Source organism: Burkholderia sp. L-4 (assembly GCF_056856535.1).
In genome coordinates this window covers 1-56914 of the sequence record NZ_JBXEOX010000002.1, presented here as the reverse complement: position 1 = coordinate 56914, position 56914 = coordinate 1, and the positions used below count along the sequence as shown (strand labels likewise).

General features: G+C 69.2%; 45 protein-coding genes, 1 tRNA gene and 1 pseudogene (1 of these 47 cut by a window edge). 22 read left to right on the top strand and 25 right to left on the bottom strand.

Annotated features, from left to right (window positions below; all coding sequences use genetic code 11):
- Positions 1–597, top strand: partial view of an SDR family oxidoreductase gene (locus AC1VVG_RS17035; protein WP_034186161.1) — the 3' portion only. Its footprint begins 153 nt before the window's first position; only the last 597 of its 750 coding nucleotides appear in the window; its start codon lies beyond the left edge, outside the window; the stop codon is at positions 595–597.
- 72 nt (positions 598–669) lie between these two features.
- On the opposite strand, the gene AC1VVG_RS17030 is transcribed toward AC1VVG_RS17035, so the two are convergent.
- A complete protein-coding gene (locus AC1VVG_RS17030) occupies positions 670–1971 on the bottom strand; it encodes an aspartate aminotransferase family protein (protein ID WP_059556872.1) in 1302 nt (433 codons plus the stop codon).
- Positions 1972–2050: 79 nt separating this feature from the next.
- On the opposite strand from AC1VVG_RS17030, the gene AC1VVG_RS17025 reads away from it, so the two are divergent.
- The 3 genes from AC1VVG_RS17025 (at position 2051) to AC1VVG_RS17015 (ending at position 6535) form a co-directional block, all read left to right on the top strand.
- Complete coding sequence (locus AC1VVG_RS17025) at positions 2051–2935, top strand: LysR family transcriptional regulator (protein ID WP_175026792.1); 885 nt, start codon at positions 2051–2053, stop codon at positions 2933–2935.
- A 299-nt stretch (positions 2936–3234) separates the two neighbouring features.
- Positions 3235–4542: a dicarboxylate/amino acid:cation symporter gene (locus AC1VVG_RS17020; protein ID WP_059556871.1), complete on the top strand. Its 1308-nt coding sequence runs from the start codon at positions 3235–3237 to the stop codon at positions 4540–4542.
- Between the two features lie 679 nt (positions 4543–5221).
- Entirely contained in the window at positions 5222–6535 is a 1314-nt protein-coding gene (locus AC1VVG_RS17015) for a right-handed parallel beta-helix repeat-containing protein (RefSeq protein ID WP_034186165.1), read from the top strand.
- Between the two features lie 14 nt (positions 6536–6549).
- Here the strand turns inward: AC1VVG_RS17015 and AC1VVG_RS17010 are convergent, their stop codons facing one another.
- On the bottom strand, positions 6550–7374 hold the full coding sequence (locus AC1VVG_RS17010) for a response regulator (protein WP_241510343.1): 825 nt from the start codon (positions 7372–7374) through the stop codon (positions 6550–6552).
- A 196-nt stretch (positions 7375–7570) separates the two neighbouring features.
- On the opposite strand from AC1VVG_RS17010, the gene AC1VVG_RS17005 reads away from it, so the two are divergent.
- Positions 7571–7960 (top strand): flagellar transcriptional regulator FlhD, encoded by a 390-nt coding sequence (locus tag AC1VVG_RS17005; RefSeq protein WP_080287718.1) that lies wholly within the window; start codon positions 7571–7573, stop codon positions 7958–7960.
- Positions 7957–8589, top strand: a complete 633-nt coding sequence (flhC, locus tag AC1VVG_RS17000; RefSeq protein WP_059556870.1) for a flagellar transcriptional regulator FlhC — start codon at positions 7957–7959, stop codon at positions 8587–8589. Before AC1VVG_RS17005 ends, flhC begins: the two co-directional genes overlap by 4 nt.
- Here the strand turns inward: flhC and AC1VVG_RS16995 are convergent.
- From AC1VVG_RS16995 to AC1VVG_RS16975, 5 genes are all read right to left on the bottom strand, one after another.
- The gene (locus AC1VVG_RS16995) at positions 8586–10412 is read right to left on the bottom strand and encodes an ATP-binding response regulator (protein WP_124669646.1); all 1827 of its coding nucleotides are present in this window, start codon (positions 10410–10412) and stop codon (positions 8586–8588) included. The genes flhC and AC1VVG_RS16995 overlap by 4 nt on opposite strands.
- Before the next feature lie 377 nt (positions 10413–10789).
- On the bottom strand, positions 10790–12214 hold the full coding sequence (locus AC1VVG_RS16990) for an isochorismate synthase (protein ID WP_482835922.1): 1425 nt from the start codon (positions 12212–12214) through the stop codon (positions 10790–10792).
- The gene (locus AC1VVG_RS16985; protein WP_482835921.1) at positions 12211–12516 is read right to left on the bottom strand and encodes an isochorismate lyase; all 306 of its coding nucleotides are present in this window, start codon (positions 12514–12516) and stop codon (positions 12211–12213) included. Before AC1VVG_RS16985 ends, AC1VVG_RS16990 begins: the two co-directional genes overlap by 4 nt.
- The gene (locus AC1VVG_RS16980) at positions 12513–13286 is read right to left on the bottom strand and encodes a thioesterase II family protein (protein ID WP_034186170.1); all 774 of its coding nucleotides are present in this window, start codon (positions 13284–13286) and stop codon (positions 12513–12515) included. The genes AC1VVG_RS16985 and AC1VVG_RS16980 overlap by 4 nt, the downstream gene beginning before the upstream one ends.
- Entirely contained in the window at positions 13283–14935 is a 1653-nt protein-coding gene (locus AC1VVG_RS16975; RefSeq protein ID WP_124607640.1) for a (2,3-dihydroxybenzoyl)adenylate synthase, read from the bottom strand. Before AC1VVG_RS16975 ends, AC1VVG_RS16980 begins: the two co-directional genes overlap by 4 nt.
- Positions 14936–15153: 218 nt before the next feature.
- Here AC1VVG_RS16975 and AC1VVG_RS16970 point away from each other — a divergent pair, with 218 nt between their 5' ends.
- From AC1VVG_RS16970 to AC1VVG_RS16925, 10 genes and pseudogenes are all read left to right on the top strand, one after another.
- On the top strand, positions 15154–16095 hold the full coding sequence (locus AC1VVG_RS16970) for a helix-turn-helix domain-containing protein (RefSeq protein ID WP_051700896.1): 942 nt from the start codon (positions 15154–15156) through the stop codon (positions 16093–16095).
- 123 nt (positions 16096–16218) lie between these two features.
- Positions 16219–20591: pseudogene (locus AC1VVG_RS16965) on the top strand (amino acid adenylation domain-containing protein).
- Positions 20588–26065: a non-ribosomal peptide synthetase gene (locus AC1VVG_RS16960; RefSeq protein WP_482835920.1), complete on the top strand. Its 5478-nt coding sequence runs from the start codon at positions 20588–20590 to the stop codon at positions 26063–26065. The pseudogene AC1VVG_RS16965 and the gene AC1VVG_RS16960 overlap by 4 nt, the downstream one beginning before the upstream one ends.
- Positions 26062–27114 carry a Gfo/Idh/MocA family oxidoreductase gene (locus tag AC1VVG_RS16955; RefSeq protein WP_482835919.1) on the top strand — a complete coding sequence of 351 codons (1053 nt, stop codon included), beginning with the start codon at positions 26062–26064 and terminating at the stop codon, positions 27112–27114. Before AC1VVG_RS16960 ends, AC1VVG_RS16955 begins: the two co-directional genes overlap by 4 nt.
- Complete coding sequence (locus AC1VVG_RS16950; protein ID WP_482835918.1) at positions 27111–28835, top strand: ABC transporter ATP-binding protein; 1725 nt, start codon at positions 27111–27113, stop codon at positions 28833–28835. Before AC1VVG_RS16955 ends, AC1VVG_RS16950 begins: the two co-directional genes overlap by 4 nt.
- A complete protein-coding gene (locus tag AC1VVG_RS16945) occupies positions 28832–30601 on the top strand; it encodes an ABC transporter ATP-binding protein (RefSeq protein WP_482835917.1) in 1770 nt (589 codons plus the stop codon). Before AC1VVG_RS16950 ends, AC1VVG_RS16945 begins: the two co-directional genes overlap by 4 nt.
- Positions 30602–30812: 211 nt before the next feature.
- Positions 30813–32933: a TonB-dependent siderophore receptor gene (locus tag AC1VVG_RS16940; RefSeq protein WP_277399666.1), complete on the top strand. Its 2121-nt coding sequence runs from the start codon at positions 30813–30815 to the stop codon at positions 32931–32933.
- Positions 32933–33196 (top strand): hypothetical protein, encoded by a 264-nt coding sequence (locus AC1VVG_RS16935; RefSeq protein WP_124607646.1) that lies wholly within the window; start codon positions 32933–32935, stop codon positions 33194–33196. The genes AC1VVG_RS16940 and AC1VVG_RS16935 overlap by 1 nt, the downstream gene beginning before the upstream one ends.
- A 1-nt stretch (position 33197) precedes the next feature.
- Positions 33198–34709, top strand: coding sequence for a PepSY-associated TM helix domain-containing protein (locus AC1VVG_RS16930; protein ID WP_482835916.1), 1512 nt, complete (start codon positions 33198–33200; stop codon positions 34707–34709).
- Positions 34710–34731: 22 nt separating this feature from the next.
- Positions 34732–35979, top strand: coding sequence for a RhtX/FptX family siderophore transporter (locus AC1VVG_RS16925; protein ID WP_124607648.1), 1248 nt, complete (start codon positions 34732–34734; stop codon positions 35977–35979).
- Positions 35980–36020: 41 nt separating this feature from the next.
- Here AC1VVG_RS16925 and AC1VVG_RS16920 read toward each other — a convergent pair whose 3' ends face one another.
- Positions 36021–37262, bottom strand: a complete 1242-nt coding sequence (locus tag AC1VVG_RS16920) for an MFS transporter (protein ID WP_482835915.1) — start codon at positions 37260–37262, stop codon at positions 36021–36023.
- 139 nt (positions 37263–37401) lie between these two features.
- Here AC1VVG_RS16920 and AC1VVG_RS16915 point away from each other — a divergent pair, with 139 nt between their 5' ends.
- Positions 37402–38274, top strand: a complete 873-nt coding sequence (locus AC1VVG_RS16915) for a LysR family transcriptional regulator (protein WP_482835914.1) — start codon at positions 37402–37404, stop codon at positions 38272–38274.
- Between the two features lie 76 nt (positions 38275–38350).
- On the opposite strand, the gene AC1VVG_RS16910 is transcribed toward AC1VVG_RS16915, so the two are convergent.
- A tRNA-Leu gene (locus AC1VVG_RS16910) sits at positions 38351–38435 on the bottom strand.
- A 141-nt stretch (positions 38436–38576) separates the two neighbouring features.
- On the opposite strand from AC1VVG_RS16910, the gene AC1VVG_RS16905 reads away from it, so the two are divergent.
- A complete protein-coding gene (locus AC1VVG_RS16905; protein ID WP_482835913.1) occupies positions 38577–39890 on the top strand; it encodes a leucine-rich repeat-containing protein kinase family protein in 1314 nt (437 codons plus the stop codon).
- 13 nt (positions 39891–39903) lie between these two features.
- Here the strand turns inward: AC1VVG_RS16905 and AC1VVG_RS16900 are convergent, their stop codons facing one another.
- From AC1VVG_RS16900 to AC1VVG_RS16865, 8 genes are all read right to left on the bottom strand, one after another.
- Positions 39904–40533 carry a LysE family translocator gene (locus AC1VVG_RS16900; RefSeq protein WP_034186184.1) on the bottom strand — a complete coding sequence of 210 codons (630 nt, stop codon included), beginning with the start codon at positions 40531–40533 and terminating at the stop codon, positions 39904–39906.
- Positions 40534–40631: 98 nt separating this feature from the next.
- Complete coding sequence (locus AC1VVG_RS16895; RefSeq protein WP_167361905.1) at positions 40632–40805, bottom strand: hypothetical protein; 174 nt, start codon at positions 40803–40805, stop codon at positions 40632–40634.
- Positions 40806–40837: 32 nt separating this feature from the next.
- A complete protein-coding gene (locus tag AC1VVG_RS16890) occupies positions 40838–41284 on the bottom strand; it encodes a copper chaperone PCu(A)C (protein WP_034186185.1) in 447 nt (148 codons plus the stop codon).
- A 40-nt stretch (positions 41285–41324) separates the two neighbouring features.
- Positions 41325–41690, bottom strand: coding sequence for a copper homeostasis periplasmic binding protein CopC (gene copC / locus AC1VVG_RS16885; RefSeq protein ID WP_034186186.1), 366 nt, complete (start codon positions 41688–41690; stop codon positions 41325–41327).
- Positions 41691–41786: 96 nt separating this feature from the next.
- Positions 41787–42161: a DUF2946 domain-containing protein gene (locus AC1VVG_RS16880; protein ID WP_049031262.1), complete on the bottom strand. Its 375-nt coding sequence runs from the start codon at positions 42159–42161 to the stop codon at positions 41787–41789.
- Positions 42162–42253: 92 nt separating this feature from the next.
- On the bottom strand, positions 42254–42748 hold the full coding sequence (locus AC1VVG_RS16875; RefSeq protein WP_034186224.1) for an SRPBCC family protein: 495 nt from the start codon (positions 42746–42748) through the stop codon (positions 42254–42256).
- 58 nt (positions 42749–42806) lie between these two features.
- Positions 42807–43109 carry a 2Fe-2S iron-sulfur cluster-binding protein gene (locus AC1VVG_RS16870; protein WP_049031263.1) on the bottom strand — a complete coding sequence of 101 codons (303 nt, stop codon included), beginning with the start codon at positions 43107–43109 and terminating at the stop codon, positions 42807–42809.
- 81 nt (positions 43110–43190) lie between these two features.
- Positions 43191–45104 carry a sigma-54-dependent Fis family transcriptional regulator gene (locus tag AC1VVG_RS16865; protein WP_482835912.1) on the bottom strand — a complete coding sequence of 638 codons (1914 nt, stop codon included), beginning with the start codon at positions 45102–45104 and terminating at the stop codon, positions 43191–43193.
- Between the two features lie 185 nt (positions 45105–45289).
- Here AC1VVG_RS16865 and AC1VVG_RS16860 point away from each other — a divergent pair, with 185 nt between their 5' ends.
- Positions 45290–45565, top strand: coding sequence for a DUF2964 family protein (locus tag AC1VVG_RS16860; protein ID WP_226103934.1), 276 nt, complete (start codon positions 45290–45292; stop codon positions 45563–45565).
- 240 nt (positions 45566–45805) lie between these two features.
- A complete protein-coding gene (locus AC1VVG_RS16855) occupies positions 45806–46093 on the top strand; it encodes a DUF1488 family protein (protein WP_011354308.1) in 288 nt (95 codons plus the stop codon).
- Positions 46094–46333: 240 nt separating this feature from the next.
- Here AC1VVG_RS16855 and AC1VVG_RS16850 read toward each other — a convergent pair whose 3' ends face one another.
- Positions 46334–47635 carry an NCS2 family permease gene (locus AC1VVG_RS16850; protein ID WP_034186189.1) on the bottom strand — a complete coding sequence of 434 codons (1302 nt, stop codon included), beginning with the start codon at positions 47633–47635 and terminating at the stop codon, positions 46334–46336.
- A 768-nt stretch (positions 47636–48403) separates the two neighbouring features.
- Here AC1VVG_RS16850 and AC1VVG_RS16845 point away from each other — a divergent pair.
- On the top strand, positions 48404–48682 hold the full coding sequence (locus AC1VVG_RS16845; RefSeq protein WP_034186190.1) for a hypothetical protein: 279 nt from the start codon (positions 48404–48406) through the stop codon (positions 48680–48682).
- Positions 48683–48842: 160 nt separating this feature from the next.
- Here AC1VVG_RS16845 and AC1VVG_RS16840 read toward each other — a convergent pair whose 3' ends face one another.
- The 6 genes from AC1VVG_RS16840 to AC1VVG_RS16815 form a co-directional block, all read right to left on the bottom strand.
- Positions 48843–49217 (bottom strand): DUF2917 domain-containing protein, encoded by a 375-nt coding sequence (locus AC1VVG_RS16840; RefSeq protein ID WP_482835911.1) that lies wholly within the window; start codon positions 49215–49217, stop codon positions 48843–48845.
- A gap of 326 nt (positions 49218–49543) precedes the next feature.
- The gene (locus AC1VVG_RS16835) at positions 49544–49921 is read right to left on the bottom strand and encodes a DUF2917 domain-containing protein (RefSeq protein ID WP_482835910.1); all 378 of its coding nucleotides are present in this window, start codon (positions 49919–49921) and stop codon (positions 49544–49546) included.
- A gap of 251 nt (positions 49922–50172) precedes the next feature.
- Positions 50173–50460: a hypothetical protein gene (locus AC1VVG_RS16830; protein ID WP_034186191.1), complete on the bottom strand. Its 288-nt coding sequence runs from the start codon at positions 50458–50460 to the stop codon at positions 50173–50175.
- A gap of 79 nt (positions 50461–50539) precedes the next feature.
- Entirely contained in the window at positions 50540–51445 is a 906-nt protein-coding gene (locus tag AC1VVG_RS16825; protein WP_034186192.1) for a metal-dependent hydrolase, read from the bottom strand.
- 29 nt (positions 51446–51474) lie between these two features.
- Complete coding sequence (locus AC1VVG_RS16820; RefSeq protein WP_482835909.1) at positions 51475–53262, bottom strand: SDR family oxidoreductase; 1788 nt, start codon at positions 53260–53262, stop codon at positions 51475–51477.
- A gap of 38 nt (positions 53263–53300) precedes the next feature.
- Entirely contained in the window at positions 53301–54200 is a 900-nt protein-coding gene (locus tag AC1VVG_RS16815; RefSeq protein WP_034186194.1) for a M24 family metallopeptidase, read from the bottom strand.
- A 500-nt stretch (positions 54201–54700) separates the two neighbouring features.
- Here AC1VVG_RS16815 and AC1VVG_RS16810 point away from each other — a divergent pair, with 500 nt between their 5' ends.
- The gene (locus AC1VVG_RS16810; RefSeq protein ID WP_049035200.1) at positions 54701–55978 is read left to right on the top strand and encodes an HAD family hydrolase; all 1278 of its coding nucleotides are present in this window, start codon (positions 54701–54703) and stop codon (positions 55976–55978) included.
- An 81-nt stretch (positions 55979–56059) separates the two neighbouring features.
- Here the strand turns inward: AC1VVG_RS16810 and AC1VVG_RS16805 are convergent, their stop codons facing one another.
- Entirely contained in the window at positions 56060–56833 is a 774-nt protein-coding gene (locus AC1VVG_RS16805) for a slipin family protein (RefSeq protein WP_034186196.1), read from the bottom strand.
- Positions 56834–56914: the final 81 nt, after the last annotated feature.

Here is a 56914-nt window from a genome sequence, read left to right as displayed (position 1 = left end):
GACGTGACGAACGCGGACAGCATCCGCGCCGCGATAGACGCGGCCGGCCCGATCGACGTACTCGTCAACAACGCCGGCTTCGGCGCGGCCGCACCGGCCGAACTGACGCCGCTCGACACGGTGCGCGCGCTGTTCGAGACCAACACGATCGGCACGATCGCGCTCACGCAGGCCGTGCTGCCGCAGTTTCGCCAGCGCGGCGCCGGCGTGGTCGTGAACGTCACGTCGAGCGTCACGCTGAAGGCGCTGCCGCTGGTCAGCGCTTACCGCGCGAGCAAGGCGGCGGTCAATGCGTTCACCGAATCGATGGCGGTCGAACTTGCGCCGTTCGGCGTGCGCACGCATCTCGTGCTGCCGGGCCGTGCGCCCGACACGCGTTTCGGCGACAACGCACGCGCGAACATGCACGGTTTCGAGCACGAGGCGTATGCGGAATTCGTCGGGAAGGCCGTCGCGCGGATGCTCGATGCGACGGGGCCGATCACCCATGCGCAGGATGTCGCCGAAGCCGTATGGCGTGCGGCGACCGATCCGTCGAGCCCGCTGCACATGCCGGCCGGTGCCGATGCGCACGCGTGGGCGGCGGAAGCAGGCTGATCGATCGGGCGGGCGTCCGTCGTGCCGGTCGGGCAACCCGGCACGACGGTTCGTGCGAGGCGGGGACGCGCGTTACAGCGCGCGCGTGATCGCCTGCTCCAGCAGCGACAGGCCGAGGTCGATCTCCGCCTCGCTGACGGTCAGCGGCGGCGCGATCCGGAACACGCCGCCCATGCCGGGCAGCTGCACGATGTTCATGCTGAGCCCGAGGTTCATGCACTCGCGCGTGATTTTCGCGCCGAGCCCGTCCGCCGGCTCCTTCGTGCGGCGATCCTTGACGATCTCGACGCCGAGCAGCAGCCCGCGCCCGCGCACGTCGCCGATGCAGTCGAACCGCTCCATCAGGTCGAGCAGTCCGCGCCGGAGCCGGTCGCCCATCGTGTTGGCGCGCGCGACGAGCCCGTCGCGCTGCACCACGTCGAGCACGCGCAGGCCGACGGCCGCCGGCAGCGGGTCGGATACGTGCGTCGTGTAGAACAGGTAGCCGAGTGCGTGCGCACGCTCCTCGATGGCCGCGGACGTGACGATCGCCGCGAGCGGCAGGCCCGCGCCGAGCGTCTTCGACAGCGTCAAGATGTCGGGCGTCACGCCGTCGCGCTGGCACGCGAACATCGTGCCGGTGCGGCCGACGCCCGTCTGCGCCTCGTCGAGGATCAGCAGCATCCCGCGCTGCTCGCACTTGCGCTTGAGCGCCGCCATATAGCCTTCCGGCAGCTCGATGATCCCGCCCGAGCTGAGGATCGGCTCCGCGATGAACGCGGCGAGGTTGCCGCTCGACTGGCGGTCGATCAGGTCGAATGCGTAGTCGAGTTCGGCGAGCGGGTCGTACGCGCCGTTGCGCTCGAAGCGCGGCCGGTACGCGAACGGCGCCGGAATCGCGAACGACCCGACCGACGCCGGGCCGACACCCTTGCGGCCCGCGCTGTACGTGGCCGACGCGGCCGCGCCCGTCATCCCGTGCCAAGACTGCGCGAAGCCGACGATCTCGTACTTGCCGGTGACGAGCTTCGCCATCCGGATCGCCGCTTCGTTCGATTCCGCGCCGGTGCTGAGCAGCAGCGCGCGGTCGAGCCCGGGCGGCGTGACGTCGGCGAGGCGCGTCGCGAGATCGACGACCGGCCGCGACAGCATGCCGCTGAACAGGTGGTCGAGCTTGCCCGCGTAGTCGCTGATCACCGACACGATCTCCGGATGGCAGTGGCCGAGCACCGCGCTCATCTGGCCCGACGTGAAATCGAGGATCGCGCGGCCGTCGGCGTCGTAGACGAAGCTGCCTTTCGCGCGCTCGATGATCATCGGCTCGAACGTGCCGCCGTAGCGGACCAGGTGCTGCCTGGCGTTGCGCCAGAAGGTTGCGTCGTCGTTCAGGGACATCGGGCGTCTCCGCGCAAAAAGGGCTGGGATCGCTTGCAGTCTAGGCGCGCGTCTGGTTTGATGGAAACGAATAGTTCTTATGCAAGGTAGAAAAGGAGCTAATACCTTGGGACTTTCGCTTGAAATCGACCTGCTGCGGTCGTTCGTCGTGATCGCCGAGGTGCGCGCGCTCAGCCGCGCGGCGGCGCGCGTCGGCCGGACCCAGTCCGCGCTCAGCCAGCAGATGAAGCGGCTCGAGGAAGTCGTCGACCAGCCGCTGTTCCAGCGCACCGGCCGCGGCGTGGTGCTGACGCATCCGGGCGAGCGGCTGCTCGTGCACGCGCAGCGCATCCTGCGGCTGCACGACGAGGCGATGGCCGACCTGTGCGGCACGGGGTTGTCGGGGTCGATCCGGTTCGGGTGCCCGGACGATTACGCGGCGGTCTGGCTGCCGTCGCTGCTGCGGCAGTTTTCGAGCCAGCATCCGCAGGCGATCGTCGAGGTCGTGTGCGGGCCGACGCCGCGGTTGCTCGAACAGCTGGAGAAACGCGCGGTCGATCTCGCGATGATTTCGCTGCCGGACGACGGCGCGCACGCCGACATCATTCGCCGCGAGCAACTGGTGTGGATCGGTTATCCGGGGCTGGAGCCCGAGCATTTCGATCCGCTGCCGCTCGCGCTGTCCGATCGCGACACGCTCGATCACATCGCGGCGTGCGACGCGCTGGATCGCGTCGGCCGCGATTACCGCGTCGCGTATGCGAGCAGCAGCCTCGCGGGGTTGATCGCGCTGGTGCGCTCGGGGCAGGCGTTCGCGGTGATGACGCAGACGGCCGTGCCGGCCGACCTCGCGATCGTCGTCGGCGGCCCGCGGCTGCCGCCGCTGCCGGCTGTCGGCATTACGCTGAAGTTCGACCGGAAACGGCCGTCGCATCTGACTGCAGCGTTTGCCGAGCACATCCGGAATGCGTTGCCGCTGTTGTGACGCGCGATGTCCGCGGGTTTTCGAGAATGGATTTCCGGATCGATTCGGTCCGTCTGCGGATGGATTGTCAATGAATGTCAGCGCGCCTTGTGCGCCGGAATATGAAACGGGAGGATCGGGTATCCGGCGAAGCAGGCGGTGCCTTCCACGCAGGTACGGAAGCGATCTGTAAGGCGCCGGTGCGACCGGCCCGATTCGGCGGAGACGGATCGAAGCGCCCCCGTGGCGCTGGATCGCGGCGGGTCGGCCAATCAATTTCGACGAGGTTCACTCGTTCCTGATGAAAAGGAATCCTTATCATGAAGAGAAGGGGAGGCGCGGCCGTCTGGATCCTGGCCGCCATGGTGATGGGGATCATCATCGGCTACATGATTTACACCAATTTTCCGGACAAGAAGGCCGCGACCGAGATCGCCGGTTATATCTCGCTGGTGTCCGACGTGTTCCTGCGCCTGATCAAGATGGTGATCGGCCCGCTGGTGTTTTCGACACTGGTGGTCGGCATCGCGCACATGGGCGATGCGGCGTCGGTCGGACGCGTGTTCACGAAGGCGCTGGGCTGGTTCGTGACGGCGTCGCTGCTGTCGCTGCTGCTCGGCCTGCTGATGTCGAACCTCCTGCGGCCCGGCGAGAACCTCGGCCTGCCGCTGCCCGATATCGGCGCGACGGCGAATCTCGCGACGGCGAAGTTCACGCTGAAGGATTTCATCGGGCACATGGTGCCGAAATCCTTCGCGGAATCGATGGCCAACAACGAGATCCTGCAGATCGTCGTGTTCTCGATGTTCTGCGGGGTGGCGCTGGCTTCGCTCGGCGAACGGGCCGCGGCGCTCGTGGCCGTGATCGAACAGACGTCGCACATGATGCTGAAGATCACCGGCTACGTGATGAAGCTCGCGCCGCTCGCGGTGATGGCCGCGATGGCGGCGACGGTCGCGGTCAACGGCCTGTCGATCCTGTACAAGTTCGCCGTGTTCATGGCCGACTTCTACCTGAGCCTGACGTTGCTCTGGACCTTGCTGGTGCTGGCCGGGCTGCTGTTCATCGGCCCGCGCGTATTCAAGCTGCTGGTGCTGATCAAGGAAGCGTTCATGCTGTCGTTCGCGACCGCGAGCTCGGAGGCCGCTTATCCGAAGATCCTCGACGCGCTCGACCGTTTCGGCGTGAAGCGCAAGATCTCGAGCTTCGTGATGCCGCTGGGCTACTCGTTCAATCTCGACGGCTCGATGATGTACTGCACGTTCGCGTCGCTGTTCATCGCGCAAGCCTACGGCATTCACCTGTCGCTCGGCACGCAGGTGTCGATGCTGCTCGTGCTGATGCTGACCTCGAAGGGCATGGCGGGCGTGCCGCGCGCATCGCTCGTCGTGATCGCGGCGACGCTGCACCAGTTCAACATCCCGGAAGCCGGCCTGCTGCTGATCCTCGGTGTCGACACGTTTCTCGACATGGGGCGCTCGGCCACCAATGCGGTTGGCAACTCGATCGCCAGTGCGGTGGTGGCCAAGTGGGAGGGCGAACTGCTGTCGGAGAGCGATGCGCAGGCGCACGCCGCGCTCATGGACGCGGAACTGGCCGCGTCGAACAAGCAGACCGCCGGCGCCTGAGCGGCCGTGTCATCTTCCGCGCGCAGACGCCGAATCATGCGTCTGCGCACGTCGTCCGTGTCCGGTCCCGTGCGGGATCGGCAAGTCTGAATTAAAACGCAGTCCTGAATATCAGACACATCCCCCGCGTCTGATGCCCGCACCTGCCCGATCGGGATTTCGATCCCGGTTGCGGCCCGTCCCCTCTCTCCCGACGTTCCGCTCGATGCCGCACCACGCACGCGTGCCGGCCTGACGAGTCGTACGCCGTCTCGTTCTCCGTGGCGATACAGGCTCGGGACCCGTCCTACGACGGTCGCGGGGCTTCTGTCGGATTTACGCGCGCCGACGGCGAAATAGACTTCCAATCGAGCGACATGATCGTACGGGACGGAACACGAAGCCGACCGGCCCGCGTCGCTCGCGCAAGCGCTTCGGCATGTCGCCCGACGGTCGCACGCTGCCGGCACCGTCGACGTCGACCGCTCTTGGGGGAGCGGCCCGCCTGTATCGGCAGACGAGGGGCAATCGCCTGACACGGGCGTCGCCCGACTGTTTCCGGACCGGATCCGGACCAAATCGTTACGCCCAGCGGGTCGACACACGTCGTGCCGGTGCGCCGGCCGACCGTCGATGCCGTGCGACCGGATGCCGTCGCATCGTGCGCCGCGTCGGGCGAATGCCTATCGAGGGGGTCATCATGACCAGGTCATTTCGTATCGTCGGCGCCGCGGTTGTCGCATGGGCGTGCGCCGTTGCCAGCTTTCCGGTTCAGGTTTGCGCCGCGACGCTCACGGAGTACACGGCGCCGCGCCATGCCGCGCGGGCGCGTCCGGCGGTACGGGCCGTGCCGGCGGCCGTGACGGTCCGGGCGGCAAGCGACGGCAGCGACCAGACCGATGCGTTGCAGGCCGCGCTCAACGCGTTGCAGGCCGGACAGACGCTGATCCTCGCGCCGGGACGCTACACGGTCAGCCGCTCGTTGTCGGTGGCGACGTCGGGCGTCGTGGTGTCGGGCTACGGCGCGACGCTCGTCGCGACCAACCCGTCCGACCAGACGATCGTGATGAGCGGCGCCGGCTCGACGCTGGTGGGCGTGACGCTGGTCGGTACCGGCACCACGCGGCTCACGACGCCGGCGTCGACCAAGGTCGAGGTGACGGGCACGGGTGTCCAGGTGCTCGGCGTGACGATCCAGGGCGGCGCCAGCGCCGGGATCTTCGTGTTCGGCGGCAGCAACGTCGCGATCGTCGGCAATACGGTGAGCGCCACGCTGGCCGACGGCATCCATACGACCTACGGCTCGACCAACGTGCTCGTGCAGAACAATACGGTGAAGGGGACCGGCGACGACCTGATCGCCGTCGTCAGCTATCTGGGAGACGGCCGCGTCAGCAGCAACGTGCTGATCGATCGCAACACCGTGTCGGGAAACGCGTGGGGGCGCGGTATTGCGGTGGTCGGCGGACAGGCCGTGACGATCTCGAACAACACGGTCGACGGCGTGCAGAAGGCGGCGGGCATCCTGCTGGCGCAGGAGGACAGCTGGAAGACCTACGGCGTGTCGAACGTCGTGATCGACGGCAACGTGGTGACCAACGTCCAGAATTCGACCGTGAACAACGGGTTGCAGCCGACGCAGCAGGCGGCGCTCGAACTGGACACGTGGTCGGGCACGGTGTCGACCGTGACGGTCACGCGCAATCGCGTGACGGGATCGGGCTATGCGGGATTCCGGGCGCTGGGCAACGTATGCGACTTCGAGGTCGCGGGCAACACGTTCGCAGCGATCGCGGGTAGCGCGGTGTCGTTGCTGTCGAGCGGATGCACGGCCAGCCGGATCGTCGCCAGCGGCAATACGCTGGATGGCGTCGCACTGGTGCCGCCGGTCGGCGCATCGTCGTCGGGCACGATCGCGGCTGCGGGCGCGGCGACGACGGCGATGCCGCAGGTGCGCACCGGCCTGATGCAGTCGTCGGGCAGTGCGGCGCCGGCGGCCGGCGCCGCACGATGACGTCGCGACGACGATCAGAGGAGCCCCAGGCGCTGGCCCGCGGCCGCGGCCTGGGTGCGATTGCGCACGTGCAATGCCTTGAAGATGGCGGTGATATGGGCTTTCACGGTTTTCTCGGACAGGCCGAGCCGGTCGGCGATGAGCTTGTTCGGCACGCCTTCCGCGATCAGGCGCAGCACGTCGAGCTGGCGCAACGTCAGGCGCGGGCTGTCGGGCTCGTGCGCGGACGGCGGGTCGCGATGCGCCGATTGCATGTCGAGCAGCAGCGGCGGCACGTACCGCTCGCCGTTCATCACCATCTTGATGGCCGACAGCAGCGTGTGCGCGGTGGCGGACTTGGGGACGTAGCCGAGCGCGCCGTGCGTGAATGCCGCGCGTACGTCCTGCGGGTCCTCGGACGAAGACAGCACGACGATCGGCAACTCGGGCCGCAGCTGCGTGATCCCGTCAATCGCGGCGAAACCGTCCATGCCGCTCATTTTCAGATCCAGGACGATGACGTCGAGGTCGGTGTGCAGCTCGAGCAGCCGCAACGCGTCGTCGGCGTTGCCCGCCTGAATGTCGATCATCCCGCCATTGTCCTGGCGCAACAACGTCGCCACGCCGTCTCGCAGAACCGGATGATCATCGACAATGAGTATTTTCATGAAAATAAAAATAAAGTCGGAGGCAGATCTCTTTCGCTCATAGGGAATCCGGGGTTTTCGAAAAGTCTTAATACTTTGGTCGTATGCGACGCCGTTTTTCCATGGGCTAACGTCGGATTTACATCCGGTCAAGCGTGTTTGACACTGAATCGTCGCGGTTTTCGGTGCGCTGGGACGCACAACGAGCGTCACGAAGATCGCGATGGCAAGGGCTCGGGCAAGCTGCGGAAGCCGAGAGTTTTCGGGGTGCGATCGAACCCGGGTGCAGACTATACGATAAAAAGAACCGAACGTGCCAATACGGGGTGCGCTGATTATTTCAATTGATTGCCTTCTGAAAATCAGGCAATTGACGCCGAGGCGGGCGATTCACACCGTAAAACCAGACATGTTCCTTTGCACGGATTTGACGGACGTCTCCATCGGCCTGATTCGATATCAATCAAGGTGCAATATGGAAACTATCAATGAAGAGGATTTAATTCGCGACCTGAACATGTCTTATCTGTGGCTGGCGCAGCGGTTGCTGCGGACGGATCGTGCGACCGGCATGTTTCGTCTCGGCGCGACGCCGGATATGGCGGAGGCACTGGAAAGCCTGTCGATGCGATCGATGCTGAACCTGGCATCGTCGGGCCAATTGATCTGCGTGCTGCGACTGAGCCGCCGCGATACGGTGGACGCGCTCGCGCGGCACGCGCCGTCGGACGAAGTCGCGCCGCTGCACGTCGCGCTGGCGTTCTCCAGTATGGGGGCGTTCGACCAGGATATGCCGTGAACGGCGCCGCCGATGCCGCGCATGCGGCGAGTCTTGCCGATCACGCGCGGCTCGTGCTCGATGCCGTCACGCTGATCCGGCTCGGTGCGCGCCCGCAGATGCTCGAGATCGAGCTGGCGCTGCCGCACGAGCGCCTGGTCCGCCTGTATCGCGAGGTGCGCGGCGTGGCGCCGCCAAAGGGCCTGCTGCCGTTTTCCAGCGACTGGTACATGACCTGGATGGCCAACATCCATGCGTCGCTGTTCCACAACATCTACCGCTTCCTGCGGATCGACGCGCGGTGTTCGCGACTCGACGCGCTGGTGAAGGCGTACGGGCTGTATGCGGGGCGATGCCGTGCCGCGCACTGCGATCCGCTGCTCGACCTGACGCGCGCGTGGATGCTGGTGCGCTTCGTCGACGGCGGCGTGCTGTCGACGGCGCGCTGCGTCCGGTGCCATGCCGCATTCGTGATCCATCGCCACGACCTGCGCCCCAATCGCGTCTGTGTCGCCTGCCGGCCGCCGGCACGGGCCGGCAAGCGCGCCGGCCACGTGAAGCCGGAGCCGTCCGCCGGAAGCGCGTGCGGCACGAACGCGCGGATCCGGCTTGACCCGGCAAGCGCCGGCGGACACGCGCGGTGCCGCTAGATCGCGACGCCGCGGGCGTCCGCGTCGGCCATCGAGCGCCGCCGCGCACCGGCGGCGACGAGATGACCGACCGCCGTGCGCAGTTTGCCGTTCGGCAGCGGGCGGTGCAGCAGAACCAGCCCGCGCGCATGCGCCGCGGCCCGTTGTTCGTCGGTCGTATCGCCGCTGATCAGCAAGGCGGGCACGGCGGCGTCGAGCGCCCGGCGCAGCCGCTCGATGACCGCGATGCCGTTTTCACCGCGCGGCGGCAGGTAATCGCAGATCAGCAGGTCGGGTTGCCGCGCGCCGGCCGACAGCCGGTCGAGCGCCTCCTTGCCCGAGCGTACCGCGATCGTCTCGTAGCCCCACGTCGCCAGCAGTGCGGACAACCCGGTGCGGGTCGCGCGATTGCCGTCGATCACGACGACGCGCCCTGTCGTGCCGGGCACGTCGTCGTGACCGGCGATCGGCAGGTCGAGCGGATCGGGCGGGCAGGCGGCAAGCGCGATCGCGACTTCGAAGCACGAACCGCGGCCGGGCGTCGAGTGCACGGCCAGCCGGCCATCGAGCAGGGCGGCCAGCCGCCGCACGATCGCGAGCCCGAGCCCGAAGCCTTTCTCGTGATCGCGTTCGGCATTGCCGACCTGGTAGTACTCGTGGAACACGAGCTTCTGCAGGTGATCGGGAATCCCGCAGCCCGTGTCCCAGACCTGGATCGCGAGGCGGGTGCCGCGGCGCCGGCAGCCGACGACGATTCTTCCGCGCGCGGTGTAGCGCACCGCGTTGGAGACGAGATTGCGCACGATGCGTTCGACCAGCAGCGGATCCGATTGCACCACCGCGCGGCACGGCACGCGCGACAGCGCGACGCCTTTCGCTTGCGCGTCGAGCAGGCAGTCGTTGCACACGTATTCGAGCACCGCGTCGACGGCAAACGGCCGGCGCTGCACGTCGACGCTGCCGGCGTCGAGCCGCGAAAGATCGAGCAGCGCGCCGAAGAGCCGGCTGAGCGCGTCGGACGAGCGCTCGATGCGCTCGACGAGCTGGCGCCCGTCCGGCGGCATCGGGATGCCGTGCAGCGCGCCGATCAGCAGATTCAGCGCATGCGCGGACTGGCGCAGGTCGTGGCTGGCCGCCGCGAGGAATTGCGATTTGGCGAGATTGGCCTGGTCGGCGATGTGTCGCTGGCAGTCGAGGTCGACGGCGAGTCGTTCGATCCGCGCGTTCTGCGCCTGCAGATCGACTGCGTACCGTTCGGCCTTGAAGCGCAGGCGGATGTTCCGCGTGGCCGCACGGTTTGCCAGCAGCCCGAGATAGCCGATCACGCAGGCGATCAGCAGCATCATCGGCGCGGTCGTGCGCTGGAGCGCGTTCGTCGACAGGAGCGCGGCGCCGATATACGGGAGGGTGGCCGGCAACAGAAAGGCGATGAACGCCGGAAAGTACGTGCCGAGCACCGGGATGGCACCGGCCACGACGCCGGTCGTCGCGATGACCACGAGGCTCGCGATTTCGAAATCCGCGTGCGCCGCGAGATGAATCGACGCCCATCCCCAGCCCATGCCGGTGGCCGTGCTGAAGGCGGAGAGCCCCAGCGCCCAGCACTGCCAGCGGCTCGCGGACGACGGCGATCGCCGATACAGACGCGACAGCACGATCTGGCCGGTCGAGCACACGGCGATGTAGAGCGGCCACGCAAGGCCCGATGCGGGGGCCGGACGGCCGAGCCAGCCGATCGAAAGGGTCGCGAAGAGGGCAAGCAGCGTGCTGCCGACGGCGTAGGGCATCACGACGTCGTAGACGATCCTGACCTGTTCCGAGGCAATCCGGTCTCGCGACTGCATATGCGTCCACCAAGATCGCTGCGCACGGCAGCGGGGCGTATCGGCGCGCCTGGCACAGACGCGTATTCCCGTTACATCAGCATAGTCGTTGCGGTGTCGAAATACGCGGTATTTTTTGACGTAATCTGAAAGTTACTCAGGACTACAGATGTAATTGAGAATCGCCGGTTTGGATTCGAACGGGGTTGCATTGGATTGTGCCTCGGCAGTGCGCAATCGGTTACATGCGGCAGCGCAGCGGCCGCGCCGGCATGGCTGGAGCACCCGACATTTTCGCGGAGAAATCGTCGTTGCCACGGACGGTGCCGCCTGCCGAACGCGTGCGGCGTGGGAATGGGCCGCCGTTGCCGTGAAGCGAGCGGCGGCCACGGCAAGCTTCAATCGACCGTCGACGACATGCGCGCGCGGCCGTGGGCATCCGCCGCATCGCGCACGCGGATCGCCGCCTGCATGCCGGACAGCTTCAGTTCGGTTTCCTGATACTCGTTGACCGGATCGGAGTCGGCGACGATGCCGCAGCCCGCGAACAGCCGGCACGCGCCGCCTTCGATCAGCGCCGAACGCAGCGCGACGATGAAGTCGCCGTTGCCGTGCGCATCGATCCAGCCGATCGGTGCCGCGTACCAGCCGCGATCGAAGCCTTCATGTGCGCGGATATGGTCGAGTGCCGGCGCGCGCGGATGGCCGGCGACGGCGGGCGTCGGGTGCAGCGCCGCGACGACCTGCAGCAGCGTCGCGTCCGCATGCAGCGTGGCGCGGATCGGCGTGCTCAGGTGCTGCAGTTTCGGCAGCCGGTGCAGCGACGGGTGCTCGGGCACGTCGAGCATGCGCGACAGCGGCGTCAGCGCGGCGCGGATCGCGTCGACGACGAGCGCGTGTTCGAGCCGTTCCTTCGCGGAGCCCAGCAGCGCGGCGCCGAGCGCGCGGTCGTCGTCGGGCGTGGCGCCGCGCCGGATCGTCCCGGCGAGCGCATGCGTGCGCACGTCGCCGGCCGCGACCCGCGCGAGCCGTTCCGGCGTGGCGCCGACGAAGCATGCATTTGCGCGACGGATGGCGAACAGGTGGGCATGCGCGTCGCGGTGGCGGAGCCTGCGCAGCAGCGGCGCGATCGCGACGGGCCGCGTGTACTGGTCGAGCACGTCGCGGGCGAGCACGACCTTGCCGAACGCGCCGCCGCGTATCGCGTCCACCGCGCGCCGGACTTCGCGCTGCCATTCGCTTGCCTGCAGCGCCTGCGTGTGCAGCAGGTGCGATGCATCGTCGTCGTGGGCGGCGGCGAGTGCACCGAGCGACTCGATCCGTGCAAGACACGCATGCGCGAGCGCGGCCGGATCGTCGTGCGCGGCGACGACGTGCTGGCAGACCGCCCAGTGCGCTTCGCCTTCACGCACGATCAGCAGCGTGGCCACCGTCATGCTCGCGTCGGGAAACGACGCCCAGTGCACGCTGCGCGCCCCATGCGAATCGAACCGGAAGCCGCCGACGACGCGCGGCGGCTGCGGGCCGGCCGTCACCGCGCCACGAACCAGCGTGCGCCAGCGCGCGTCGATCTGCGCGAAGCGCGTATCGCCCGTGGCGTTCAGCTCGAGCGCGCGGTCCCAGCCGAACAGCGTGACGGACGCGTCGCCGGCTTCGTGAAAGAACCACGGCGTGACGCCGTCGTCCCAGGCCGCGATCAGGTCGAAGAAGTCGAGCGGCCGCAGCGGCACCGACACCGAGGCGAGCGTCGGCTCGCCGGTGGCGGCGGCGCGTCGGGCGGCACGCGCGAACGTGTCGTGCAGCAGCGGAAGGCCGGCGTTCATGCGAGCCCCCGCTGTTGCCGCCAGTACTGCGTTTGCTGGGCGATGTACCACGCGATCAGCCCGGCGAACAGCGACTCGACGTAGTCGGCGTCGAGACCGGCCTGTTCGGCCCAGCGGCGCCGGTTGGGCAGCATCGCGGCCACCCGTTCCGGCGCGGCGATGCTCGCTTCGTCGGGCTTGAAGCGCGACGCGGCCTTCACGTATTGCATGCGCCGGCCGAGCGCGTCGATGATGTCGGCGTCCAGGCGATCGATGGCGTCGCGAATGTCGGGAAGCCCCGTGCAGGCGTCCGGTGCTTTCATGTGTACTCCTTTCCGTAACGAAGGGACTGGTCGATCCGTTCGACCAGATGCGCGATCACCGCCGGGTATTGGTGCCGCAGGTAGAAGTGGTCGCCGTCGAACGTCTCGATGCGGATCGGGCGCGCCGCGACGTCCTGCCACGCATGCGCTTCGTCGCGGTCGAGTTCGGTATCGGCGAGCGGATGCATCACGCCGAGCGGCGCATCGATGCGTGGCGGCCGGTCGCGCCGGTACGTCTCGATCGCGCGATAGTCGTCGCGGATCATCGGCAGGTAGATCGCACGCATTTCCGGATCGGCGAGCAGCGCGGCGTGTTCGCCGGACAGCCGGGCGACATCGCCTGCGAGCGCGTCGTCGGATTGCAGGTGCAGATTCGACAGGCGCTGGCGATGCGGCGGCGGCAGCGCGGAGACGGCCACGTAAAGCGGCGCGGCGCCGCGTGCTTCGAGCCGTAACGCGACCTCGTACGCGAGCGCCGCGCCGAGGCTGTGCCCGAACAGCACGAGCGGCGCGTGCGCATAGCGTTGCAGGGCATCGGTCGCGGGGCCGGCGAGTGCCTCGATCGACTGCAGGCACGGTTCGCCGAAGCGCTCCTCGCGGCCCGGATACTGCAGCGCGAGCAGATCGACGTCCCACGGCAGCGCACGGCTCCAGTTGCGAAAGAAATTCGCGGTGCCGCCCGCGTGCGGGAAGCACACGAGTTGCGCCCGTGCGCACGGCGACAGCCGCAGCTCGCGGATCCAGTTCGAACCGGTCGGGCGCGCGATCATGCGGCGGCCGCCTGCAACTGGCGGCGCAGCAGCTCGCGCAGCGATTTCTTGCTGGTCTTGCCGATGCCGGTTTCCGGGAAACGCGGCATGAACTCGATACGGTCGGGAATCTTGAAGGCCGCGAGTCCGCAATCGCGCAGGTAGCGTTTCAGCACCAGCCTGGACGGTGCAGGCGCGCGCGCGACGACGAACGCGCACGTACGCTCGCCGAGCAGCGTGTCGGGCATTGCGACGACTGCCGCGTCGTGCACCTGCGGATGCGCGAGCAGCAGGTTCTCGACTTCCTCGGCCGACACTTTCTCGCCGCCGCGGTTGATCTGGTCCTTGTCGCGGCCCTCGACGACGAGGTCGCCGTCCGCGGTGCGCCGCACACGATCGCCGCTGCGGTAGAAGCCGTCGGCCGTGAACGCCGTTGCGTCGTGGTCGGCGAGCCGGTAATAACCGCGTATCGTGTACGGGCCGCGTACCTGCAGCTCGCCGATCTCGCCGGGCGCGACCGGTTCGCCGGCTTCGTCGACGATGCGCACTTCATCGGCATCCGATACCGGGCGCCCCTGCGTACGCGCGATGCGTTCGGGCGAATCGTCGAGCCGCGTGCAGCAGATGAGCCCTTCGGCCATCCCGAACACCTGCTGCAGCCGGCAGCCGAGCACGGGCGTCACGCGCGCGGCCGCGTGGTCCATCAGCCGCGCGCCGCCGACCTGCAGCACGCGCAGGCTCGACAGGTCGGCCTGCCGTTGCGGTTGCTCGTCGAGCCACAGCAGCGCGAGCGGCGGCACGAGCGCGGTATGCGTGACGCGTTCCCGCGCGATCAGCGCGAAACTCTGTTCGGGCTCGGGCCGGCCGGTCGTGACCACGCGGCCGCCCGCGAGCAGCGCACCGATCGTGCCGGGGCAGCACAGCGTGAAGTTGTGCGCCATCGGCAGCGCGGCGAGATACACGGTGTCGGCACCGAAGCCGCTTGCGGCGCTGCATGCGCGCACGTTGTACAGGTATTCGCGATGGCGGCGCGGAATCAGTTTCGGCGTGCCGGTCGTGCCGCCCGACAGCTGGAAGCAGGCGATGTCGTCGGCGCGCGCCGCGCATTCGAGTACGGGCGGCGCGTCATACAGCGCGTCGAACGACGTGAACGCGTGATCGTCGCCGGCCATCACCACGTGCGCGAGCGTCGGGCAGTCGGCCTGCAACGCGGCCGCGAGCGGGCGGCAGTCGAAATCGCCGAGTTGCGACGCACCGAGATAGGCGCGCGCGCCGGCAAAGCGGCAGAACGCGCCGATCTCGTAGTGGCGGTGCGCGGGCAGCGCGAGCACCGGCCGCACGCCGAGCTGGAACAGCGCGAAGCACGTCTCGATGAAGCGCGCGCCGTTCGGCAAATGGACGACGACCGCGTCGCCGCGCGTCAGGCCGAGCCGAGCGAGGCCGCCCGCGAGTCGCCGGATGCGCGCCAGCAGGTCGCGATAACCGAGCCGGCAGGCGCCGTCAACGACGGCGAGCGCGTCGGGATGGCGCCGCGCACACGCATCGAGCGCGTCGAAGAACGTCGTGTCCTGCCAGTAGCCGGCGTCGCGGTAGCGGCGCGCGACGTCGTCGGGCCAGTCGGGCGCGTCGGCCGGCACGGCCGGCGCCGGGGAGGGAAGGGAGGATTGCATGCGCAGATCTTGGGTTCCGGCAAGTTGTCAAAAAATGTAAATGAGAGGTATTATCATTTGGAACACGCGCCGCAATAGCGTCGTTTCTTTTGATATCGCGGCAATTTCATTCGATCGGGCGTCCGTTGCGCGGCGCCCGCGCGGTCCGGCCGGACAATCGGCCGGTTGCCGCCGGCGCGCGCCGGTCCGCGCGTGCCGCCTAACCAACGGACCCTCCGATGAGCTCGACCTCCTTCGCTTCGTCACGACGTCACCCGCCGGTGCTCGTGCCCGGCAACCATCCGGGCGTGGTGCACGTCGATGCGGGCATGAAACTCATGAGCGGCACGCTGTGCTCGGACAGCCGCGACTGGTACGAGGAGCCGCTCGAAAAAGGGCTGAAGCTCGTCCTCGTGCAGAGCGGACAGTTGCGCTGCCGCGTGCCCGGCCAGCCCGAGCAGTGCATCAAGGGGCCGGGCCTGTGCGTGATCGCCAACGACGGCGAGTTCACGACGCACCAGATCTACGATCGCGACGTGCCGCTGCGCTACACGATCGTGCAGCTCGGCCTCGACGCGCTCGACCGCAACCTGAGCCTGCTGCCGGAAAAGATGCTCGCGCCGACAGGCGGCGATCCGCGCATCGTCAGTTGCCCGGCGTCGAAGGCGCTGCAGGCGCTCGCGGTGCAGATCGCCACCTGCCCGTTCGAGGGCGCGGTGCGCGAGTACTACCTGAAGGCGAAGGCGTTCGAGCTGACCGCGCTGAGCGCGCAGCTGCTCGCGACGCAGCGGCAGTTCGCGCCGGCCGACGTGCGCGTCACGTCGTCGGATGTCGAGCGCGTGTATGCGGCGAGCGACATCCTGACGCGCGAGCTCCAGCAGCCGCCGACGCTCGACGCGCTCGCGGGCCGCGTCGGGATGAATTCGCGCAAGCTGACGGCCGGATTCCGCAAGGTGTTCGGCACGAGCGTGTATGCGTACCTGCAGGAATACCGTCTGCGGACCGCGCACGCGATGCTGTGCGCGGAGGACGCGAACGTGTCGACCGTCGCGTATCGCGTCGGCTACAGTCCCGCGCATTTTTCGATCGCGTTCCGCAAGCGCTACGGCATTTCGCCGAGCGATATTCGCGCGTCGTCGAACGCGATCGACGACGACGAACTGACGAGCGCGGCAATCTAAAACAACTGACCGGCAGCCTAAAGGAATCGACCGGGCACATGGGAGTGAATGAGATAGATTCTCATTCACGGGTGGCCGCCACCGCGCGGATCCGCCATCGAACGACCCATACAAGGCGTGCCCATGAGCCAGACCGTTGTCGATTCCCGTATCGACCATTCCGATCCTTCCTGTTGTTCCTCCACTGACTTTCGCTCGCAGCTCGTTGCGTTGATCGCCGGGCTGCTCGACGAATCCGTCGATGAAATCGCATCGTTCGACGATGACGAGGACCTGCTGAGCTGCGGCCTCGATTCGATCCGGCTGATGTATCTGCAGACGCGCGTGAACCGTCTCGGTTACGCGCTGACGTTCGATGCGCTCGCGCGCACGCCGACGCTCGGCGCGTGGGCCGCGTTGCTGGCGAATGCGCCGCGTGTCGCGCGGCCGGCTCCCGACGTCGCGGGCGAGGATGTCGACGTGCACGCGCCGTTCGACCTGTCCGCGGTGCAGCAGGCGTACTGGCTCGGCCGCGGCGACGGCGAAGTGCTCGGCAACGTGAGCTGCCACGCGTTTCTGGAATTCCGCAGCCAGGCGCTCGATCCCGTTCGTCTCGACGCGGCGTGCCGGCGTGTGCGCGAGCGTCATCCGATGCTGCGCGCGCGCTTCGCCGGCGGTCGTCAGCAGATCCTCGCGGCGTCGGACGCGCCGGTGCTCACGCATGCGGACTGGCGCGGCAAGACGGCCGCCGACGCGGAAACCGAATGGGCGTCGCTGCGCGCGTTCCGGTCGCACGAATGTCTCGATGTCGAGCACGCGCAGGTCTTCATGATGGGGCTCGTGCAGATGCCCGGCGGCGAGGATCGCGTGTGGTTGAGTGTCGACCTGCTCGCGGCCGACGTGGACAGCGTGCGGCTGCTGATGCAGGAGATCGGTGTCGCGTATGCCGAACCGTCGGCGTTGCCCGACGCGCCGTCGACGTGGTTCCCGGCCTGGCTCGCGCGTCGCGCGGCCGATACGCGCGACGCGCGGGCCGCGGCGCGCGATGCATGGCACGCAAAGCTCGCGACGCTGCCGGAAGGGCCGGCGCTGCCGCTGGCCCGCGCACCGGAAGCGATCCGCGCGCCGCGCTTCAGCCGCATCGCCCACACGCTGAGCACGGACGAGCTTGCGCGCCTGCAGGCGCGGGCCGCGCAGCATGGCGTGACGCTGTCGTCGGTGTTCGGCGCGGCGTTTGCCGCGGTGCTCGCACGCTGGAGCGGCCGCCATGCGTTCCTGCTCAACGTGCCGCTGTTCGACCGGCATGGCGACGCACCCGATCTCGGCCGCGTGATCGCCGATTTCACGACGCTGCTGCTCGTCGAATGCGACGTGCAGGCCGACGCGAGCGCGGCCGATGCGGTGCGCGTTTTCCAGCAGCGGCTGCACGGCGCGATCGCGCACGCCGCGTATCCGGCGCTCGACGTGCTGCGCGATGCGCGCCGGCAGGGCACGCCGCGCGCGGCGCCCGTCGTGTTCTCGTGCAATCTCGGCGACGCGCCGTTCGTGCCCGAGGCGTTCGCGCGCGTGTTCGGCGATCTGCACGACATGATTTCGCAGACGCCGCAGGTGTGGCTCGATCATCAGCTCTATCGCGTGCCGGACGGCGCGCTGCTCGCGTGGGACAGCGTCGACGGCCTGTTTCCGGACGGGATGGTCGACGCGATGTTCGGCGCGTACGTCGCGCTCGTGCAGGCGCTGTGCGATCGCGACTGGCGGCTGCCGATCGCGGTCGAATTGCCGTCCGCGCAGCGTCGGGTGCGCGAGGCGCTCAACGCGCAGCCCGCGCCCGGCCGGCCGCGCACGCTGCATCGCGATTTCTTCGCGGGGGCCGCGCGCGAACCGGCGGCGGTCGCGTTGCGGTGCGGCGGGCAGGTCGTGACGCGCGGCGAACTGGCCGCGCAGGCGCTCGCGATCGCGGGCGGGTTGCGCGCGGCCGGGATCGGACACGGCGATGCCGTCGAGATCAGCCTGCCGCGCGGGCCGGGGCAGGTCTCTGCCGTGTTCGGCGTACTGGCCGCCGGTGCGTGCTACGTCCCGCTCGACATCGCGCAGCCGGCCGCGCGCAAGGCGCTGATCGAGCGCGCGGCGGGCGTGAAAGCCGTGATCGGCGACACGGCGCGCACGGATGCGCCGGTGCCGAATTGGAGCATCGCCGCACTGATGCGGCATGCGCCGCTGGCCGCACCGCTCGCGGTCGCGCCGCGGGCCACGGCGTACGTGATCTATACGTCCGGCTCGACGGGCGTGCCGAAGGGTGTCGAGATGACGCACGCGGCGGCGGTCAACACGATCGATGCGATCGACGCGCTGCTCGGCGTGAGTGCGGACGACCGGTTGCTCGCGGTGTCGGCGCTCGACTTCGACCTGTCGGTGTACGACCTGTTCGGCGTGCTGGGCGCGGGTGCCGAACTCGTGCTGCCCACGCAGGACGACGCGCGCGACGCGGCGCGCTGGATCGAACTGATTGCGCAGCATCGCGTGACGCTATGGAATTCGGCGCCCGCGCTGCTCGAAATGGCGCTGGCCGTGCCGGTCGCGAAAGACGCGTGCCGCAGCGTGCGTGCGGCGCTGCTGTCCGGCGACTGGATCGCGCTCGACCTGCCGGCGCGCCTGCGCGAGCGCTGCGGCGACGCATGCGCATTCCACGCGCTCGGCGGCGCGACCGAAGCCGGCATCTGGTCGAACGTGCAGACGGTACGCGACGTGCCGCCGCACTGGCGCTCGATTCCATACGGCCGGCCGTTGCCGGGGCAGGCCTGGCGCGTGGTCGACGCCGACGGCCGCGACGCCCCCGATTACGTGCCGGGCGAACTGCTGATCGGCGGCGACAGTCTTGCGCGCGGCTACCGCAACGATCCCGGGCTGACCGCGCAGCGTTTCGTGCAGCATGCGTCGGGCCGCTGGTATCGCACCGGCGATCGCGGCCGTTACTGGCCGGACGGGACGCTCGAATTCCTGGGGCGCGAGGACCGGCAGGTGAAGGTGCGCGGGCACCGGATCGAACTGGGCGAGATCGAAGCGGCACTGGCCGCGCATCCGCGGATCGATGGCGCGTGTGCCAGTGTCGCGAACGGCGAAGTCGCGCGCATCGTCGCGGCGTTCGTGCCGTCCGATTGCGTGGCCGATGCGGCGCCGTCGCCGCTCGCGGATGCGGGCACGGCCGATACGGTTCAGGCGGAAGCGGCCGTTGCACGCGTCGTCGCCGATCGGCTGAGCGACGGCGGCGCGGGCCTGCCGCCGTCGCTGCATGCGCGCGCTGGCACGCGACAGGCGCGGCGTCGATCTCGATCGACGCCGCGCTCGATCGGCTCGGCTGGCATGCAACCGACCTCGACGACCTGACGGCGGCGCTGCGCGCGCTCGCAGCCGATCCCGATACCGTCGCGCAGCGCGTGGCGCTCGATCCGCGCGTCGCGCCGCTTGCATTCGCGACGCGCTTGCCGGACGGCGCTCGTGTGCTGCGCGAGTTTGCTGGCGCGCTCGATGCACAGGCTGCTGCATGCACGGACGCGATGCGGGTCGCGGTGCTCGATGCCCGCGCCGGGCAATGGTTCGACGCGTGCCTCGACGTGCTCGACGATCCGCGTTTCGACGTGACGCTGTTCGACGTGTCGCCGGGTCTGCTGCACACCGCGCAGGCACGCTTCACGCGAACGAGGCCCGCGCTTCAGGCGCTGCAGGACGCCCTGCTGCCCGCGCGTCATCTCGGCGCATTCGACTGCGTGATCAGTTTCGCCGCGGCACACCTGCGCGACGATCCGCGCGATACGTTCAGGATCGCGGCCGCGCTGCTGGCGCGGGATGGCCGTTTGCTGTTCGCCGACGTGCTGCGCGACTCGCCGTTGCGCGAACTCGTCGCGAGCGTGACGGGCGATGCCTCGTTGCCGCGGCCGTTCACGACCGAGGCGATCGCCGCCGCCGCGCAGGCGAGCGGCTTCACGCCCGACTCCCGAAGCTGGTATTCGACCGCGTTTGCATGCCTCGACGTGCGTCGTGTCGGCGAGTCGGCGACGCAAGCGGTACTGGCAGACTGGCTGCGCGACCGGCTGCCGGACGCGATGCGCCCTGACGCACTGTGGTGCCTGCCGCGCTGGCCGCTCAACGCGAACGGCAAGATCGACCGGCGCGCGGTGGGCGACGCGCTTGCGCGCGCGCTCGGCGACGCGCCGGCCGCGCATGACGCGTTCGTGCCGGCAAACGAACGGCATGCGACGCTGCTCGCGTGCTGGGAGCAGGCGCTCGGCTGTCGGGCGAACGCCCGCGACGCCACGTTCTTCGCGCTCGGCGGCGACAGTCTGCTGGCGACACGCCTGCTCGCGCAATTGCGCGAACGGCTCGGCGCGCGGATCGGGATGGCCGCGTTCTACCGCGATCCGACGCTCGCCGTTCTTGCCGCCCAGCTCGACGATGTGGCGCCGGCGGTCACGGCGGACGGCAGCGCATCGGTCGCGACGATCGAGGAGGGCGTGCTGTGAGCTTCGACGACGTACTCGATCTCTGCCGCGAACGGCAGATCGAATTGTGGTGCGACGACGGCGGTCAGCTGCGCTATCGCGCACCGGCCGGCGCGCTCGACGCGGACCTGGCCGCGCGCATCAAGGCCGAACGCGACGCGTTCGTCCGCTTCCTGCAGGGCAGCGCGTGGCGCAGCGATCCGGCGCGCCAGCATGAACGGTTTGCGCTGACGCCGGTACAGGCCGCGTACGTGCTCGGCCGGCACGAGTCGTTCGAGTTCGGCGGCAGCGCATGCCATCTGTACGTCGAATACGACGAGCGGCAGGATCTCGACTGCGTGCGCTTCGAGGCCGCGTGGAATGCGTGCGTGGCGCGGCATCCGATGCTGCGCGCGATCGTCGAGGACAACGCATGGCAGCGCGTGCTGCCCGACGTGCCGTGGCAGCGGCTCACGGTGCACGACCTGCGCGACGGCGATGCGCACGCATTCGACGCGCACGTGCAGCGGGTACGCGAGCGGCTCGACCACGCGGTCCATGCGCTCGACCGCTGGCCCGTGCTGCAGCCCGAAGTGAGCCTCGGGCCGGATGGCGCGCTGCTGCACCTGTCCGTCGATTTCACGCTGATCGACTACGCGAGCCTGCAACTGCTGCTTGCCGAATGGCGGCGCCGTTACGACGATCCGCAATGGCAGCCGGCGCCGCTCGACGCGACGTTTCGCGACTATGTGGCTCACGAGGCGCAGGCCGGCACGGGCGCCGATCATGCGCGCGACAAGGCCTGGTGGCTCGCGCGCATCGACGATCTGCCGGCGCGCCCCGATCTGCCGGTCGTGCCCGCGATGCGCACCGACGCCCGTCCGCGTTTCACGCATCGCCATGCGCGGCTCGACCGCGCGCAATGGGCTGCACTGAGCGGCCATGCAAGCCGTTTCGGGCTGAGTGCGGCGAGCGTCGCGCTGGCCGCGTTCGCGGAAGTCGTCGGCCGCTGGAGCCAGTCGCCGGCGTTCTGCCTGAACCTGACGGTGCTGAACCGTCCGCCGGTGCATCCGCGCATCGACGCGGTGCTCGGCGATTTCACCGTGTTGAGCCTGCTCGCCGTCGACGTGACGCAAGGGGGCGATTTCATCGCGCGCGCGCGTACTATCGGTGCACGGATGTTCGACGATCTCGACCATCGCGCATTCACCGGCGTCGACGTGATGCGCGAACTCGCGCGGCGGCGCGGCAAGGAGGCGGCGCTGATGCCGGTCGTGTTCACGAGCGGCATCGGCAGCGTCGGCCGCTTGCTCGGCGAGCAGGCGGGCCGGGCGGAACCGCCGCGCTACATGATCAGCCAGACGCCGCAGGTGTGGCTCGACTGCCAGGTGACCGACCAGTTCGGCGGGCTGGAGATCGGCTGGGACGTGCGGGACGATCTGTTTCCCGAAGGCTTGCCGACCGCGATGTTCGACGCGTACGTCACGCTGCTGGGCCGGCTTGCCGACGATGCCGGATGGTGGTCGCGTGCGGGCGACATCGTGCTGCCGTGCGCCGCGCCCGTTGCCGACGTGCATCCGGACGCGGAGACGCATATCGCGGCCGGGTTTGCCGCGCAGGCGCTGCGCACGCCCGATGCGCCGGTCGTGATCGACGCGCAGGGCGCCCGCACGTACCGCGATGTCGCGCAACATGCGGCGGCGCTGCGTACCGCGCTCGAACAGGCCGACGTCGGCGTGGGCGACACGGTGGCGGTGCTGATGCCGAAGTGTGCGCACCAGCTCGCGGCCGTGCTCGCGATCGTCCAGGCGGGCGCCGCATACGTGCCGGTCGACAGCCGCCAGCCGGCGTTGCGCCGGCAGGCGATCCTGCGCAATGCGCGGGTGCGCGCGGTCGTGAGCGTACGGGCGCTGGAGTTCGAGCATGAAGGATGCGTGCGCATCGATGCCGATGCGTTGCCCGCCGATCCGCAATGGCCGCCGCGCGCCGCGTGCGACGTCGACGGCGCGGCGCTGGCCTACGTGATCTACACGTCGGGCTCCACCGGCGAACCGAAGGGCGTGATGCTGAGCCACGCGGCAGTGTGCAACACGCTCGCCGACATCAACGCACGCCATGCGGTCGGTGCGGGCGATGTGGTACTCGGCCTGGCCGAACTGAGCTTCGACTTGTCCGTCTACGACTTCTTCGGCGCGACCGCGCGCGGTGCGTGCGTCGTGCTGCCCGACCCCGCGCGCGGTCACGATCCGTCGCACTGGGCGGCGTTGATGGCACGTCATGCGGTGACGGTGTGGAACTCGGTGCCCGCACAAGGGCAGATGCTGATCGATTACCTCGAGGGCGAACCGGCGCTCGACGTGCCGGGCCCGCGCCGCGTGCTGTGGTCGGGCGACTGGATTCCGGTGACGCTGCCGGCCCGCTGGTGGAAACGCTGGCCCGACAGCGCGCTGTTCAGTCTCGGCGGCGCGACCGAAGCGTCGATCTGGTCGATCGAGCATCCGATCCGCCCGGAGGACACGCAGCTCGCCAGCATTCCGTACGGCCGCGCGCTGACCGGGCAGACGATGGAAGTGCTCGACGTGCTTGGCCGGCCGTGCCCGCCCGGCGTGCGCGGCGAGATCCATATCGGCGGCGTCGGGCTTGCGACGGGCTATGCGAACGATCCCGCGCGAACGGCCGAACGTTTCATCCGTCATCGCGACGGGCGCCGGCTCTATCGCACCGGCGATCTCGGCCGCGTGCGCGCCGACGGTTCGCTCGAATTCCTCGGCCGGCAGGACGATCAGGTGAAGATCCGCGGTTACCGGATCGAGCTGGCCGAGATCGATGCGGCGCTGACCGCGCATCCGCTGGTCGGCGCGGCCGCGACGATCGTGCTCGGCGAGGGCGCCGAGCGCCGGCTGGCGAGCTTCGTGTCGCTGCAGGGTGCGACGCCTGACCCGTCGGCGCACGACCCCGCCCTTCACGAGATCGCGGCACCGGTCCGCGCTGCGTTCGACGCCGTGCGCTGGCCCGCGCAAGCGGACGTGGCGCGGTCGGTCGAGCAACTCGAAACGGCATGCGTGGCGTCGCTGGCCGCGTGGATCGTACCGGCAGGCGGCTTGACGGCCGACGACGCAACCGGTTTCGCGACGCTGTGCGAGCGGCTGCGCGTGCCGCCGGCGCGGCAGCATCTGCTGCGCCACTGGCTCGCGATGCTCGTGACGCACGGCGTGCTGCACGCGGATGCCGAAGGCGGCTGGCGTAGACGGTCCGACGCCAGCCATGCCGACGCGCACGCATGCTGGGATGCGTTCGCGCTGCATGCATCGCCCGAGCTGTGGCCGCCGGTCCTCATCGACTACTTCCGCGACAGCGCGGGCTGCCTGGACGTACAGGTGGACGGCACGGTTTCGCCGGCCGGCCTGATGTTCCCCGAAGGTGCGTCGCATATCGCCGAAGCGATGTACAGCAACGGCGAACACGCGCATGCGCTGCATCGCGGGATGGCGCAAGCCGTGCGCGAGATCGTCGCGCGCGAGCCGCGGCGTACGTGGCGAATCCTCGAGATCGGCGCGGGAACGGCCGCCGCGACGCGCGCGATCGTGGATGCGCTCGCGCCGCTGGTCGAAGCGGGCGCGCGGATCGACTACCTGTTCAGCGACGTGTCGAGCTACTTTCTCGCGGCCGCGCGCGAGCGCTTCGCCGCGTATCCGTGGATGCGGTTCGTGCGTTTCGACTTGAATGCAGCGCTCGACGCGCAGGGCATCGCGCCGCATTCGATCGACATGACGATCAGCTCCGGCGCGCTGAACAACGCGCGCGACACGGTTGCACTGATCGCCGGATTGCGTGCGCTGTCGGCGGCCGATGCGTGGTGGGTGATCCAGGAACTGACGGCCGAGCATCCGGAGATCAGCATCAGCCAGGGGTTGATGATGGAGACGCCGCGCGATGCGCGGGCCGGGTCGTGCCGGCTGTTCGTACCGCGCGCGCAGTGGCTCGAATGGCTGCAGGGGGACGACGGCGATCGCGCACTCGGCTGCGTGACGGCCGGCTCGCCGCTCGACGCGCTGGGCTACGACATCCTGCTCGCGCACGTGAAGCGCGGCGCGGCCCGCATCGCGCCGGATGCGCTGCTGTCGTTCGTTGCCGAGCGCGTGCCGGGCTATATGGTGCCGTCGCAACTGCGCGTGCTCGAGCGACTGCCCGTGACCGCGAACGGCAAGATCGACCGCCGGACGCTGGCCGGCATTGCCGACATTCGCGAGCCGGAACCGGCGGCGGTTCGGCCGGCGCAGACACCCGCCGCCGATCCGCTGCTGGCGCGATTGATCGGATGGTGGGAGACGGTGCTCGATACGCGCAACGTCACGCCGGATCAGGATTTCTTCGCCGCCGGCGGCGATTCGCTGCTGATCGCGCAACTCGTGTCGCGGCTGCGTGGCGAGGAACCGCTCGCGCAGGCCCATCCGTTCGACCGGCTGCTGCGCTGGGTGCTCGCGCAGCCGACGCCGGCGGCGTTCGCCCGATGCCTGCGCGAAGCGCAGACGCAACCGTCGGCCGCCGTATCGCCGGCCGGCGCGGCCGCACCGCGCGCGATGCAGCCGTCGTCCGTCGTCCACGCACCCGCGCCGCGCGTGCGCGCCGACGTGCGGCCGATTCCGCTCGCGCCGGGCGACGGCGTGCCGCGCGTGATCGTGCACGAAGGGCTCGGCACCGTGCATGCCTATCGTCCGGCACTGCCGGCACTCGCGCGGCTCGGCCTGGTGCTCGGCTTCGCGGTGCGCGACGCGCAGGACTATCTCGACCTGCCGGCGCGTCACCTGAACGCGACGCTCGGCCGGCGCTATGCGGATGCGCTGTGGCGCAGCGGCGTGCGCGAGGTCGACGTGCTCGGCTACTGCTCGGGCGGGCTCGTCGCACTCGAGATGGCGAAATCGCTGGTGCAGCTCGGCGTCGCGGTGCGCACGCTCGACATCGTGTCGAGCTACCGCATTCCCTACCTGATCGAGGACGAACGGCTCGTGCTGTTCAACTTCGCGGCGACGCTCGGGCTGCCGCTCGACGCGCTGGGCTTTCCGGAAACGTACGTGCTCGCCGATGCGCTCGCCGACGCGTTGAAGGCCGACCCCGCGCGGCTCGCGCCCGGCAGCCTGCAGGCGCAGCTCGAGATCTTCGGCGATCGCTGCGAGCCGCTCGACGAGTTGCGCCGGCGCGTGCTGCGCGCGGCGGCCGGCCTGTCGATGCAGGACGACGTCGCGCATCCGCTGCTCGACGAGCGCGAACGGCTGTACCGGCTCTTCATGCATTCCGTGCAGGCGAGCCATTGGGCCGGCGACGCGCCGTATACGGGCGCATTGCGGCTGTTCGTGCCCGAGCGCTGCAACCCGCTGATTCCGCAGCAGCGCGCGGCGCTCACCGAGTACTGGACGGCCCAGGCGCTCGGCGGCATCACGGCCGCCGACATCCCCGGCGGTCATTTCGACTGCCTGAACGCCGCGTTCGTCGACACCCGCCTGAAGGAGGCACGATGAAGGTTCACCCGCTGCCGGTCGTCGTGGCCGGCTCCCGCTTCGGCCAGTTCTACGCGGCGGGCCTCGCGGCGTCCGGTTCGTATCGCGTCGCGGGCTTGCTCGGCCGCGGCAGCGCGCGTACCGCCGCACTGGCCGCCCGCGTCGGCGCACCGGTGTTCGATTGCCCGGAGGCGCTGCCGGACGACGTGCGTGTCGCCTGCGTCGCGGTGGGCGGCGCGGCGCGCGGCGCGGAAGGGGCCGCGCTCGCGTGCCGGCTGCTCGAACGCGGGATCGACGTCGTGATCGAGCATCCGCTGCTGCCCGACGAATGGGATACCGTGCTGCGCGCCGCGTCGCGCCACGGCCGCCGCTGCCTGCTGAACAGCTTCTATCCGAACCTGCCCGTCGTCGCACGCTTCATCTCGGTCGCGCGGCGGTTGCGCGACACGAGTGCTCCCGTGCACGCGGACGTCGTGTGCTCGGTGCAGGCGAGCTACGCGGCGCTCGACGTGCTGGCGGCCGCGCTGCAGGGCGTCGGGCCCTGGTCGGTCGAGCCGATCGGGCCGGCGCTGTCGTCGATGCGCGAATGCGCGATGGTGCTGGCCGAAACGCCGGTATCGCTGCGCGTGCGCAACGAGATGGCGGCGGCCGACGACGGCCGCATGAGCCTGTTGTTCGGCATCACGCTGACGACGGACGCCGGCACCTGGACGCTCGCCTCGCCGCACGGGCCGCTGTGGTGGGCGCCCGCGCTGCGCGAACCGGCGATGGCCGAGGACGGGCTGTTCCCGATCTTCGGCGACTCGGCGGGCGATGACATGCCGAGCCTCCAGATCTGCGACGACGCGCAGGACACGTGGGGCGAGATTCATTCGCGCTGCTGGCCGCAGGCGGCCGTGCGCGCGGTCGACCGGCTCGTGTCCGGGGAAGGGCTGCCGGCGCATAACCAGCGCAGCATCGACGTGACGCGCGTCTGGCGGCAGTTGACCGCGCAACTCGGCTTCCCGGCGCAGCCGCCGGGCGATGCGTGCGCGGCGACGCTCGGCATGCTGCTGGAGCGTGCCGCATGAAGGGGCCGTTGCGTTCGATGTTGCGGCCGTTTGCCGCGCCGCTCGCGGCGGCGGTCGTGTTGCAGGCGCTCGCGGGTGTCGCGTCGCTCGTGCCATGGCTCGCGCTCGCCCGGATCGCCGACGCATGGCGCGGGTCGCAGGCGCTCGACGCGACGGCACGCGGCTGGCTCGTCGCGGCCGTGGTCGCCGGCGTGTGCTGGCTCGGCGGCCAGACGGTCGCGCTTCACCTGACGCATCGCGTCGACGCCGATCTGGGCGATCGCTTGCGCAAGCGGCTCGCCGATCATCTGCAGCGTTTGCCGCTCGGCTGGTTCGCCCGCGCGGGCAGCGATCGCGTCGCGCGTCACGTCGATCAGGACGTGCGCGCGCTGCACCAGCTCGTCGCGCATGCGCCGGCCGACGTCACGCAGCTCGTCGTCGTGCCGTGCGCGGCGCTGGCGAGCCTGCTTTACCTGAATCCCGCACTGCTCGCGTTTGCACTGGTGCCGCTTCTGGCCGGCGCCGCGCTGTTCCGCTGGATGCGGTCGGCGCGGTTCGCGCCGGCCGTCGCGGCACGCAACACGGCGCTCGAAACCCTGATGGGCGACTATGCGCAACTCGCGCAGAACCCGGCGCTCGTGCGGCAGTATCCGGGCGCGGGCATCGAGGCGGCCGCGCTGGCGTCGACCGCGCGTTTCGATCGGGCATTTTCGGCATGGGTCGGCCGCGTCGGCGGGCCCGGCGCCTGCACGCAGGTGCTGCTCGGCACGCCGTTTCTGCTCGCCTGGGTCGTGTTCGGCGCGACGTGGCTGACGGCCGGCCGGTTGCCGGTCGGCGAACTGTGCGCGTTCGCGCTGTTGATCTGGGCGGTCGCGGCGCCGGTGCGCGCGCTCGGCCATGGCGCCGATGCATTGCGCGAAGCGCGCGCGGCCGCCGCGCGCCTGGCTGCGTTGCTCGCGCAGCCAGGCTTGTCCGAGCCCGCCGACGGCGCGGCGCAGGTGCCGCGCGATGCGTCGGTCGAACTGCGCGGCGTGAGTGTCGACCTCGACGGCACGCCGATCCTGCACGACATCGACGCGACGATCGCGGCCGGCGCGGTCACCGCGATCGTCGGGCCGTCGGGCGCGGGCAAGAGCACGCTGCTGATGCTGCTCGCGCGCTTCATGGATCCGGATCGCGGCACGGTGCGGCTCGGCGGTGCCGATCTGCGGCTGCTCGCGCCGGATACGCGGCGTGCGCAGGTCGCGATGGTGTTCCAGCAAGCCACCGCGCTCGACGTGTCGATTGCCGCGAACATCGCGCTCTACCGTCCCGATGCCGATCGCGACGCGATTCGCGCCGCCGCGCGCGCGGCCTGTCTCGACGAACGCATCGACGCGTTGCCGGGCGGCTACGACTGCGTGTGCGGGCGCGACGTGCGTTTGTCCGGCGGCGAACTGCAACGCCTGTCGATCGCGCGCGCGCTGCTGTCGCCCGCGCCGTTGCTGCTGCTCGACGAACCGGGCTCGGCGCTCGATCCGCAAACCGCGCGCGCGTTGCGCAATGCGCTGCGCGGCGACCGGCGCACGCGCGTGATCGTCAGCCACGATCTCGACGCGATCCGGCACGCGGACCAGATCCTCGTGATGGATCGCGGCCGCATCGTCGAGCGCGGCACGCATGCCGCGCTGCTGGCCGCGCGCGGCCTGTATGCGCGGCTATGGCGCGAACGCGATGCCGCGGGCGAGGAGGCCACACGATGATGAAGTCGCTCAAACGTTTGCAGTGTCTGCCGCCCGAAACCCGCCGCGCGCTGCGGCGCGGTGTCGGCTGGGCGGTGGCCGCCGCGCTGCTCGACGGCGCCTGCGGGCTGCTGCTCGTGCCGCTGATCCGCGCGTGGTTTGCCGGCGCGCATGCGGCCGCGCTGCACTGGACGATCGCGCTCGGCGCGCTGACGCTGTGCCACGCGCTCGTGATGTACGTCGCGCAACGCGGCGGCTATCGCGCGGGCGGCGCGCTCGCGGCCGGGCTCGTCGATCGCCTCGTGCGGCACCTGCCGCGCATCGCGTCCTGGCAGGCCGTGCGCGACAGTCAACCGGCCGGGCTGCTGCGCGGCCCGGTCATGCAGGCAATGGGGATGCCCGCGCACCTGCTGGGGCCGCTGATCGCCGCGGTCGTCACGCCGCTCGCGGTCGTCGCGGGGCTCGCGTGGATCGACTGGCGCATCGCGTCGTGCCTCGCGGCCGCGGCCGTGCTGCTGTTCGCGCTGCTCGAACGCGGCGGCACGCGCACGCTCGCGTTCGAGCAGGCGCGCGCGGCCGGCGAGCGCGACATGGCCGTGCAGCTCCAGACCTTCGCCGCGCATCAGGGGCTGCTGCGCTTCGCGGGCCGCGAGGGCGACGCGCGCGCGGCGTTGCAGCGCGCGTTCGACGAGCAGCATCGCCGCACGCGTGCGCTGATGCGGCGCTCGCTGCCGATCGAGCTGGGTTTCGCGGGCGCGGTGCAGGGCGTGTTCGTCGCGATGCTGCTGGGCGGCACGTGGGCCGTCGCGGCCGGCCGGCTCGATGCGGCGACGGCCGTCGCGGTGCTCGTGCTGCTCGTGCGCTTCATCGAGCCGCTTGCGCACCTCACGCAGCTCGACCAGGCGCTGCGCGGCAGCTGGCGCGCGCTCGACACGGTGCTCACGGTGCTGCACGCGCCGCGTTTCGACAGCCCCGAGCGCGGCACGCCGGTACACGATGCGAGCGTCGACGCGATGCGTGTCGGCTACCGGTCCGCCAGCGGCGCAACGCTGCTCGACGGCATCGACCTCCATTGCCCGGCCGGCGGTTTCGTCGCGATCGTCGGCCCGACGGGCGCCGGCAAGAGCACGCTGCTCGGCCTGCTCGCGCGGCTCGACGATCCGGGCACCGGGCGCGTGCTGCTCGGCCGCGCCGACGTGCGGCACCTGAGCGAAGCGACGCTCGCGGCGACGCGCAACCTCGTGTTCCAGGACAACGCGCTGTTTCGCGGCAGCCTTGCATGGAACGTGCGGATGGGGCGTCCGGACGCGACCGACGCCGAACTGCGCGCCGTGCTGGACGCGGTCGGCCTGCTGCGCGACGCCGAGCGGCTGCCGGACGGGCTCGACACCGACGTCGGGCCCGGCGGCCAGCTGCTGTCCGGCGGGCAGCGCCAGCGAGCCTGCCTCGCACGTGCGTTGCTGGCGCGGGCACCGGTGCTGATGTTCGACGAGCCGACCGCGAGCCTCGACGAATTCGGCGCGCGGCGCGTGCGCGACAGCCTCGTCGCGTTGCGCGGGCAGCGCACGCGCATCGTCGTCACGCACCAGCCGGCGCTCGCGGCGGCCGCCGATACGATCGTCGTGCTCGAGGGGGGCCGCGTACGGGCGACCGGCACGCATGCGCAGCTCGTGGAAGCGGATGCGTGGTACGCGACCTTCGCCCGCGCGGGACGCCGGCACGACGACGCATCGTATGCCGGCGCAGGCGCAGGTCAGGAAGCCCGGCCGGCCGAATCCGCACACTGACGTGAACAATGCGGGCCGCCGTGCCCGGAATCGATAGGAAAAGCCCCTCGATCGAAAAATCGCCTGCCGGTTCTATTTGATAATGAGAATGATTATCAAATACGGGGGCGTGATGCGGTACGAGGTACGGGAACCTGGGAGATCGGTGATGAAGGGCGCGCACGTCGCCCGTTCGGGGCGGCGGCGCTGGCGGCCGTCGCTGTATCTCGGCCTGCTGATCGCGGCGCATCCGGCGGCCGCGTTCGCCGAGACGGCGCCGCCGGCCGGCACGGAGATCCGGAAGGAAGCGGCCGCCGCACAGCCGGCGGCGAGCGAGCTGAAGGCAATTTCGGTGAACGCGTCGCGCGGCGTGGCCGACGATCCGTCGGTCGCGACGGTCGGCAAGCTGCCGCTCGCATTGCGGGAGATTCCGCAGTCGGTCAGCGTGACGACGCGCGAGCGGATCGAGCAGCAGAACCTGTATTCGCTCGACGAGGTGATGCAGCAGTCGGCCGGTGTGACCGTGCAGCCGTACGTGTTGCTGACCACCGCGTATTTCGTGCGCGGCTTCAAGGTCGACTCGTTCGAATTCGACGGCGTGCCGGTCGTGATCGGCGACATGGCGAGCGCGCCGCAGGACATGTCGGTGTACGAGCGCGTGGAAATCCTGCGTGGCGCGAACGGGCTGCTGCACGGCTCGGGCAATCCGGCCGCGACGGTCAACCTGGTGCGCAAGCGGCCGCAGTACCGGTTCTCCGCGAACGCGTCCGTGAGCATCGGCAGCTGGGACCGCTATCGCGCGGAAGCCGACATCGGCGGACCGCTCAACGCGGCCGGCACCGTACGCAGCCGGCTCGTCGCCGCATACGAGGATCGTCACTTCTTCTACGACCACGCGAAGCAGGACACGCGTTCGATCTACAGCGTCACGGAAGTCGACCTGACGCGCGACACGCTGCTCACGTTCGGCGCGCAGTACCAGACGACGTCGTCGATTCCCGACATGTCCGGCGTGCCGATGGCGCGCGACGGGTCGAGCCTCGGCCTGTCGCGCTCGACGTTCCTCGACACCGCATGGGGCCGCTTCAACTGGGACACGACGCGCGCATTCGCGTCGGTCGAGCAGAAGCTCGGCGCCGGCTGGAAAGCGAAAGTGAGCGGCGAGTACCAGAGCGTGCGCTCGGACCTGAAGTACGCGGGCTCGTTCGGCGCGATCGATCCGGCGACCGGCGCGGGCGGCCGGCTGACGGGCAGCGCGTACCAGTTCAGCAGCTACAGCCGCAGCCTCGACGCGAACGTGCAAGGCCCCGTGCATGCGTTCGGGCTCACGCACGACCTGCTGTTCGGCATCACCTACGCGAACAGCAGCAGCGGGCAGATGACGGCGCCGCTGCTGGGCAACGTGTCGGGTACGCCGGTGAACGTGTACCGCTGGAACCCGGGCAGCGTGCCCGAGCCCGGCATCGGGCCGTACCAGCAGTCGCAGCAGAACGACATTTCGCAGAAGGGCGTCTACGGGCTCGGCCGCATCAAGCTCGCGGAACCCGTCACGCTCGTGCTCGGCGGCCGGATGAGCTGGTGGAACCAGGACAGCCTCGGCGCGCACTACAACACCGGTCACCAGTTCACGCCTTACGGCGGTCTGATCTGGGATTTCGCGCGCGACTGGTCGTGGTACGCGAGCTACGCGGAAGTGTTCCAGCCGCAGACCAAGTCGATGTGGGGCGGCGGCATCCTGACGCCGGTGAAGGGGCGCACCTACGAGACGGGCGTGAAGGGCGAACTGGCCGGCGGCAAGCTCAACGTGTCGCTCGCGGCGTTCCGCATCGACCTCGACAACAACCCGCAGGTCGACATCGCGCATCCGTGCGCGGGGCCGAGCTGCTATTACGTGAACGGCGGCAGCGTGCGCAGCCAGGGCTTCGAGTTCGAGGCGAACGGCCGCATCACGCCGTGGTGGAGCGTGTGGGCGAGCTACACGTACGACACGATGCGCTACGCGGACAACCTCGCGAACGCGGGCACGTTCGCGCCGCTGCTGAACCCGCGCCACCTGTTCCGGCTGTGGACCAACTATGACCTGCCGTGGCAGGAGCGGCGCTGGAGCGTCGGCGGCGGCCTGCAGGTGCAGAGCAGCTACTCGGCGCAGGCCAACGGCGTGACGATGAGCCAGGGCGGCTACGCGCTCGCGAGCGTGCGGCTCGGCTACCGCTACGACAAGCACTGGAGCGCCGCGCTCAACGTCAACAACCTGTTCGACCGCCAGTATTACCTGAGCCTGAGCCAGCCGGGCTGGAACAACCGCTACGGAGAACCGCGCAACGTGATGCTGACCGTGCGCGGGCAGTTCTGATGGCGCCCGGCTGGGGCACGCGCTCGGCGATCGCGATCGGCGGCGTGCTGCCGGGCGCGGTGGCGCTCGCGGTCACGCTGGCCCGTCATTACCCGGCCGACGGCCTGAACCGGCTCTATGCGGCCGTGTTGCTGACGTTCGCCGCGAGCGTGGCCGCGCTGCTGTGGATGCTCGTCGCGCCCGGGCCGCGGCAGGCGGTGTGGCGCGCGGGTGTGTGGCTCGCGGTGCTGGTGCCGTGCGCGCTGTTCTGGGGAGGGCGCTGACATGGAGGCGTCGTCGCGTTCGCGCTGGCGCGCGCTGCATCGCGGCGCCGGCGCGCTGTTCGGCACGGTGCTGTTCGTCGTGCTGTTCAGCGGCACCTGGAGTCTCGCGTTCGATTCGATGCAGGGCTGGTGGCGGCCGCCGCCGGTGGCGGTCGCGCGGCCGGCGTTGCCGCTCGATGCGCTCGTCGCGCGCGCGGCGGCACACGGTGTTGCGTTGCGCGACGTGCGCATCGTGCTGCCGCGGCCGGACGATCCGGCGATCCGGTTCTGCGATGCGCGCCAGGCGTGCACGCTGGCGCTCGATCCGGCGACGGGCGCGCCGCTGCCCGACGCGGGAAGGGCGAGGTTGATCGTCACGCTGCACAAGACGCTGTTCGCCGGTTTCCCCGGCCGCATCTTCGTCAGCCTGTGGGGCATCGTGCTGCTCGTGCTCGTCGTCGCGGGCGTGGTCGTGCATCGCCGCCGCTGGCCCGATGCGGCACGCGTCCGGCGCGGCCACGGGTTGCGCGTCGCGCTGTTCGACCTGCATGCGTGGATCGGCCTGTGGGGGACGCCGTGGCTCGTGCTGTTCGCGTTCACCGGCGCGTTGTCGGGGCTCGGCGCGCTCGGCACGGTGTCGCTCGCGGGCGTTGCGTATCCGGGGCAGCCGCAGCGCGCGTTCGCCGAACTGCTCGGCGGGCCGCCGCCCGCCGAGGCCGGCGACCCGTGGCAGCACGCGCCCGATCTCGACGCGCTGTTGCGGCGCGATGCGGCGCGCAGGCCGGACTTCCGGTGCGAAGCCGTCGCGCTGCATCGCTGGGGCGACGCGAACGCGACCGTCGAGATTGCCGGCACGACCGCGGGGCTGCCGAGTACGGCGGTGTTCGAGCGTCACCTGTATCGCGCGGCGGACGGGCAATGGCTCGCGGATGCGACGTCGCGCGGTCGCGGCTTCTGGCTGCGCGCATTCATCGCGGTGCAGCCGCTGCATTTCGCGCAATACGGCTGGGTCGGTGCGGCGGGCGGTGTGCTGCGCGCGCTTCATTTCCTGATGGGGCTTGCTGCGTGCGTGTTGTGCGCGACGGGCTTGCATCTGTGGATCGAGCGGCGGCGCGCGCAGCGCGATCGCTCGGCAAACGTGCTGGCCGCCGTCGCGGTGGGCGCATGCGGCGGGCTCGTGCTCGCGGGCGGTGTCCTGCTGTTTGCCGGGCGCGCGTTGCCCGACGGCGTGCACGTCGACCATGCGCTCGCGATGCTGTTCTGGGCCGTGTGGGCCGGTGCGATTGCGGTCGCGGCCCGGGCGGCCGATCGGGCGGCATGGCTGCGCGTGCTGATGCGTGCGGCCGGCGCCGCTTACGGGCTGGCCGGCGCAACGCATTGCGCACTCGCGCTGCTGGGCGCGGGCGCACCCGTGTACGGGTGGATCGACGCGGCACTCGTCGTATTCGGCGTGTTGCTGCTGCGTGCCGCCCGCCGTCCGCGGCGCGATGCGATGCCGGCCGCACGCGTGCCGGCCGGCGTCGAACCTTTTTAACCTCATGCAACTGGAGACTTCGATGCGCGATCTGCTCGAACATCGCCGCCTGGTCATCACGATCACGCTGCTTTACCTGTCGCAGGGCATCCCGATCGGCATTGCGATGGATGCGATGCCGACACTGCTGCGCCACGACGGCGCGCCGCTTCACGCACTCGCGTTCCTGCCGCTCGTCGGGTTGCCGTGGGTCGTGAAATTCCTGTGGGCGCCCGTCGTCGACAACCGCTGGTCGCCACGCCTCGGGCGGCGGCGCAGCTGGATGCTGCCGATGCAGACCCTCGTGGTGGTGTGTCTCGGCTGCCTCGCGCAGATCGGGATGACGGTCGCGACGGCCGGCTGGGCGGTCGGCCTGCTGGCCGTCGCGTCGCTTGCCAGCGCAACGCAGGACATCGCGAACGACGGCATGGCCGCCGAGCATTTCAGCGGCGACACGCTCGCGAGGATCAACGCGATCCAGATCGCCGGCGTGATGATCGGCTTCTTCGGCGGCGGCGCCGGCACACTGACGCTGATCGGCCTGTTCGGCCAGCCGGCCGCGTTTCTCGCGCTGGCGGCCGTGCCGCTCGCGAGCCTGGTCTGCGTGCTGTGGGTGCTGCCGCGCGATGCGGACCGTGCGCGGGCGCGGCCGGCACACGGCGCGAGCCTCGTGCGTTTCGCGAAGCGGCCGCGTTCGTGGTCGCTGCTGTCGCTCGCGCTGCTGTCGGCGATGACGGCCGTATCGGGCTTCGGTCTATCGAAGCTGTTTCTCAACGACGCGGGCTGGACGCTCGACGCGATCGGCAAACTCGGGATGGCGGGCGGCGTCGTGACGGTCGTGCTCGGTTGCGGCGGCGGCGCGTGGCTCGTGAGGCGGCTCGGGGTATGGCGTGCGTTCACGGCCGGCGTGAGCTGCGCGGGCGCGGCGGCGTTGCTGTGGTTCGCGCAGGCGAGCGGATGGCTACCGGTGTCGCCGTCGTGGGCGTGGCTGTGCACGGTGCTCGGCTCGCTGGCGACGGGGATCACGTCGGTGTCGATCATGACGGCCGGCATGCGCTTCGCGGGCGGCAGCGACCAGGCTGGTACCGACGTGACGGCCGTGCAGAGCACGCGTGATCTCGGCGAGCTGATCGCGTCGTCGACGATCCTGTCGCTGACCGCGAAGGTCGGTTATACGGGCGGGTTTCTCACGGGTGTCGGGCTGGCGGTGCTGGCCGCGTTGATCGCGATGACGCTGCGGCGGCGGGAGGCAGCGCATGCGGCGAAGGGGAGCGATGTGCTGGCGTCGTGACGGCGGCGCGGTCCGGCGCGCGCCGGTCGCGCTGCGTCACCTCAGCCGCGCGTCAACCGTCGCGCCGCCAGCAGCGCGAGCGCGAGCAGCACCGCGACATACGCGGCGACGCTCGCCCACGCGCCGTGTTGCCAGAACGTCCCGCCGATCGAGCCGAGCACGCTCGACCCGACGTAGTAGGCCAGCAGATAGAGCGAGGCCGCATGCCCCTTCGCGGCCCCCGCGAGGTTGCCGACCCAGCCGCTCGCGACCGAGTGGGCGACGAAGAAGCCGATCGTGACGAGCACGATGCCGACGACGATCGCGACGAGCGAGTGCGACAGCGTCAGCGCGAGGCCCGCCGCGAAGACGACGATGCCACTGACGAGCACCGGGGCCCGCCCGAGGCGGTCGGCGAGCGCGCCGGCACTCGACGATGACACCATCCCGAACAGGTAGGCGCCGAAGATCAGTCCGCAGGCGGTCGGGCTCAGGTTGAACGGCGCGGCCATGAGCCGGAACCCGGCGTAGTTGTAGATCGTCACGAACCCGCCCATCACCAGGAAACCGATCGCGAACACGAACGGCAGACGCACGTGACGCAGTTGCGCGTGCCACAGCCGGATGTGATGACGCAGCGTCAGGTCGGTGCGCTTCACGAAGCGGCGCGACGTCGGCAGCAGCATCACGAAGGCGATCGCCGCAAGCAGGTCGATGACGCCGATCGTCAGCATCGCCGTGCGCCACGAGAAGTGCTCTTCGAGCGCGCTCATGCCGATTCGTCCGATCATGCCGCCGAACGCGGTCCCGCCGACGTAGAGGCCCATCGAGAAGCCGAGCCCGTCGGCGGCGATTTCTTCCGCGAGATAGGCCATCGCAACCGCCGGCACGCCGCCGAGCGCGAAGCCTTCGAGCGCGCGCCAGAGCAGCAGCAGGTTCCAGTTCGGTGACAGCGCGGCCAGCAGGTTGAACAGCGCGGCTAGCGTCATCGACGCGAACATCAGCCCGCGCCGTCCGACGCGTTCGGACAGTGCGCCGGCGCACAGGATCGACACCGCGAGCATCCCGGTCGACAGCGACAGCGAGAGCGAACTCGACGCCGCGCCGAGGTTGAATTCGCGGGCGAACGCGGGAAGCAGCGGCTGCACGCAGTACAGCAGCGAGAAGGTGGAAAAGCCGGCGAGAAAGAGCGCGAGCGCGATGCGCTTGTACGCGGCCGAGCGCGGGGACACGCCGGCCGGCAGGGCATCGGGTGCGGCTTGCTGCAGGCCGGGCATGGAGCGGGAAATCGAGGGGGCGGACATGGATGCACTCGATGTGCGACGGGAATGCACGAATTCTTGCGCATCGTCATGTATATGTCCAATATATGAAAAGAACCGCAGCGATATGTTTTAACACTGGCTTAAAGGCCGCCTCGACTTCCCGCAAGGTCGCTCACGAATGGAACTCCGGCATCTCCGATACTTTCTGGCCGTCGCGGCCACGTCGAATTTCACGAAGGCCGCCGACCTGCTCGGCATCGGTCAGCCGCCGTTGAGCCAGCAGATCAAGGCGCTCGAAAGCGAACTCGGCGTGGAGCTGTTCAAGCGGACCGCGCGTGGCGCCGGGCTGACGCTGGCAGGCGAGGTCTTCGCGGAAGAGGCGCGACGCGTGCTCGACGATGCCGAGCGCGCGGCACGCGCGGCCAGGCGTGCCGCGCGCGGCGAAACCGGCCATCTGCGGGTCGGTTTCACCGGGACGGCGGCGTTCAACCCGAAAGTGTCGGATCTGATTCGCCGCTTTCGGGAGGCGTTTCCGGATGCGGAGTTGACGTTGCAGGAAGCGACGTCGGGTGTCCTGCTCGAGGCACTGGATGCCGGGCGCCTCGACGTGGCGATCGTGCGGCCGGTGCGGCGCGTCGCCGCGACGTTGCGCGCCGCCGACTGGGACGAGGAGCCGATGTTCGTCGCGCTGCCCGTCGCGCATCGGCTGGCGCCGCGCCGGTGTATCGATCTGGCGGAACTGGCCGACGAGTCGTTCGTGCAGGTGCCGCGGGAGGCCGGCAGCGCGTTGTTCGACGACATCGTCGCCGCGTGCAAGGCCGCCGGATTCGAGCCGCGCATGGCGCAGCCGGCGCCGCAGATGGCATCCGCGGTGACGCTGGTGGCGGCCGGGCTCGGCGTATCGGTCGTGCCGAAGGCGATCACGCAGGTGCAGGTGCCCGGGGTCGTGTACCGGCCGTTCGCGGGTAACGGGCTGCGCGCCAGGCTGGCCATCGTGTCGCGATGCGACGAGCCGTCGGCGGTGGTGCGGAATTTTCTGCGGCTGGCGTAGCCGAAAACGAAAAACCCGCGAAGCCATCTGCTGTCGCGAGTTTCGGAAAATACGCGGAAAACGTTGAAGCTGCATTTGGTGCCGACGGCGAGACTCGAACTCGCACAGCTTTCGCCACTACCCCCTCAAGATAGCGTGTCTACCAATTTCACCACGTCGGCACTGCAAGGGGCGCAATTCTAACGTCACATTGCGCGTTTGTGAAGGGGCCGTGACAACGTCATGATTTTGCACGGCAGCGATCCCGGTAGAATTCGTCGGATCGGTCTGGCGACCGTCGCAACCGCAACCCGTTTTCACCCGTGACCCACACCCTCGAACAACTGCAGGCCGGACAACTGTCGGGCGCACGGCAACTCAAGCTCGCATGCGGGTTGACCGAATTTCCGCGCGAGATCCTCGATCTGGCCGACACGCTCGAAGTGCTCGACCTGACCGGCAATGCGCTGTCCGCGTTGCCGGACGACCTGCCGCGGCTGCATCGCCTGCGCATCCTGTTTGCATCCGGCAACCGCTTCACCGCGTTCCCCGACGTGCTCGGCGCGTGCGGGCAACTCGACATGATCGGCTTCAAGGCGAACCGGATTTGCACGGTGCCGCGCGGCGCACTGCCGCGCGCGCTGCGCTGGCTGATCCTCACCGACAACGCGATCGACGCGCTGCCGGCCGACATCGGCGACTGTTCGCGGCTGCAGAAGCTCATGCTCGCGGGCAATCGGCTGCGCGCGCTGCCGGCCGAAATGGCCGCATGCCGCGCGCTCGAACTGGTGCGCCTGTCGGCGAACCGGCTGGAGGCGTTGCCCGACTGGCTGCTGCGCCTGCCGCGTCTCGCGTGGCTTGCCACGGCCGGCAATCCGTTCAGTGCGGCGCCGGAGGCGGCGGCGTCGGCGGGGCCGGACGTCGCGCAGATCGACTGGGCGTCGCTGTCGTGTGAACGGAAGCTGGGCGAGGGCGCATCGGGCGTCATTTACCGCGCGCAGTGGCGTGTGGAAGGCCATCCGGCGCGTGCAGTCGCGGTCAAGCTGTTCAAGGGCGCGGTGACGAGCGACGGCCTGCCCGATTGCGAAATGGCCGCGTGCCTGCACGCCGGCCGCCACCCGGACCTGATCCCGGTGATCGGCAAGGTGAGCGGGCATCCGGACGGCACGCACGGCCTCGTGATGGAATTGGTCGATCCCGCGCTCGGGAATCTCGCCGGGCCGCCGAGCTTCGCTTCCTGCACGCGCGACGTGTATGCGGCCGACGCGCGCTTCGCGCCGGCCGAAGCGGTGCGGATCGCGCACGGCATCGCGTCGGTTGCGGGCCATCTGCATGCGCGCGGCATCATGCATGGCGACCTGTATGCGCACAACATCCTGCACGACGGGGCAGGCGGCGCGTTGCTGGGCGATTTCGGCGCGGCGTCGCTCTACGACGTGAACGACCACACGCGTGGCGGCAGGTTCGAGCGGCTCGAAGTGCGCGCGTTCGGCTATCTGCTCGGCGAGTTGCTCGAGCGATGCGAGTCGCGCTCGGATGCCCTCGATGCCCTCGCGGCGGCCTGCCTGAATGAGGATATCGACGCCCGCCCGTCGTTCGGCGAGATTGCCGCGGCGCTCGCCGCGCACATGCGCTGACGCGCTTGCCCGCTTACGCCTGCCGTGCGGTCAGCAGCTTGATCCCGAGCCCGACGAACAGCAGCCCGCTGGCGCGCTTGAGCGCACGTGCTGCGCGACGCATGCCGAAATCGCGATGGAATCGGCGCACGCCGGCCGAATAGACGCTGTGAACGATCACGACGGTGCAGGCGATCGTCGCGTACATCACGACGAACTGCAGCGCGAGCGGGCGATCGTGCACGACGAACTGCGGCATGAATGCCGACAGGAAGACCATCGTCTTCGGATTGCTGCCCGATACGAACAGCGCTTCGCGAAACAGCTTCGCGCGGTCGGGCATGGCGCTTTGCGCGGCGCCGCCCGACGCGGCGGCCATGCGGTCGCCGCGCAGTTGCCGCACACCCAGAACCATCAGGTAGGCGGCGCCGACGACCTTCATCGCGACGAACAGCGGCGGCATCGCGGCCAGTACGGCGCCGACACCGAGCGCGACGAGCAGCACGACCACACCCTGCGCGACGAGATTGCCCGCGATCGTCGCGGCGGTGCCGTGCGTGCCGTAGCGCACCGTGTTGCGGATCACGAGCAGCACGTTCGGCCCGGGCGACAGTGTCGTGGCGAGATAGGCTGCGGCAAACAGCATCCAGGTCTGAAGGGCCATGCGTTGCTCCGGGTGACGGTTCCGGCGGACGGGATGCAGCGATGGTGCCACGCCAATAATGGCGCGGGCCGCCGCCGGAACCGTGCGGGCGCGGCGCGTCAGTGCGTGTCGCGCATGCAGTACGCGGGAATCGACGGCGGCGTGTCGATCGCGGCGGGCCGCGTCATCCACGCGATCCACGCGGCCCACAACCCGCAGACGATCAGTACGGCGAGATTCAGCGGCGTCCGGTAGCGGACGATCCGGCCGGCCAGCGGCAGGCGGTCTTTCATGTGCGTCTCCTTCGATCGGGATACCGGGTGCGTTACTGGCCGGCGTAGGTCGGCGCCTTCGCGTCGCAGGTGACCGACACCGTCGAGCCGTCCGCGAAATGCAGCCGGAACGGCACCTTCGAACCGGGCGCGACGGCCTTGCGCGGTTCCTCCAGCATCACGTGATAGCTCTTCGGCTTGAAGGTCAGCGAGCCGTGCGCGGGGACGACGACCGAGTCGACATGAACCATCTTCGCGGTGCTGCCGTTCGTCTGCGTTTCATGCACCATCGCCATCCCGTATGCGGGGCTGTCGATGCCTGTCAGCGTGGCGGGCGTGTCGCCGTCGTTCTTCAGCGTCAAGTAGCCGGACGACGGCACCGTCGCCGGCATCGCGCGGATCCAGCACGCATCGGCCTGCACGGCCGGCGCGGCGAACGAGGCGGGCGCTTGCAGCGCGAACACGGCAACGAGCAGGGCGGTCGGAATCGGGTGTTTCATCGTTTGTTCTCCTGATGGGGGGGCCGGGGCAGCGTGCGCGTTACTTCAGCGTGAACGTGTAGCGGCCTTGCGTGCGATGGCCGTCGCTTGCCACCGCGACCCACGCGACCGTGTACGCGCCGGCCGTCAGGCTGGCCAGGGCGACGTGCATCCGTTTCCGGTTGCCGGCGTCGACGGCCGATTTCCCGTCGGTGACCGATTGACCATGGCCGTCGGTGACGGCGATCGAACTGAAGGCCGGTTCGAGCGCTTCGCTGAAATCGATCGTGACGGCGTGCGGCGCGGCCGACAGCGTGGCGTCGGCGGCCGGGACCTGCTTCTTCGGGATGGCGTGCGCATGGGCAGCCTGGATGACGACGAAGCCGAGCGCGGCGAGTGCGCCGCGAAAGAGCGTGGCGGTATGCATGAGGGTGAGCGTCCTTCGAAACGTGACATGTCACGCACGCGAGCGGCGTGCGCGGACCACGCGATGCGCGATGGCATCACGTGCAACGACAGCGGATCAGGACGTGAACGGCGGGGCGCGCGGCTGCGCGGCCGTGAGCGGCAGCGCGCGGCGCAGGCTTTCGAAGCGGGTGGCTGCGCGATGCTGGATCACGCGTACGTGGGCCGCGAACGTCAGTTCGGGGGCGGGCAGGGCGGGGGTATGGGCAAGCAGGCTGCAATAGCCGCATGCCTGGAGATGCGCGTGGAGGCTGGTCGACGGATCGGACGCGTGGCCGCCGGCGGCCGGCGCGGCCGTGCAGTAGCCGGCCAGCAGCGCGTCGACACGCCCTTGCGTGGTGAGCGCCTGCGAGATCGTCGGCGCGAGCGCCGTCATCAGGATGGCGAGCATCCCGATCAGACTGCCGATCTTCCGGAGGCGACGACTCAGCATGCGATGCGCGGCGGCGTATGGGCGACGATGGAGCGGATTATGCCACGCACGCCGGTGCGCGGGACGGCGGCGGCATGCGGCGAAGCGGCGCGCTATGCGTGCTTCGCCAGGTATTTCGTGATCAGCATCATCTGCGCGGCCCAGCCTTGGTCGTTCATCTCGCGCGCCTTCGCGCGGCGCGCTTCGATCAACTGGTCGAAACCCGTTTCGGTGACCGTGAGCAGCGTGCCGCCGGCCTGGGCGGCGAGCGTGAACGTGACGAGCGTCATCGGCTCGGACGCGTAATCGAAATGCGGGTCGATCGCGAACGGATGCCAGCGAAACGAGAACAGTTGCTGCGGCTCGATGCGATCGACGACGATTTCGAACACAGTGCCCGCATAGGGTTCCTGTGCCTTGGCGACGTCGTCGTCGACGCGCGTCGGCGTGATGCGGCCGAACAGCGGCTGGTCGGCCGCGAACGGCCCGTCGAACGCGACGCCGAACCACTGGCCGAATTCGCCGGAATTGCTGACGGCTTCCCACACGCGGTCGGGCGAGGCCGCGAGCTGGACTTGTTTCTCGATGCGATCGGTTGACTGGGTCATCGCGTTCTCCACGCAGGATCGGGCGTTGCAGGACGGCGCGCGTGGCCGCACGCCGCGTCTAGTCGAGCATGGCCGCGTCGGGCACGTCGAGCACGAGGTCCGACGTCGCGACGGCCACGCACGGCAGCGTATAGCCGTCGGCCTTTTCCTCGCGGCTCAGGCCCGGCCATTCGATCGTGTAGCGTACGCTGCCGCTGACGATCCGGCAAAGGCAGCTTCGGCACGTGCCGTTGCGGCACGAGCGCGGCAGCGACACGCGCGCGAACGCGGCGGCCTCGAGCAGTGTCAGCGAATCGGGCGCGTCGAAGGTCGCGCCGAGCGGCTCGATGCGCACGAGGGGCGGGTGGTCTGGATCGGTCATGACTGAAGCGGGCGGCGGTCGGCGGCAACGCGCCAAGCATACCCGAACCGGCCGGCGGGCAGCGTCCGCCGGCCGTGGGCGTCAATGCCGCCGCAGGTAGCGGTACACGGTATTGCGCGCGAGGCCGAGCTCGCGCGCGGCGGCCGATACGTTGCCGCCGTGCCGCGCAAGCACGGCGTCGATCACCGCGGCCTGGCGGCTTTGCAGCGTCGTGCCTTCGTGCGTGCTGCCTGGCACGGTCGGCGTGGCCGGCGTGGCGGCAGCGGGCGCGGCCGATGCATCGTCGCAGTCGAGCCAGAAATCGTCGGGCAAATGCGCGAGCGCGATTTCGGCTTCGTCTTCGGCGAGCATGCCGGCCGTGCGCAGCACGTTGGTCATCTGCCGCAGGTTGCCGGGCCAGCGGTGGCGCTTGAACGCATCGAGCACGTCGGCCGCGATGCGGCGCGGCATCGGTTCGCTGCGCGCCAGCCGCGCGAGAATCCGGTCGACCAGGACCGGCAGGTCGGTGCGCGCGGCCAGCGCCGGCAGCGTGACCGCGAGGCCGTTGATCCGGTAGAACAAATCTTCGCGGAACGTGCCGTCCGCGATCATCGCGCGCAGGTCGCGATGGGTCGCGCAAACCACGCGCACGTCGACCGGTACCGCGCGCGCGCCGCCGAGCGGCATCACCGCCCGCTCCTGCAGCACGCGCATCAGCCGCACCTGCTGCGCGAGCGGCATGTCGCCGATCTCGTCGAGAAACAGCGTGCCGCCGTCGGCCTGCGCGATCTTGCCGGGGCTGCCGCGCTTGCGCGCGCCCGTGAACGCGCCGTCTTCATAGCCGAACAGCTCGGCCTCGATCAGCGAATCGGGCAGCGCCGCGCAGTTGACCGCGACGAACGGGCCGTCCGCGCGCGGCGACGCCTGGTGCAGCGCGCGGGCGAGCCATTCCTTGCCGGTGCCGGTCTGGCCGAGGATCAGCAGCGGCAGGTCGCGCCCGCGGATCTTCGCGACGCGTTCGAGCACGGCGGCCATGCGTGCGTCGCCGGTGTCGAGCGTCGCGAACGTGATCGCGTCGGGGTCCGGCGCGCGTACGCGCGCGGCCGGCGCGGGCGGCGTGACGGCGACGGCCGTCTTCTGCGCGTCCGGGAATTCGCAGCGGGCGAGCACGCGCACGCCGGTCGACAGCGTCAGGCGGAACGTGGCGCCCGGCGCGCGGGCGGCCTGCTGCGCGACCTGCGCGAAGCGCATGCCGAACAACGCGTCGCTGGCCTGATGTTGCAGTGCGTCGAACGACGCGCCGAGCTGGAATTGCGCGCTGCGGTTCGCGGCGATCAGCCCGCCGTCGGGGCCGAACGCGACGAGCCCGGCGAACAGCGAATCGACGCAATCCTCGTGCGCGTGAAAGCGCAGCCGCAGCGCTTCGCCGCACTGGTTCGCGAACAGGTGGTTCTCGATCAGTTGCGCGGACATCCGCACCAGCGCGAGCGTATGCGGGCTGGAGCCGCGCGGGTCGCCACTGACGTCGAGCGTGCCGAGCGTGCGGCCGAATGGATCGACGATCGGCGCGCACGAGCAGGTGAGGATGTGGTTCGCGCGCAGGAAGTGTTCGGAACCGTGCACGACGACGGCCTGGCCCGACGCGAGCGCGGTTCCGATCGCATTGGTGCCGCGCGCGCCTTCGGCCCAAGACACGCCGGTTCGCAGCGCGACGCGGTTGGCTTTTTCGATGAAGTCGGCGTCGCCGATGCTGTGCAGGATCACGCCGTCGGCGTCGGTCAGCAGCACGAGGCTTTGCGTCTCGGCGATCTGCGCGTGGAGGTCTTCCATCACCGGGCGCGCGTGCGAGAACAGCGTGTGATTCGTGTCGAGCAGTTCGCGCAGCGCGATACGCGACAGCGGCGTGAAATCCGGGCGTTCGTGCGCGCGCAGGCCGACCGCGGTCGAACGCGCATGCGCCTGCGCGAGCAGGTCGGTGCGACCCGCGGTGACGGGCAGCACGAAGGGTTGCGGCATGACTTGTCTCCTGTTCCCGGGGCAGCCCGGGCCGACCGAATCGGAACCGGCGGCGGAGTGCGTCTCCGCTCGCGGTGCACCATCCGGCGCAACAGCCGTCCGTCCGGGTACGCATCATCATACAAGCGCCACGTGCGATGCGCGACCGGGAACAAAATCTCCTTGCTTTCAGGCGCCCGCCTGCAATGATGGAAATGGAGCACGCACGCGCCGTGTTCCGCATTGCAACATGCATGCGACGCGACATGCATCCGTTCGGGAGACGCATCATGGTTCGGACGGAACTGAGAGTCGTGCTGGCGGCCATCGCCACGTTCATCATGCTGGGCGGCATCGCCGTGGCGATCCACGGATTGCTGTTCGATCTGGCCGATGCGGTCCAATACGGGGCGGCTGCGATTGCGGTGGGCGTCACGACCGCCGCGATCGCGCTCAACGTCTGGCCTACCGATCCGCACTGAAGCCCGTTTCCGAAACGGTGCCCGATGCCGTGCTGATCTGAGGAATGGCGCGTCGGAACGACGCATGCGGGAAAATTTGTCTCCTGCGCGAAACCGTCTAAAGTGGAAAGCAACCGGCATGCGTCGACCGCCCCATCCCCCGCGGTCGTGGCCTCCGCCGGCGAGCCCGCGTACATTTCGTCCGGCCGGTGGCGGACGACGGACGCGGTCATTCGTTTTCTACCGGTCGAGGCGGCTCCCATGCAGATCCATTTCACGAACGAGAAGCCCGAGTATTCGGGGCGCGACCTGATGCTTGCGTTCACGGCACTGGTCAATGGCGAGCGCGTCCAATGTCAGATCACCGCCGAGGCGCTGGAAGACCACTTCGGTGCGGCATCGCCGCGCTTCGAGGACATGGTCGGCGCATTCGACCAGCACCGCGACCGTATCGAGGCGGCTGCGCGGCGCCTGCTGTCGGAGACGCGCGCGCAATGCGTGACGCTGCGCAGCGGTTACGTGCGCTTCTACGAGGCCAACTGGCGCTGACGACACGACGCTCGTCTCGCGGCGCGCGCGATCGAGCGCGGCGCACGCGAAGACGTTGCCATGCAATGCCGTTCGGCGGGCCGGGCGGCATTTTCGTATGCGGGCGCCGCCGGTTGTCCGGCGCATATGTACGGCACGGTGCGTCGACGCGCCGGGATCGCGCAAGGAGTCGTGCGAAAGTGCGAAAACAAGAACGCCACCCGAAGGTGGCGTTTTTTCATCCGCGGCGCGGCGTGTCGCTTACTCGCTGCCGAGATAGAAGAAGCGGAACAGGAACACGGCCGCGATGATCCAGACGATCGGCTTGACCGTGCGCGCCTGGCCCGTCAGCAGCTTGAGGCCGCCGTACGCGATGAAGCCGAACGCGACGCCGTTCGCGATCGAGTACGTGAACGGCATCAGCAGCGCGGTCAGCGCGGCCGGCACGGCTTCCGTCGCATCGTCCCACGGCACCTCGACCATCTCGCGCAGCATCAGGCACGACACGTACAGCAGCGCCGGCGCCGTTGCGTAGGCCGGCACGACGCCGGCGAGCGGTGCGATGAACAGGCACGCGAGGAACAGCACCGCGACGGTGATGGCCGTCACGCCCGTGCGGCCGCCGGCCTGCACGCCCGATGCGCTTTCGATGTACGCGGTGGTCGACGACGTGCCGAGCACCGAGCCTGCGACGATCGCGGTGCTGTCGGCGAGCAGCGCCTTGTTCAGGCGGTTCATCTTGCCTTCGACGAGCAGGCCCGCGCGGTTCGCGACACCCATCAGCGTGCCCGTTGCGTCGAACAGCTCGACGAGGAAGAACACGAGGATCACGTTGATGATCCCGGTCGACAGCGCGGCGCCGATGTCCAGCTTGAACAGCGTCGCATCGATCGACGGCGGCGCGGAGAACACGCCGTGGAACTGGTTGCCGGCGAAGAAGAACGACAGGACCGTGACGCCGATGATGCCGATCAGGATCGCGCCGCGCACGCGCAGGTGGTCGAGCGTGACGATCGTGAAGAAGCCGACGATCGCGAGGATCGTCTCATGCTTGTGCAGGTCGCCGAGCGTGACGAGCGTGGCCGGGTTGCCGACGATCACGCCCGACGTCTTCAGCGAGATGATGCCGAGGAACAGGCCGATGCCGGCGGTGATCGAGATCCGCAGCGATTTCGGAATGCCGTTGACGATCGCCTCGCGCACGCGGAACAGCGTGACGAGCAGGAACAGGCAGCCGGAGATGAACACCGCGCCGAGCGCGGCCTGCCACGTGAAGCCCATCCCCTTGACGACCGTATAGGCGAAATACGCGTTCAGGCCCATGCCGGGCGCGCACGCGATCGGGTAGTTCGCGTACAGCCCCATGATGATCGATGCCAGCGCCGCGACGAGGCAGGTCGCGACGAACACGGATTCCTTCGGCATGCCGGCGTCGCCGAGGATCGCGGGGTTGACGAAGATGATGTAGGCCATCGTCAGGAACGTGGTGACGCCCGCGAGTATTTCGGTGCGGAAGTCGGTGCCGGCTTCAGCGAAGCCGAAATACCGCTTGATGGATTCCATGAAGGCGTTTCTCCGGTCGGGTTGTCGTGTTGATTGTTGTGCCGAATTGTTGTGCAGGCAGCGCGCGGCGGGCTTAATGTAACCAGCCACTATTTCCTGGCTATCGGCGGATTGTAATAGCGCGGATAGCTCGGACGATATAGTTGGAGGGCACGATCGGTTGCCTGCGCGCGAACGGTCTGGCAGCCCGGCCGCGCGACGAAGGCGCGCATTTTACCGGTTCGCGCGGCACGGGCCGGCAGAAATGGCGGAAACGGTGGAAACGGTGGAAACGATGGCAGGCGGGTGGGCGAAACCGGCCGATGCGTGTGCAACGGCGCGGCGGCCGCATCGCGCGTGGCGGATGCGCGACGACCGGCGACGCAAACGGCGCGCCCGCATGCTGCACGAACACGGTGCAGGCGGCGCCCGCGCGCGGCCGGTGCGGATGCACGACGGCGGCGTGCGGCGGGCATTCGTCAGCCCAGGCGGTGGCAGGTATCGGGCTATGCTGCGCCGAAGCCGTCCCGTCCGCAACTGTCATTTCGCGATGCGGGGACGACTGTGGTTTCTGTGTAAAAGATTGCAAGACCCCATCGCGTAAACCGGCAAGTCTTTCTAGGATAGATACACCGCGCATGCACACGCCGGCCGGTAATTGCCGACGCGGGGGAGTCGCAGTCCGTGCAGGCCAGGCGGTGAATGGCGGTCAAGGCCGTTGCGCGTTCGGGCAGGCACGGCCGATTGCGATTGCCCGATGCGGGTTCGTCCGTAATCACGGAGGTCAGCATGTTGAACTGGATCAGCCGTTGGGCGATGCGACACGCCCCCACGCCGGAAAAAACCGCTGCGTCGATGCTCGTGACGGCGCGCATGGAACTGTTCGCAGCCGAACAGCGCGTCATCGATGCGAAATTACAAGCGGATTACTGGCGCACACGTGTGTCATTCCTCGAAGAGGTGCAGAAGCAGGGCATCGATCCGTGGGTGACCTCGCAGGCAGCGCAACGTCCCGACGTCGATTCCACTCCCCGGAGCACGGGCCCGCGTCTCGCCGCCAGCACCTGATGCACGCACTGCATCCGGTTGTTGTGCACGGCGTGCGATCGCTCGCGGCCCGCACTCGCGGGCCGCGACATTCGATGCGCACCCGCGGCGCATTGCGCCGCGGGTGCGTCCGTTTCCGGCCGCGGCCGTTCCGCGTCCCGCGTGCGTGACCGCGCGTCGCTCATCCGCTTCTTCTCCCTATCCCGACGAGCCAACGTTGCACTTGCGCGAGCATGCGCCTCAAGCGCTCGCCGCGCCGCACGTACGCGGTCGTGATCGTCGCTTCGGCCGACCGGTCGCCATCGGTGCCGAGCCAGATGCGCTCGCCGCGCGCGATGCGCAGCACGTCGCCGGGCCGCACCCAAAAATCGTCGACGTCCGGCGGGCGCGTGACCCACAGCGCCGCGCCCTGCGTGCGGAGCTCCGCATCCCGCGGCGCACGCCAGGTCATCGTCGTGCGCGGGGCGACCGCGAAACGGATCACGACGGTCGGTAACGCGATCGTGCCGGCGTGGCGCCGATCGGGACGGTCGAACAACGGGCTTGCCTGGTCCATCGTCTTCTCCATTCAGTGAGCCGGACGGATGACGCGCACCAGAACAAAAAGGCCTCATCCGTTTCCGGTGAGGCCTCGTGTGACATGCGGTACTGCTCGATTGCTAACGCACAAGCGCCTCCCGTGAATCATTCTTTCGAATGTTCATCGAGCAATGAATCGCGACGGCGATGAGCTTGAACGTAGGCATGCGAACGATTTTGTTGTCGGGCCGCGGTGTTGTCAACGACTATTTTCGGGATATGCGACGGTGAGCCGATGGCGCGCGTGCGCGGTGTTTCATGAGGTCGAGGCGAGCCCGGATCGCACGCGCGACGATGCATGCGTCACGCGCGACTTCGATGTCTCCCGCCCAGCATGTGGCGCATTCGTGCGAGCGCACGCGCGGGCCACGCGTCGCGTTTCATCACGTACGCGGTCGTGATCGACGCCGCGGCGGGCCGCTCGTCGTCGGTGCTGATCCAGATGCGATCGCCGCGCCGCAGGCGCAGTACGTCGCCGGTTCGTATCCAGTAATCGTCGAGGCAGCCCAGCCGCGTGATCCACAGCGTCGCGTCGTGTGCGCGGACCTCGGCATCGTGCTGCGCGCGCCATGCCAGCGTCGTGCGCGGCGCGACCGTGAAGTGCAACTCGACTCTCGGCAACGCGATCGTATCGGTGCGGCAGCGATCGCGGCAAACAACCAGCAGGCTTGCTTGGTCCATCGTCATCTCCATCCGTTGAGCCGGACAGGATGACGCGCACCAAAACAAAAAGGCCTCATCCGAATCCGGCGAGGCCTTGTGACATGCGTAACTGAATCGCGATGCTAATGCACAAGCGCCTCCGGTGCTCGCCACGTATGGGCGTTCACTCGATTTTCATGCGCGATGGCGATGGGCTTGAGCATAGGCATGCGAACGAGTGTGTCGTGGCAGCGCGGCAATGTCAACGGAAATTTCGAGATACGTGGCGGTCACGCGTCGCGTTGCGCGAGGCCGTTCACGAGCAGCTCGGACAGCAGGCCCGTCATCCCTTCCGGGTGCGTGGCCGCACGTGCCTTCAGCTGCTCGACGAGTTCGGCGTTGAGCTTGCACGCGAACGGCACGAGGCCCTGTTCCTGGTCGAGCTTGCGCTGCGCGCGGCGGTCGAGCTTGGCCGCGTCGTCGGCGCCCTTGCCGAAACGCGCGGAGTTCGACTGCTTCATCGCGTGCGTCAGCTTGAGCGCCTTGTTCTTTTCGAGATCGGTTTTCTTCATGGCCATCGCGGCACCTCCGGGAAATTGAAGCCGCGATTGTACGCATTTCGGCGCGCGCCGCCCGCCGAACCGGCCGGAAACCCGGTTACGCGCCCTTCGCCGTGCCCCAGTTGCCGCCGTGCGCGGCCGCCTGCGCGGCCGGCGAGCGCGCGAGATACGCGAGCGCCTGCTCGGTCGACCCTTCGTGGTGCGGCGTATAGCCGGGCTTGAAATAACGTAGCGCCGCGCCGATCACCTTCCAGAACGACGGCAGGTGCCCGCGCCGCGAGCCCTGCCACCACGCGAGCACGAAGCCCGGGTAGCGGCCGGCGTCCGGGTCGCGCCGGTACATGAACTTCGCGCCGGTCGTGATGTAGTAGAGCAGCAGCACGATCACGAACGCCATGTGCACGCAGCGCTCCGGATAGGTGCCGCCCAGGTGCCGGTAGATGTCGAACGCGACGGTGCGGTGCTCGACTTCCTCGGCGCCGTGCCAGCGCAGCAGGTCGACCATCGTCGGGTCGGCACGGCCTTCGTCGAGACCGTGCGCGTTGAGCACCCAGTTGCCGAGATAACCGAAGAAGTGCTCCAGCGACGCGATCACGGCCAGCTGCTGCCGCAGCCAGAAACGCGTGTGGCCGATCTTCAGCCCGAGCGGCTGTTCGCCGAGCACGCGCGTGAACAGCCGGTTGAGCTTCTGCGTGAACGGCTTCGTGTCGATCCCGTGCCGGTCGTAGTAGTGCTTCAGCACGCCGCCGTGCGAGCGCGAATGCACGGCTTCCTGGCGCAGGAAACCTTCGGCCTCGTCGCGCAGGCGTGCATCGGTGATCAGCGGCAGCGCCTTGTTGTACACGCGGCAGAACCACAGCTCGCCTTCCGGGAACAGCAGGTTCAGCGTGTTGATGATGTGCGTGCTGCCCGGATCGTTCGGCACCCAGGTGACCGGCGTGTCGCTGAAGTCGAATTTCACGTGCCGGGCCTTGATCTTGTGGTAGTCGGCGGTATCGGTCATGTTGTCTCCCTGTGCGGCGTCATGCGCCGTCAATGCGATGCCATGCTGACGCGGGCGATCATCCGGCCGAGCCACGGCAGGAAGCGGCCGACGAAACGCATCGCATGCGCCTCGCCGCCGACCGCGACGACGGGGCGGTTGCGCAGCACGCCGTCGACCATCGCCTGTGCGACGGTTTCCGGTTTCAGGCCGCGCATCTGGTAGAGCTTCGTCGCGCGCTTGCGCAGCCGCGCTTCGTCCTGGGCATTGGCGCCCGCGTATTGCGTCGACGCCATGATTCCGGTCTCCGCGAAACCCGGGCACATGGCCGTCACGCCGATGCCTTGCTCCGCGAGTTCCGCGCGCATGCACTCGCTGAGCATCAGCACCGCGGCCTTCGTCGTCGCATACGCGGGCAGGTCGCGCGACGGCCCGAACGCGGCGGCCGACGCGGTATTGACGATGTGCCCGCCGGTGCCGCGCGCGGCCATCTGCCGCGCGAACAGCCGCGAGCCGTGGATCACGCCCCACAGGTTCACGTGCAGGATGCGCTCCCAGTGCCGCGCGCTCGTGTCGAGGATGCCGCCGGCCATGCCGATGCCGGCGTTGTTGATCACGATGTCCGCGCCGCCGAGTTCGCTGCCGACCCACGCCGCGAGCGCTTCCATCTCGTCGGCGGACCCGACGTCGACGCGTTTCGCATGCGCGTGCGCGCCGGTCAGCCCGAGCAGCAGCGCGGTGCGTTCGGCGCTGGCGAGATCGATGTCGCATGCGACGACCGTCGCGCCTTCGCGGGCGAACGCGAGCGCCGCGCAGCGGCCGATGCCGCTGCCCGCGCCGGTGACGACCGCGACCTTGCCGCTGAAACGGCCGCTGGTGGCGCGGCGGCGCGCGTTCGCGAGCGCGGGCGGCTCGGTGCCCGATTCGACCGCGTCGATCAGTTGCCCGGCGAGATCCGCGAAGCGCGCGGGATCGGCGAGCGGCAGCCAGTGGCCGGCCGCGACTTCGCGGCGGTAGTACTGCGGCACCCAGCGCGACAGGTTCTCCGAGAGCGCGGGGCTCACGTACTTGTCGCCGAGCGGCACGATCGTCTGCACGGGGGCATGCGCATAGCGTTCGCGCGGCGCGAACAGGCAGCGGATGAAGTTCGCGCGATAGAGGCGCACGCCGCGCGCGCCGTCGTCGGCCTGCGTCGGGCGCGGCATCGCCGGCGTCTTCTCGAGCCGGCGCAGCAGGCGCGGCCACGCGCGGCCGAGCCACAGCCGCCAGCCGAGTTCGGGGACGAACGGCAGATGGAACAGGTACACGTACCACGAGCGCACGAGCTGGCCGCCGAGTTTGCCGAGCGACGCGGGCGTCGGGCGCAGCACGCGTTCGCGCAGCCAGAAGCCGACGTGGTCGAGGCACGGCCCCGAGCACGACGTGTACGACGCGATGCGGCCGGCGAGGCGCGGATCGGTGACGAATTCCCAACCCTGGATCGAGCCCCAGTCGTGCGCGATCAGGTGCACCGCGCGGCCGGGGCAGAGCGTGTCGATCACCGCGACGAAGTCGTCGGTCAGCTTCGCGAGGTGATAGTCGGCCGTGCGCTTCGGCGCGCCGGACAGGCCCGCGCCGCGCACGTCGTACGCGATCACGTAGTGCTTGCGCGCGAGCAGCGGCGCGACGTGCCGCCAGACGCTGCTGTCGTCGGGATAGCCGTGCACGAGCACGACCGGCGAGCGGGCCGGGTCGCCCCAGGTCCTGACCGCGAGCGTCAGGTCGCCGGAGGCGACCGCCGTCTCGCTGTGAACCGATTCGAACAGGGCCAGCGGCGCTTCGTCGGAGAGAGGCTGCATCGTGAGTCCGTCGTTCAGGGAGTCGGAGGGGCGCCGCGTCAGGCGGCGGCCGGCACGGTCGAAACGGCCTGCGCGCGTTCGGCCTGGCGGCGCTGCCAGCGGCGCACGTGCGGCAAGTCGTCGTCGAGCCAGTACGCGTCGTCGTCCGTGATCACGAGCAGTTCCTCGAATTTCGCGCCGACGCCGGCGAAGCCGAGATGCGGCTCGACGGCCCACAGGCCCGGCACCGGCGCATGCTCGGAGCGGCGGTCGATCGACCACAGCGGCGACCAGCCCTGCTGCTTCGCCGCGCGGCCCTGGTCGAGCAGCAGGTTGCGCGTCGCGTTCAGCCCGAAGCGCGCGACGAAGCGCGGCTTCGACAGCTTGTGGATCTTCGCGACGCGATGCGCGAGCACCTTGAACGGATAGGCCTTGTGGCGCGGCTCGACGCCCTGGCGGCGGCACAGCGCGTCGACTTCCTGCGCGACCTCGGCCATCGGACGGCGCGCCTTCACGAGCCGCACGATCATGTCGCGATGGTCCATCAGGTCGTCCTGCAGCTGTTCGAGGATCGGGTTGTGGCCGAGGCAGTGCGCGTAGCCGACGTCGGCGACGATGCCGTCGAGCACCGGCGCGACGTCGAGGATCACCGGCATGTCGGTTTCGAGCTGGCGATTGCTCGGGAAGAACGCGAGATTGAAGCCGCCCATGTGCTTGAGGCCGGAGAAGCCTTCGAACGCGGTGCGGTCGCCGAACCACGCGAACGGCTTGTGCAGCCAGTCGTGCACGCCGTTGTCCTGCAGCCATTCGGTCAGCAGGCGCGCGGCTTCCTTTTCGGTGATGCCGGGGTAGAGCATCGCGCCGACGGTTTCGACGCAGCGGTACGCGAGCTGCTGGACCGCGCGGAATTGCGGCAGCTCGTCGAGGTGGACTTCCGGCAGCGGATGGTGATCGGCCATGGTGCGTCTCCGTGTGGGCGCTGATCCGGAACGCGCCCGCCGGCGTCGCCGTCGCGGGTTATTCGGTCAGCATTTAATGTGTCATTGATCGATGTAAAGATCATAGACGGTTCCGGGGCGACGGACGTGGGGATTTGTCCTAATGGAGGCGCGGAATGGAGGGCCTCCTCTAGAACGGAACGCGGCGCCGCGCCGCGCCGGATCGCGTCTTGCCAGGGCTGACGGATGACGGTTTTCGCGGTTGTCGTGCCTGCCGTTCCCTGCGCGTCGGGATCGGCGTCGCGGCAGCGGGTGTCACGAGCGGTTCCGCCGCCAGCCGTGCATGTCGTGCTGGATCAACTCTCCGTCGTGTCGCGGCGCGACGCTGTCAAATTGCCGAAATAATTTCGTCACATCATTCGCCCCCGATTCGAAGCCGTCCCGGCTTTGCGGTGGCGGTGCGCCGCGCAGCGTCCGGGGGCAGCGGCCGGAGCCGATTCGACATTTCCAGGAGAGAGACCATGCAACGCCGCCAGTTCATGAACACCCTTGCCGCAGCGACCGCTGCGTCGTCGCTGATGCTCAAGGCCGGCACGGCCCGCGCGAAGAGCGCGACCGCGCCGGACGCGCTGGACCCGGGCCGCTGGTCGCCGTTCAACGCCGCGCGCCTGCAGGCGGTGCTCGACCAGCACGGCGTCGCGAGCGCCCGCTACGACGGAAAGCGCCGCCCGTATGCGGTGTTCGACTGGGACAACACGTGCATCATGAACGACTGCGAAGAGGCGTTGCTGATGTACCAGATCAACCATCTGCAGTACAAGCTGACGCCGGACGAATTCGTCGGCGTGATGTGGAAGGATGTGCCGAAGGGCGCGTTCATGAAGGACTACACGACCGTCGACGGCAAGCCGGTGACGATGGAGGATCTCGCCGCCGACGTCGAATCCGATTACCGCTGGCTCCATGCGAACTACAAGGGTTTCGGCGGCGACAAGAGCCTCGACGAGATTCGCGAGACCGATCAGTTCAAGGATTTCCGCGCGAAGCTGTACTTCATGTACGACGCGATCTGCGACACGCATCCGCTCGAAGTCGGCTACAAGTGGATCATCTATTTCTACAAGAACATGACGACCGCCGAACTGCAGGCGATGGCGGAAGCGTCGAACAACTACGGCATCGGCGACGCGCTGCGCAAGGTCCGCTACGAAAGCCCGAAGACGCTGCCGGGCAAGGCAGGCGTGGTGGCCGACACGCATTTCCACGGCATCCGCATTCACGAGGAAATCCGCGCGGTGATGCATACGCTGCGCGCGAACGGCATCGACGTGTACGTCAGCACGGCGTCGCTCGACGACGTCGTGCGCGTGTTCGCCGGCAATCCGAACTATGGCTACGGCGTGGCGCCCGAGAACGTGATCGGCCTGCGTCTCGACATGCAGGACGGCCAGTACACGAGTACCTATCCGGCCGGCTGGCACTTCAATTGGGGGCCCGGCAAGACGGTGGGCATCCGCAACGTCCTCGCGTCGAAGAAGGGCTACGGCCCGCTGCTGGTGTTCGGCGACAGCGACGGCGATGCGTGGATGCTGCGCGACTTCAAGGACACCGCGGCCGGCGTGATCGTGAACCGGATGAAGAAGGGCGAGATCGGCGCGGACAGCAAGCTCGCGGCCGAGCAGATCGGCAAGCCGGACGCGCGCTTCCTGCTGCAGGGGCGCGACGAACACACGGGCCTGATGATCCCGGACGAGAAGTCGATCAAGTACGGCAAGTCCGATCGCAAGCTGCTGGCCTGACGCGGGCCGGGCGTCGGGCCGTCGGGCCCGGCGCCGCCCGGGTGCCGGCCGCGGCGTCGCGCGGGCCGCACCGCCTGCGTTTCAGCGCTCGCGCGGCGCGCCCAGGCGGTCCAGCCACGCCCCCAGCAGATCGATCGGCAACGGAAACACGATCGTCGAGTTCTTGTCCGCCGCGATCGTCGTGAGCGTCTGCAGATAGCGCAGCTGCATCGCCTGCGGCTGCAATGCAAGCCGTTGCGCGGCCTGCAGCAGCTTCTCCGACGCCTGCAGTTCGCCTTCCGCGTGAATCACCTTCGCGCGCCGCTCGCGCTCGGCTTCGGCCTGCCGCGCGATTGCTCGGATCATCGTCTCGTTCAGGTCGACATGCTTGATCTCGACCGTCGACACCTTGATTCCCCACGCATCGGTCTGCGCGTCGAGCGTCTTCTGGATATCGGCGTTCAGCTGCTCGCGCTCGGCGAGCAGCGCATCGAGTTCGTGCTTGCCGAGCACCGCGCGCAGCGTCGTCTGCGCGAGCTGGCTCGTCGCCTCGAAGAAGCGCGCGACCTGGATCACGGCCTTCTCCGGATCGACGACGCGGAAATACACGACCGCGTTGACCTTCACCGACACGTTGTCGCGCGTGATCACGTCCTGCGGGGGCACGTCGAACACGACGGTGCGCAGGTCGATCCGCACGACCTGCTGGACGATCGGGATGATCAGCACGAGCCCCGGCCCCTTCACTTTCCAGAACCGGCCGAGCATGAACACGACGCCGCGTTCGTACTCGCGGAAGATGCGGATGGACGACGCGACGAGGACGACGACGAAGACGATCAGGACGCCGCTGAAGCCGAACGTGTAGCCGATCATGAAGGTTCTCCCTGGTGATGGGGCGGCGCAGGCATGTCGTAGAGCGGCGCGACGGTCAGTGTCAGCCCCTGGCGGCCGGTG

What these genes read in the sequence shown, in the direction of transcription:
- AC1VVG_RS17030 (WP_059556872.1), bottom strand. Translation starts at nt 1,971, where the DNA reads ATGTCCCTGAACGACGACGCAACCTTCTGGCGCAACGCCAGGCAGCAC.
- AC1VVG_RS17025 (WP_175026792.1), top strand. Translation starts at nt 2,051, where the DNA reads ATGCAAGGTAGAAAAGGAGCTAATACCTTGGGACTTTCGCTTGAAATC.
- AC1VVG_RS17020 (WP_059556871.1), top strand. Translation starts at nt 3,235, where the DNA reads ATGAAGAGAAGGGGAGGCGCGGCCGTCTGGATCCTGGCCGCCATGGTG.
- AC1VVG_RS17015 (WP_034186165.1), top strand. Translation starts at nt 5,222, where the DNA reads ATGACCAGGTCATTTCGTATCGTCGGCGCCGCGGTTGTCGCATGGGCG.
- AC1VVG_RS17005 (WP_080287718.1), top strand. Translation starts at nt 7,571, where the DNA reads ATGTTCCTTTGCACGGATTTGACGGACGTCTCCATCGGCCTGATTCGA.
- AC1VVG_RS16995 (WP_124669646.1), bottom strand. Translation starts at nt 10,412, where the DNA reads ATGCAGTCGCGAGACCGGATTGCCTCGGAACAGGTCAGGATCGTCTAC.
- AC1VVG_RS16990 (WP_482835922.1), bottom strand. Translation starts at nt 12,214, where the DNA reads ATGAACGCCGGCCTTCCGCTGCTGCACGACACGTTCGCGCGTGCCGCC.
- AC1VVG_RS16985 (WP_482835921.1), bottom strand. Translation starts at nt 12,516, where the DNA reads ATGAAAGCACCGGACGCCTGCACGGGGCTTCCCGACATTCGCGACGCC.
- AC1VVG_RS16980 (WP_034186170.1), bottom strand. Translation starts at nt 13,286, where the DNA reads ATGATCGCGCGCCCGACCGGTTCGAACTGGATCCGCGAGCTGCGGCTG.
- AC1VVG_RS16975 (WP_124607640.1), bottom strand. Translation starts at nt 14,935, where the DNA reads ATGCAATCCTCCCTTCCCTCCCCGGCGCCGGCCGTGCCGGCCGACGCG.
- AC1VVG_RS16970 (WP_051700896.1), top strand. Translation starts at nt 15,154, where the DNA reads ATGAGCTCGACCTCCTTCGCTTCGTCACGACGTCACCCGCCGGTGCTC.
- AC1VVG_RS16955 (WP_482835919.1), top strand. Translation starts at nt 26,062, where the DNA reads ATGAAGGTTCACCCGCTGCCGGTCGTCGTGGCCGGCTCCCGCTTCGGC.
- AC1VVG_RS16950 (WP_482835918.1), top strand. Translation starts at nt 27,111, where the DNA reads ATGAAGGGGCCGTTGCGTTCGATGTTGCGGCCGTTTGCCGCGCCGCTC.
- AC1VVG_RS16945 (WP_482835917.1), top strand. Translation starts at nt 28,832, where the DNA reads ATGATGAAGTCGCTCAAACGTTTGCAGTGTCTGCCGCCCGAAACCCGC.
- AC1VVG_RS16935 (WP_124607646.1), top strand. Translation starts at nt 32,933, where the DNA reads ATGGCGCCCGGCTGGGGCACGCGCTCGGCGATCGCGATCGGCGGCGTG.
- AC1VVG_RS16930 (WP_482835916.1), top strand. Translation starts at nt 33,198, where the DNA reads ATGGAGGCGTCGTCGCGTTCGCGCTGGCGCGCGCTGCATCGCGGCGCC.
- AC1VVG_RS16925 (WP_124607648.1), top strand. Translation starts at nt 34,732, where the DNA reads ATGCGCGATCTGCTCGAACATCGCCGCCTGGTCATCACGATCACGCTG.
- AC1VVG_RS16920 (WP_482835915.1), bottom strand. Translation starts at nt 37,262, where the DNA reads ATGTCCGCCCCCTCGATTTCCCGCTCCATGCCCGGCCTGCAGCAAGCC.
- AC1VVG_RS16915 (WP_482835914.1), top strand. Translation starts at nt 37,402, where the DNA reads ATGGAACTCCGGCATCTCCGATACTTTCTGGCCGTCGCGGCCACGTCG.
- AC1VVG_RS16900 (WP_034186184.1), bottom strand. Translation starts at nt 40,533, where the DNA reads ATGGCCCTTCAGACCTGGATGCTGTTTGCCGCAGCCTATCTCGCCACG.
- AC1VVG_RS16895 (WP_167361905.1), bottom strand. Translation starts at nt 40,805, where the DNA reads ATGAAAGACCGCCTGCCGCTGGCCGGCCGGATCGTCCGCTACCGGACG.
- AC1VVG_RS16890 (WP_034186185.1), bottom strand. Translation starts at nt 41,284, where the DNA reads ATGAAACACCCGATTCCGACCGCCCTGCTCGTTGCCGTGTTCGCGCTG.
- copC (WP_034186186.1), bottom strand. Translation starts at nt 41,690, where the DNA reads ATGCATACCGCCACGCTCTTTCGCGGCGCACTCGCCGCGCTCGGCTTC.
- AC1VVG_RS16880 (WP_049031262.1), bottom strand. Translation starts at nt 42,161, where the DNA reads ATGCTGAGTCGTCGCCTCCGGAAGATCGGCAGTCTGATCGGGATGCTC.
- AC1VVG_RS16875 (WP_034186224.1), bottom strand. Translation starts at nt 42,748, where the DNA reads ATGACCCAGTCAACCGATCGCATCGAGAAACAAGTCCAGCTCGCGGCC.
- AC1VVG_RS16870 (WP_049031263.1), bottom strand. Translation starts at nt 43,109, where the DNA reads ATGACCGATCCAGACCACCCGCCCCTCGTGCGCATCGAGCCGCTCGGC.
- AC1VVG_RS16865 (WP_482835912.1), bottom strand. Translation starts at nt 45,104, where the DNA reads ATGCCGCAACCCTTCGTGCTGCCCGTCACCGCGGGTCGCACCGACCTG.
- AC1VVG_RS16860 (WP_226103934.1), top strand. Translation starts at nt 45,290, where the DNA reads ATGATGGAAATGGAGCACGCACGCGCCGTGTTCCGCATTGCAACATGC.
- AC1VVG_RS16855 (WP_011354308.1), top strand. Translation starts at nt 45,806, where the DNA reads ATGCAGATCCATTTCACGAACGAGAAGCCCGAGTATTCGGGGCGCGAC.
- AC1VVG_RS16850 (WP_034186189.1), bottom strand. Translation starts at nt 47,635, where the DNA reads ATGGAATCCATCAAGCGGTATTTCGGCTTCGCTGAAGCCGGCACCGAC.
- AC1VVG_RS16845 (WP_034186190.1), top strand. Translation starts at nt 48,404, where the DNA reads ATGTTGAACTGGATCAGCCGTTGGGCGATGCGACACGCCCCCACGCCG.
- AC1VVG_RS16840 (WP_482835911.1), bottom strand. Translation starts at nt 49,217, where the DNA reads ATGGACCAGGCAAGCCCGTTGTTCGACCGTCCCGATCGGCGCCACGCC.
- AC1VVG_RS16835 (WP_482835910.1), bottom strand. Translation starts at nt 49,921, where the DNA reads ATGGACCAAGCAAGCCTGCTGGTTGTTTGCCGCGATCGCTGCCGCACC.
- AC1VVG_RS16830 (WP_034186191.1), bottom strand. Translation starts at nt 50,460, where the DNA reads ATGGCCATGAAGAAAACCGATCTCGAAAAGAACAAGGCGCTCAAGCTG.
- AC1VVG_RS16825 (WP_034186192.1), bottom strand. Translation starts at nt 51,445, where the DNA reads ATGACCGATACCGCCGACTACCACAAGATCAAGGCCCGGCACGTGAAA.
- AC1VVG_RS16820 (WP_482835909.1), bottom strand. Translation starts at nt 53,262, where the DNA reads ATGCAGCCTCTCTCCGACGAAGCGCCGCTGGCCCTGTTCGAATCGGTT.
- AC1VVG_RS16815 (WP_034186194.1), bottom strand. Translation starts at nt 54,200, where the DNA reads ATGGCCGATCACCATCCGCTGCCGGAAGTCCACCTCGACGAGCTGCCG.
- AC1VVG_RS16810 (WP_049035200.1), top strand. Translation starts at nt 54,701, where the DNA reads ATGCAACGCCGCCAGTTCATGAACACCCTTGCCGCAGCGACCGCTGCG.
- AC1VVG_RS16805 (WP_034186196.1), bottom strand. Translation starts at nt 56,833, where the DNA reads ATGATCGGCTACACGTTCGGCTTCAGCGGCGTCCTGATCGTCTTCGTC.